55 protein-coding genes (1 of these 55 only partly in view) are annotated in these 56307 nt (G+C 58.6%); 31 read left to right on the forward strand and 24 right to left on the reverse strand.

Going from position 1 to position 56307, the window contains the following annotated elements; translation table 11 throughout:
* Positions 1-356: 356 nt before the first annotated feature.
* Both hutU and hutH (F3J36_RS00010) read right to left on the reverse strand, forming a co-directional pair.
* Positions 357-2042, reverse strand: coding sequence for a urocanate hydratase (hutU, locus tag F3J36_RS00005; RefSeq protein ID WP_166718604.1), 1686 nt, complete (start codon positions 2040-2042; stop codon positions 357-359).
* 10 nt (positions 2043-2052) lie between these two features.
* Positions 2053-3606, reverse strand: coding sequence for a histidine ammonia-lyase (gene hutH, locus F3J36_RS00010; RefSeq protein ID WP_058757812.1), 1554 nt, complete (start codon positions 3604-3606; stop codon positions 2053-2055).
* A 319-nt stretch (positions 3607-3925) separates the two neighbouring features.
* On the opposite strand from hutH (F3J36_RS00010), the gene hutC reads away from it, so the two are divergent.
* On the forward strand, positions 3926-4681 hold the full coding sequence (gene hutC, locus F3J36_RS00015; protein WP_021508436.1) for a histidine utilization repressor: 756 nt from the start codon (positions 3926-3928) through the stop codon (positions 4679-4681).
* Here the strand turns inward: hutC and F3J36_RS00020 are convergent.
* Positions 4665-5204 carry a HutD family protein gene (locus F3J36_RS00020; protein WP_166718605.1) on the reverse strand — a complete coding sequence of 180 codons (540 nt, stop codon included), beginning with the start codon at positions 5202-5204 and terminating at the stop codon, positions 4665-4667. The genes hutC and F3J36_RS00020 overlap by 17 nt on opposite strands.
* Complete coding sequence (locus F3J36_RS00025) at positions 5201-6556, reverse strand: formimidoylglutamate deiminase (RefSeq protein ID WP_166718606.1); 1356 nt, start codon at positions 6554-6556, stop codon at positions 5201-5203. Before F3J36_RS00025 ends, F3J36_RS00020 begins: the two co-directional genes overlap by 4 nt.
* Before the next feature lie 84 nt (positions 6557-6640).
* Between F3J36_RS00025 and hutI the strand changes: the two genes are divergently transcribed.
* The 7 genes from hutI to hutH (F3J36_RS00060) all read left to right on the forward strand — a co-directional run bounded on the left by hutI (position 6641) and on the right by hutH (F3J36_RS00060) (position 13598).
* Entirely contained in the window at positions 6641-7855 is a 1215-nt protein-coding gene (hutI, locus tag F3J36_RS00030; protein ID WP_088516387.1) for an imidazolonepropionase, read from the forward strand.
* Positions 7852-8643 carry an N-formylglutamate deformylase gene (hutG, locus tag F3J36_RS00035; protein WP_166718607.1) on the forward strand — a complete coding sequence of 264 codons (792 nt, stop codon included), beginning with the start codon at positions 7852-7854 and terminating at the stop codon, positions 8641-8643. The genes hutI and hutG overlap by 4 nt, the downstream gene beginning before the upstream one ends.
* A gap of 348 nt (positions 8644-8991) precedes the next feature.
* On the forward strand, positions 8992-9843 hold the full coding sequence (locus F3J36_RS00040; protein WP_058769505.1) for a transporter substrate-binding domain-containing protein: 852 nt from the start codon (positions 8992-8994) through the stop codon (positions 9841-9843).
* A 12-nt stretch (positions 9844-9855) separates the two neighbouring features.
* Positions 9856-10575 carry an ABC transporter permease gene (locus tag F3J36_RS00045; protein ID WP_031279871.1) on the forward strand — a complete coding sequence of 240 codons (720 nt, stop codon included), beginning with the start codon at positions 9856-9858 and terminating at the stop codon, positions 10573-10575.
* Between the two features lie 11 nt (positions 10576-10586).
* Positions 10587-11315, forward strand: a complete 729-nt coding sequence (locus F3J36_RS00050) for an ABC transporter permease (RefSeq protein ID WP_058757808.1) — start codon at positions 10587-10589, stop codon at positions 11313-11315.
* 1 nt (position 11316) lies between these two features.
* Positions 11317-12117 carry an ABC transporter ATP-binding protein gene (locus F3J36_RS00055; RefSeq protein ID WP_166718608.1) on the forward strand — a complete coding sequence of 267 codons (801 nt, stop codon included), beginning with the start codon at positions 11317-11319 and terminating at the stop codon, positions 12115-12117.
* A complete protein-coding gene (gene hutH / locus F3J36_RS00060; protein ID WP_166718609.1) occupies positions 12114-13598 on the forward strand; it encodes a histidine ammonia-lyase in 1485 nt (494 codons plus the stop codon). The genes F3J36_RS00055 and hutH (F3J36_RS00060) overlap by 4 nt, the downstream gene beginning before the upstream one ends.
* 33 nt (positions 13599-13631) lie before the next feature.
* Here the strand turns inward: hutH (F3J36_RS00060) and F3J36_RS00065 are convergent, their stop codons facing one another.
* The gene (locus F3J36_RS00065; protein WP_021508426.1) at positions 13632-14261 is read right to left on the reverse strand and encodes a flavin reductase family protein; all 630 of its coding nucleotides are present in this window, start codon (positions 14259-14261) and stop codon (positions 13632-13634) included.
* Between the two features lie 179 nt (positions 14262-14440).
* Here F3J36_RS00065 and rlmF point away from each other — a divergent pair, with 179 nt between their 5' ends.
* Positions 14441-15367 (forward strand): 23S rRNA (adenine(1618)-N(6))-methyltransferase RlmF, encoded by a 927-nt coding sequence (gene rlmF, locus F3J36_RS00070; protein WP_166718610.1) that lies wholly within the window; start codon positions 14441-14443, stop codon positions 15365-15367.
* A gap of 67 nt (positions 15368-15434) precedes the next feature.
* Here rlmF and glnQ read toward each other — a convergent pair whose 3' ends face one another.
* The 5 genes from glnQ to rhtA form a co-directional block, all read right to left on the reverse strand.
* On the reverse strand, positions 15435-16157 hold the full coding sequence (gene glnQ, locus F3J36_RS00075) for a glutamine ABC transporter ATP-binding protein GlnQ (protein ID WP_021508424.1): 723 nt from the start codon (positions 16155-16157) through the stop codon (positions 15435-15437).
* Positions 16154-16813 carry a glutamine ABC transporter permease GlnP gene (gene glnP / locus F3J36_RS00080; RefSeq protein ID WP_021508423.1) on the reverse strand — a complete coding sequence of 220 codons (660 nt, stop codon included), beginning with the start codon at positions 16811-16813 and terminating at the stop codon, positions 16154-16156. The genes glnQ and glnP overlap by 4 nt, the downstream gene beginning before the upstream one ends.
* 86 nt (positions 16814-16899) lie before the next feature.
* Positions 16900-17646, reverse strand: coding sequence for a glutamine ABC transporter substrate-binding protein GlnH (gene glnH, locus F3J36_RS00085; RefSeq protein ID WP_021508422.1), 747 nt, complete (start codon positions 17644-17646; stop codon positions 16900-16902).
* A gap of 311 nt (positions 17647-17957) precedes the next feature.
* Positions 17958-18461 (reverse strand): DNA starvation/stationary phase protection protein Dps, encoded by a 504-nt coding sequence (gene dps / locus F3J36_RS00090; RefSeq protein WP_021508421.1) that lies wholly within the window; start codon positions 18459-18461, stop codon positions 17958-17960.
* A gap of 294 nt (positions 18462-18755) precedes the next feature.
* Positions 18756-19664, reverse strand: coding sequence for a threonine/homoserine exporter RhtA (gene rhtA / locus F3J36_RS00095; RefSeq protein ID WP_166718611.1), 909 nt, complete (start codon positions 19662-19664; stop codon positions 18756-18758).
* A 504-nt stretch (positions 19665-20168) separates the two neighbouring features.
* Between rhtA and ompX the strand changes: the two genes are divergently transcribed.
* Positions 20169-20681, forward strand: a complete 513-nt coding sequence (gene ompX, locus F3J36_RS00100) for an outer membrane protein OmpX (protein ID WP_031279869.1) — start codon at positions 20169-20171, stop codon at positions 20679-20681.
* A 146-nt stretch (positions 20682-20827) separates the two neighbouring features.
* Here ompX and F3J36_RS00105 read toward each other — a convergent pair whose 3' ends face one another.
* Positions 20828-21022: a hypothetical protein gene (locus F3J36_RS00105; RefSeq protein WP_021508417.1), complete on the reverse strand. Its 195-nt coding sequence runs from the start codon at positions 21020-21022 to the stop codon at positions 20828-20830.
* Between the two features lie 264 nt (positions 21023-21286).
* Between F3J36_RS00105 and mntR the strand changes: the two genes are divergently transcribed.
* The 8 genes from mntR to F3J36_RS00145 all read left to right on the forward strand — a co-directional run bounded on the left by mntR (position 21287) and on the right by F3J36_RS00145 (position 31686).
* A complete protein-coding gene (gene mntR, locus F3J36_RS00110; RefSeq protein WP_021508415.1) occupies positions 21287-21745 on the forward strand; it encodes a manganese-binding transcriptional regulator MntR in 459 nt (152 codons plus the stop codon).
* A gap of 21 nt (positions 21746-21766) precedes the next feature.
* On the forward strand, positions 21767-22876 hold the full coding sequence (locus tag F3J36_RS00115) for an SLC13 family permease (RefSeq protein WP_088516392.1): 1110 nt from the start codon (positions 21767-21769) through the stop codon (positions 22874-22876).
* 182 nt (positions 22877-23058) lie between these two features.
* A complete protein-coding gene (locus F3J36_RS00120; RefSeq protein WP_021508413.1) occupies positions 23059-24186 on the forward strand; it encodes an HlyD family secretion protein in 1128 nt (375 codons plus the stop codon).
* Positions 24183-25751, forward strand: a complete 1569-nt coding sequence (locus tag F3J36_RS00125) for a DHA2 family efflux MFS transporter permease subunit (protein ID WP_058757803.1) — start codon at positions 24183-24185, stop codon at positions 25749-25751. Before F3J36_RS00120 ends, F3J36_RS00125 begins: the two co-directional genes overlap by 4 nt.
* A 1-nt stretch (position 25752) precedes the next feature.
* Entirely contained in the window at positions 25753-27282 is a 1530-nt protein-coding gene (locus F3J36_RS00130) for an efflux transporter outer membrane subunit (RefSeq protein WP_021508411.1), read from the forward strand.
* Positions 27283-27525: 243 nt separating this feature from the next.
* Positions 27526-29004 carry a sugar porter family MFS transporter gene (locus F3J36_RS00135; protein WP_058757802.1) on the forward strand — a complete coding sequence of 493 codons (1479 nt, stop codon included), beginning with the start codon at positions 27526-27528 and terminating at the stop codon, positions 29002-29004.
* A gap of 429 nt (positions 29005-29433) precedes the next feature.
* Complete coding sequence (locus tag F3J36_RS00140; RefSeq protein WP_021508409.1) at positions 29434-29835, forward strand: H-NS family nucleoid-associated regulatory protein; 402 nt, start codon at positions 29434-29436, stop codon at positions 29833-29835.
* A gap of 258 nt (positions 29836-30093) precedes the next feature.
* Positions 30094-31686, forward strand: a complete 1593-nt coding sequence (locus F3J36_RS00145; protein WP_031279866.1) for an ABC-F family ATPase — start codon at positions 30094-30096, stop codon at positions 31684-31686.
* A 100-nt stretch (positions 31687-31786) separates the two neighbouring features.
* On the opposite strand, the gene moeB is transcribed toward F3J36_RS00145, so the two are convergent.
* The 4 genes from moeB to F3J36_RS00165 form a co-directional block, all read right to left on the reverse strand.
* Positions 31787-32548, reverse strand: coding sequence for a molybdopterin-synthase adenylyltransferase MoeB (gene moeB / locus F3J36_RS00150; RefSeq protein ID WP_021508407.1), 762 nt, complete (start codon positions 32546-32548; stop codon positions 31787-31789).
* On the reverse strand, positions 32548-33783 hold the full coding sequence (moeA, locus tag F3J36_RS00155) for a molybdopterin molybdotransferase MoeA (protein ID WP_305848945.1): 1236 nt from the start codon (positions 33781-33783) through the stop codon (positions 32548-32550). The genes moeB and moeA overlap by 1 nt, the downstream gene beginning before the upstream one ends.
* Before the next feature lie 169 nt (positions 33784-33952).
* On the reverse strand, positions 33953-34258 hold the full coding sequence (locus F3J36_RS00160; RefSeq protein ID WP_166719109.1) for a contact-dependent growth inhibition system immunity protein: 306 nt from the start codon (positions 34256-34258) through the stop codon (positions 33953-33955).
* Complete coding sequence (locus tag F3J36_RS00165; RefSeq protein ID WP_166718613.1) at positions 34258-35091, reverse strand: RNase A-like domain-containing protein; 834 nt, start codon at positions 35089-35091, stop codon at positions 34258-34260. The genes F3J36_RS00160 and F3J36_RS00165 overlap by 1 nt, the downstream gene beginning before the upstream one ends.
* Positions 35092-35412: 321 nt before the next feature.
* On the opposite strand from F3J36_RS00165, the gene F3J36_RS00170 reads away from it, so the two are divergent.
* The 5 genes from F3J36_RS00170 to gsiD all read left to right on the forward strand — a co-directional run bounded on the left by F3J36_RS00170 (position 35413) and on the right by gsiD (position 41724).
* The gene (locus tag F3J36_RS00170) at positions 35413-36372 is read left to right on the forward strand and encodes an isoaspartyl peptidase/L-asparaginase family protein (RefSeq protein WP_166718614.1); all 960 of its coding nucleotides are present in this window, start codon (positions 35413-35415) and stop codon (positions 36370-36372) included.
* A gap of 9 nt (positions 36373-36381) precedes the next feature.
* The gene (locus tag F3J36_RS00175) at positions 36382-38238 is read left to right on the forward strand and encodes a dipeptide ABC transporter ATP-binding protein (RefSeq protein WP_166718615.1); all 1857 of its coding nucleotides are present in this window, start codon (positions 36382-36384) and stop codon (positions 38236-38238) included.
* 64 nt (positions 38239-38302) lie between these two features.
* Entirely contained in the window at positions 38303-39838 is a 1536-nt protein-coding gene (gene gsiB, locus F3J36_RS00180; protein WP_058757797.1) for a glutathione ABC transporter substrate-binding protein GsiB, read from the forward strand.
* A gap of 49 nt (positions 39839-39887) precedes the next feature.
* Entirely contained in the window at positions 39888-40808 is a 921-nt protein-coding gene (gsiC, locus tag F3J36_RS00185; RefSeq protein WP_058769519.1) for a glutathione ABC transporter permease GsiC, read from the forward strand.
* Between the two features lie 10 nt (positions 40809-40818).
* The gene (gene gsiD / locus F3J36_RS00190; RefSeq protein WP_058769520.1) at positions 40819-41724 is read left to right on the forward strand and encodes a glutathione ABC transporter permease GsiD; all 906 of its coding nucleotides are present in this window, start codon (positions 40819-40821) and stop codon (positions 41722-41724) included.
* Positions 41725-41851: 127 nt separating this feature from the next.
* Here gsiD and F3J36_RS00195 read toward each other — a convergent pair whose 3' ends face one another.
* Positions 41852-43519 carry a methyl-accepting chemotaxis protein gene (locus F3J36_RS00195; protein ID WP_058775348.1) on the reverse strand — a complete coding sequence of 556 codons (1668 nt, stop codon included), beginning with the start codon at positions 43517-43519 and terminating at the stop codon, positions 41852-41854.
* 116 nt (positions 43520-43635) lie between these two features.
* Between F3J36_RS00195 and F3J36_RS00200 the strand changes: the two genes are divergently transcribed.
* Positions 43636-44085 carry a DUF4385 domain-containing protein gene (locus F3J36_RS00200; RefSeq protein ID WP_021508397.1) on the forward strand — a complete coding sequence of 150 codons (450 nt, stop codon included), beginning with the start codon at positions 43636-43638 and terminating at the stop codon, positions 44083-44085.
* Here F3J36_RS00200 and rimO read toward each other — a convergent pair.
* From rimO to F3J36_RS00215, 3 genes are all read right to left on the reverse strand, one after another.
* Positions 44082-45407 (reverse strand): 30S ribosomal protein S12 methylthiotransferase RimO, encoded by a 1326-nt coding sequence (gene rimO, locus F3J36_RS00205; protein WP_021508396.1) that lies wholly within the window; start codon positions 45405-45407, stop codon positions 44082-44084. The genes F3J36_RS00200 and rimO overlap by 4 nt on opposite strands.
* A 126-nt stretch (positions 45408-45533) precedes the next feature.
* Positions 45534-45899 carry a helix-turn-helix domain-containing protein gene (locus F3J36_RS00210; protein ID WP_166718616.1) on the reverse strand — a complete coding sequence of 122 codons (366 nt, stop codon included), beginning with the start codon at positions 45897-45899 and terminating at the stop codon, positions 45534-45536.
* A 73-nt stretch (positions 45900-45972) separates the two neighbouring features.
* Positions 45973-46233: a type II toxin-antitoxin system RelE/ParE family toxin gene (locus F3J36_RS00215; RefSeq protein WP_031279864.1), complete on the reverse strand. Its 261-nt coding sequence runs from the start codon at positions 46231-46233 to the stop codon at positions 45973-45975.
* Positions 46234-46528: 295 nt separating this feature from the next.
* Here F3J36_RS00215 and F3J36_RS00220 point away from each other — a divergent pair, with 295 nt between their 5' ends.
* Positions 46529-47164: a carbonic anhydrase gene (locus F3J36_RS00220; RefSeq protein ID WP_021508393.1), complete on the forward strand. Its 636-nt coding sequence runs from the start codon at positions 46529-46531 to the stop codon at positions 47162-47164.
* Positions 47165-47277: 113 nt separating this feature from the next.
* On the forward strand, positions 47278-48411 hold the full coding sequence (locus tag F3J36_RS00225; RefSeq protein WP_166718617.1) for a PQQ-dependent sugar dehydrogenase: 1134 nt from the start codon (positions 47278-47280) through the stop codon (positions 48409-48411).
* Here F3J36_RS00225 and F3J36_RS00230 read toward each other — a convergent pair whose 3' ends face one another.
* The gene (locus F3J36_RS00230; protein ID WP_058769524.1) at positions 48412-49068 is read right to left on the reverse strand and encodes an HAD family phosphatase; all 657 of its coding nucleotides are present in this window, start codon (positions 49066-49068) and stop codon (positions 48412-48414) included.
* Positions 49069-49342: 274 nt separating this feature from the next.
* Between F3J36_RS00230 and F3J36_RS00235 the strand changes: the two genes are divergently transcribed.
* The gene (locus tag F3J36_RS00235) at positions 49343-50548 is read left to right on the forward strand and encodes a serine hydrolase (protein ID WP_166718618.1); all 1206 of its coding nucleotides are present in this window, start codon (positions 49343-49345) and stop codon (positions 50546-50548) included.
* 48 nt (positions 50549-50596) lie between these two features.
* Here the strand turns inward: F3J36_RS00235 and ybjG are convergent, their stop codons facing one another.
* From ybjG to F3J36_RS00250, 3 genes are all read right to left on the reverse strand, one after another.
* Entirely contained in the window at positions 50597-51202 is a 606-nt protein-coding gene (ybjG, locus tag F3J36_RS00240; RefSeq protein WP_021508389.1) for an undecaprenyl-diphosphate phosphatase, read from the reverse strand.
* Positions 51189-51944, reverse strand: a complete 756-nt coding sequence (locus F3J36_RS00245) for a phosphatase PAP2 family protein (protein ID WP_072209945.1) — start codon at positions 51942-51944, stop codon at positions 51189-51191. The genes ybjG and F3J36_RS00245 overlap by 14 nt, the downstream gene beginning before the upstream one ends.
* A 201-nt stretch (positions 51945-52145) precedes the next feature.
* Positions 52146-53834, reverse strand: a complete 1689-nt coding sequence (locus F3J36_RS00250) for an aspartate:alanine antiporter (protein ID WP_021508387.1) — start codon at positions 53832-53834, stop codon at positions 52146-52148.
* A gap of 260 nt (positions 53835-54094) precedes the next feature.
* Between F3J36_RS00250 and ybjM the strand changes: the two genes are divergently transcribed.
* Positions 54095-54466 (forward strand): inner membrane protein YbjM, encoded by a 372-nt coding sequence (gene ybjM / locus F3J36_RS00255; protein WP_166718619.1) that lies wholly within the window; start codon positions 54095-54097, stop codon positions 54464-54466.
* A 33-nt stretch (positions 54467-54499) separates the two neighbouring features.
* Here the strand turns inward: ybjM and F3J36_RS00260 are convergent, their stop codons facing one another.
* Positions 54500-54763: a GrxA family glutaredoxin gene (locus F3J36_RS00260; RefSeq protein ID WP_010618314.1), complete on the reverse strand. Its 264-nt coding sequence runs from the start codon at positions 54761-54763 to the stop codon at positions 54500-54502.
* A gap of 208 nt (positions 54764-54971) precedes the next feature.
* Between F3J36_RS00260 and F3J36_RS00265 the strand changes: the two genes are divergently transcribed.
* The 3 genes in view from F3J36_RS00265 to rimK are tightly spaced (at most 17 nt apart) and all read left to right on the forward strand, a layout consistent with a single transcriptional unit that may run on beyond the window.
* Complete coding sequence (locus tag F3J36_RS00265) at positions 54972-55223, forward strand: DUF1418 family protein (protein WP_059008991.1); 252 nt, start codon at positions 54972-54974, stop codon at positions 55221-55223.
* 12 nt (positions 55224-55235) lie between these two features.
* The gene (gene nfsA / locus F3J36_RS00270) at positions 55236-55958 is read left to right on the forward strand and encodes an oxygen-insensitive NADPH nitroreductase (RefSeq protein ID WP_021508384.1); all 723 of its coding nucleotides are present in this window, start codon (positions 55236-55238) and stop codon (positions 55956-55958) included.
* A gap of 17 nt (positions 55959-55975) precedes the next feature.
* On the forward strand, positions 55976-56307 hold the 5' end (the start) of the coding sequence (gene rimK / locus F3J36_RS00275; protein WP_166718620.1) for a 30S ribosomal protein S6--L-glutamate ligase. 571 nt of this gene lie beyond the right edge of the window; 332 of the gene's 903 nt are visible here — the first part of the coding sequence; it begins with the start codon at positions 55976-55978; the stop codon falls past the right edge of the window.

Here is a 56307-nt window from a genome sequence, read left to right on the forward strand (position 1 = left end):
GTGACACAGCTGCGTCATGGATTCCCCGCCTGCCTGGCAGGCGAGGATGAATTCAAGGCGTTGCATGGTAACAGTCTCAGTCCAGGGCATAGTGAGTCTCCTCTGCTATGCCGTTTATAACTGTTACTCATGTGCCCGGTCTAAAGTGTTACCCATGTGGCCGGTTTGTACCTAAATGCCGACCCTACAGGGATCGAGGGGATACCGCCGTGCTGGCGCTGCACGCGGTCGGCATCAATGCCGACCTTGTACAGTGCAACCTTTGCGAACAGTGTTAAGGCTTAACAGACCGCACATTGCGGCATTGCCCAGCCGGGGTAACATCCCGTAGGGTGCGCATTGATGCGCACCTGGAACTACTTCAGCATCGGCAAATTGAGACCGTGCTGCTCTGCGCAGGTCTGCGCCAGCTCGTAACCCGCATCGGCATGACGCATCACGCCGGTGGCCGGGTCGTTCCACAGCACGCGACCAAGGCGCGCATCCGCTTCAGCCGTACCGTCACAGACGATCACCACCCCGGAATGCTGCGAGAAGCCCATACCGACGCCGCCGCCGTGGTGCAGGCTCACCCAGGTGGCCCCACCGGCGGTGTTCAGCAGCGCGTTCAGCAGCGGCCAGTCTGACACCGCATCCGAGCCATCCTTCATCGCCTCGGTTTCACGGTTAGGTGACGCTACCGAGCCGCAGTCGAGGTGGTCACGACCAATCACGATCGGCGCTTTCAGCTCGCCGTTGCGCACCATCTCATTGAATGCCAGCGCGGCTTTATGACGCTCGCCCAGCCCCAGCCAGCAAATACGCGCCGGCAGGCCCTGGAAGGCGATGCGCTCCTGCGCCATATCCAGCCAGCGGTGCAGGTTTTTGTGTTCCGGGAACAGCTCTTTCAGTTTGGCGTCGGTTTTATAGATATCTTCCGCATCGCCAGACAGCGCCACCCAGCGGAACGGGCCTTTACCCTCGCAGAACAGCGGACGGATATACGCCGGCACAAAGCCCGGGAAATCAAAGGCGTTTTTCACCCCTTCATCCAGCGCTACCTGACGAATGTTGTTGCCGTAATCCACGGTCGGCACACCCATGTGGTGGAAGTCGAGCATCGCCTGTACGTGCTGCGCCATGGAGGCGCGTGCCGCTTTCTCTACCGCTTTCGGATTGCTGACGCGCTCGGCTTCCCAGCGTGCCACGTCCCAGCCCACCGGCAGATAGCCGTTGATCGGGTCGTGCGCGGAGGTCTGATCGGTCACGATGTCAGGCTTCATGCCGCCCGCTTTCGCGCGCTGCACCAGTTCCGGGACCAGCTCGGCCGCGTTGCCCAGCAGGCCCACGGAGATCGCCTGGCCGGCTTCGGTGGCGTTTTTGATCAGCGCCAGCGCCTCATCCAGGCTGTAAGCTTTATGGTCGAGGTAGCGGGTGCGCAGACGGAAATCGATGCGCGACTCCTGACACTCAATCGCCAGCACGCAGGCACCGGCCAGCACGCCCGCCAGCGGCTGCGCGCCGCCCATGCCGCCCAGACCGGCGGTGAGGATCCAGCGGCCGGTCAGGTCACTGTTGTAGTGCTGGCGACCGGCTTCAGCGAAGGTTTCAAAGGTACCCTGCACGATGCCCTGCGCGCCGATATAGATCCATGAACCGGCGGTCATCTGGCCATACATCATCAGCCCGGCCTTATCCAGCACGTGGAAGTGATCCCACGTCGCCCAGTGCGGCACCAGGTTGGAGTTGGCCAGCAGTACGCGCGGCGCATCGGCATGGGTGCGGAACACACCGACCGGCTTGCCGGACTGAATCAGCAGCGTCTCTTCCGGCTGCAGCGCACGCAGCGAGCGCAGAATCTGTTCAAAGCACGCCCAGTTGCGCGCGGCTTTGCCGATTCCGCCATACACCACCAGATCCTCCGGGCGTTCGGCCACGTCAGGATCGAGGTTGTTCTGAATCATGCGGTATGCCGCTTCAATCAGCCAGTTGGCGCAGTGCAGTTCATTACCGCGCGGCGCACGGATTTCACGGGCAACAGCCTGAGTCAAAGTTTCGCTCATCATCGGTTCCTTAATTAGCAGTAGAACGCTGGCTTGGCAGCAGCGCAGTAAGGGTTTCAGGCCAGACGTAACTGCTGGCCCACAGGCGCATGGCATCAATGTCCGGCGCCAGTAAACGGTCCTGATCGAGGAAGGCGACCTGCGCACGAATGCGGCTCATCTCCTGTTCGATCGCGGCAGAGCTTTGCAGCGGGCGGTGGAAGTCGATGCCCTGCGCTGCTGCCATCGCTTCAATGCCGACCACGGCAGCGGTGTTGAAGCACATCTCGCCCAGGCGGCGTGCCGCGTAGGTGGCCATCGATACGTGATCTTCCTGATTGGCTGAGGTCGGCAGGCTGTCGACGCTGCCCGGGTGCGCCAGCGATTTGTTCTCCGAGGCCAGCGCGGCAGCGGTAACCTGCGCAATCATGAAGCCCGAGTTCACACCGCCGTCGCGCACCAGGAAGGGCGGCAGGCCGGAGAGACCGGTGTCGAGCAGCAGCGCCAGGCGGCGTTCGGAGATGGCACCGACTTCGGCTATCGCCAGTGCGATGATGTCGGCGGCAAAGGCCACCGGCTCGGCGTGGAAGTTACCGCCGGAGATCACGTCGCCGCTGTCGCTGAAGACCAGCGGGTTGTCAGAAGCGGCGTTGGCTTCAATCTGCAGCACGCGCGCGGCGTGGCTGAGGTTATCGAGACAGGCACCCATCACCTGCGGTACGCAGCGGATCGAGTAGGGATCCTGCACGCGCCCGCAGTTGCTGTGCGAACTGAGAATTTCGCTGCCTTCGAGCAGCGTCGCTACCGCAGCGGCGACGGCAATCTGCCCGTGCTGGCCGCGCGCCTGATGGATGCGCGCATCAAACGGTTTAACCGAGCCTTTAATCGCTTCCAGCGACAGCGCGCCGGCCATCAGCCCGGCGGCAAACAGATTTTCGGCTTCAAACAGCCCACGCAGCGCCAGCGCGGTAGAGACCTGGGTGCCGTTGAGCAACGCCAGACCCTCTTTTGGTCCCAGCACAATCGGCTGCAGGCCGACGCGAGCCAGGCCTTCGCTGGCGGGCACCAGCTGGCCGTCAATGCGCACCTGGCCTTCACCGAGCAGCATCAGGGAGAGATGCGCCAGCGGCGCCAGATCGCCGGACGCGCCAACCGATCCCTTCGCCGGGATGCACGGCATCACGCCGGCGTTGAACAGCGCCAGCAGCGCGTCAATCAGTTCCATACGGATGCCCGAGTGGCCGCGTGCCAGGCTGATGATTTTGCTGGCGACTACCAGGCGGGTGACGTTGTCCGGCAGCAGATCGCCGAGGCCGACGCTGTGTGACAGCACCAGGTTACGCTGCAGTTCCGCCAGGCGTTCGGCGGGAATCTGCGTTTGTGCCAGCTTGCCGAAGCCGGTGTTGATGCCGTACACCACTTTGCCAGAGGCGACGATGGCCTCGACGGTTTCACGTGCGCGGTCAATATCCGCCCGCGCTTCCTCTGCCAGCTGCAGCGTCACCTTCTCCTGATAAATACGGCGTAAGGTGGCGAGGTCCACTTCACCGGGAACGAGGCGAATTGCCTGAACCGAACCTGACATAGTCTACTCCTGTCTATACAAGTGATCTGCCACGTTGTGGCGGAGCGCAAGATGCGATGGCATCCGCCAGAGGCGCTATAAGTGTTGTGAGTGAAGCATAAGTGTCTAATCTTGTCTATACAAGTAGCAAGCGCTGTGCCAGATTGATCGTATTCTGTGAAACGTGCCGCAATGCGGGTGCGGCAACCTTCAGCCTGGTACGCTGCACCAAAAGCGGGCGGCAGCTGCACCATGTGGGCAGGCTATGCACCATTGGATGTATATACATTTAGGCGGCGAGACAGTAAACTTCACACATCATTTGGAAAAGGAACAGGAAATGGCGGAGCAAACGGCAATCGCACAGCTGGCGGCAGCGATGGGGGATGAACCCGCGCCCATTTACCAGCGCGTTAAGCAGGCAATCGTCAGCCAGATCCGCGAAGGTCACTGGAAAGCCAACCAGCGGGTGCCGTCGGAGAGCGAGCTGGTCAATGAACTGGGCGTCAGCCGCATGACCATCAACCGCGCGCTGCGCGAACTCACCAGCGAAGGGTTTCTGGTGCGCATGCAGGGCGTCGGGACCTTTGTTGCGGAAATGAAGGGCTACACCGCAATGCTGGAAGTGCATAACATCGCCGATGAAATTGCCCAGCGCGGCCACACGCACAGCTGCAAAATTCTCTCGATAGGTCAGATGAAGGCCGATCCGGAACAGGCGGCGGTGCTGGGACTCTCCACCGGCCAGACGCTGTATCATTCGCTGATCGTGCACTACGAAAATGAGCTGCCGGTGCAACTGGAAGATCGTCTGGTCAATCCGCTGGTCGCGCCTGACTACCTCAGCCAGGATTATCACAGCCTGACGCCGTACACTTATCTGATGCGCGTCGCCCCGCTGACCGCCGGTGAGCATATCGTTGAAGCGGTACTGCCGGATTTGCGCCAGCGTAAGCATCTGGCGCTGGACGAGCATGAGCCGTGCCTGCTTATCCGCCGTCAGACGTGGAGCGACAACAAAATCGTCACCTATGCGCGCCTGCTCTATCCAGGCTCTCGCTACAAATTGCTGGGCCGCTTCAGGGGACACGGCTAAGCGCGATAAACAGCAGGCTGGCCTCTGTCGTTTGCGGCACCAGCTGCTGCTGCTCCTGCAGCCACCACATTCCCTGCTGCGCCAGCAGCGTCTCGCCCGCACTGCTGCGCCATGTACCGGCCAGCACATACGCCACGCCATGCAGGCCGCTGACCGCCTGCTGCTCCACGCTTACCGCCGCGCGCCAGGCGTCGCGCCGCGTCATGATATTGAAGTCCTGACAGCTGCCGCTGACCTGCGCCTCTATCGCCCATTCGCCGGGAAAGGCCCACGGCTGATGGGGCAGCAACGGCTGTTCGGCCTGTTCACAGCGCAGCAGCACGCTATCGCCCTGAAGCAGGGTAATTACCCGATCGACGCCGGGGAAGGGCGAGAACGGCCCGTCGGCGTCGATGGTGGCGATGCTGGCGCGCCACTGGAACTCTGCTGCGCTCGGCGGATAGCTGATAATTTCGCGCGTTTCCCCGCCGCCGTTGCGCCAGCGGCTGACCGGCAGCTGCGCGTAGTCAAAGCGCGCGATCATTGCAGCGCCCGCATTGCCCGGGCGAAGCCAGCGGCGGCCGCTTCTTCCGCCACGTGGTGGCCTTGCTGAATCACCGGCTGTCCGGCAACAAACACGTCTCGAATTTGCTGGCTGCTGCCGGCAAACAGCCAGCGATTGATCAGCGCGGCGGAGCTGACGCTGGCCAGCAGCGCATCCTCCTCCAGCACCAGCCAGTCGGCGCGTTTGCCCACCGCCAGCTCACCGCTGGCAATGCCACAGGCCTGCGCGCCGCCCTGCGCCGCCTGCTGCCACAGCAGATCGCCGACCGAGGGTTGATCGGTTAGCGTGATGCGGTTGCGGCGACGATCGCGCAGTCGCTGGCCATACTCCAGCCAGCGCAGCTCCTCCAGCGCACTGAGCGAAACGTGACTGTCGGAGCCAACGCCCCAGCGCCCGCCGCGCCCGATATACTCCACCGCCGGGAAGATGCCGTCGCCGAGATTGGCTTCGGTGGTGGGACACAGCCCGGCAATCGCGCCGCTGTCCGCCATGCGCGCGATCTCCTGCTGATCGAGATGGGTGGCGTGAATCAGGCACCAGCGTGCATCAACGGCAAAGCGGTTATACAGCCACGCCACCGGCCGTTCGCCGCTCCATGCCAGACTGTCATTAACCTCTTTTTCCTGCTCGGCAACGTGAATGTGTACCGGCAGATGCGCAGCGCTGGCGGCCAGCACCTCATGCATCTGGGCTTCGCTCACCGCGCGCAGCGAGTGGAAACACAGGCCGTGGTTGATCAGCGGCTGCTGCGCGCTCCACTGCGCGACGCGCTGCTGCTGCTGCAGATAGGCATCGGTGTGCTGAATGAAGCGTCGCTGACCGTCGCTGGCCGGCTGCGCACCGAAGCCGCTGTAGCTGTACAGCACCGGCAGCAGCGTCTGGCCGATACCGGCAGTGTGCGCTGCCTGCATCAGCTGTTGCAGCATCGCATCGTCGGCATACGGCTGGCCGTGCGGATCGTGATGCAGATAGTGAAATTCCGCCACCTGGCTGTAGCCGCCCTTGAGCATATCAATGTAGAGATGGGTGGCGATGGCACCGACCTGCTCAGGCGACAGGCGCTGCACCATGCGGTACATCAGATCGCGCCACGTCCAGAAGCTGTCCTGCGGATCGCCTGCCACTTCCGCCAGCCCGGCCATGGCGCGCTGGAAGGCATGGGAATGCAGGTTGGCCATCGCCGGAATCACCGGGCCGGCCAGGCGCACGGCGTCACCGGGCGTACTGTTGGCGGTAAGGGCGCGAATAAATCCCTGATCGTCGGTCGCGATCAGCACGTTTTCCTGCCAGCCGTCGGCCAGCCGTGCGCGTGGGGCAAAATAAACTGCCATGGTTGATCCTCAATGGCGGAAAGTTGTATATACATATACATACTTTGAGGCGCAGTGTAAATCGCCAGACAAAAGGGGAGTGGGATGGCAAGTAAACAGATCGACAGCCTGTGGCTGGGGGCCGATGTGGTCACCATGCGTGACGGTCGCTATAACCTGATTGAGGATGGCGCCGTGGCGGTGGATAACGGCGAGCTGGTGTGGGTCGGCCCGCGCAGCGCATTACCGGACTTTGCCCCGCGCCGGCAGCAGCAGTTTGACGGCGGCATCATTACGCCCGGTCTGGTGGATTGCCACACGCATCTGGTGTTTGGCGGCGATCGCAGCCAGGAGTTCGAACAGCGGCTCAACGGCGTGAGCTATGCGGAGATCGCCGCGCAGGGCGGCGGCATCCTGTCGACGGTGCGCGCCACGCGCGCGGCCAGCCAGCAGCAGCTGGTGGCGTCGGCGCGCTGGCGGCTCGATCGCCTGCTGGCCGAAGGCGTTACCACGGTGGAAATTAAATCCGGCTACGGGCTGGACGAAGAGAGCGAGCTCACTCTGCTGCGCGCTATCCGCGAGCTGGCGCAGTCGGTGCCTGCCGATGTGCAGGCCACCTGCCTGGCGGCGCACGGCTTCCCGCCAGAGTTCAGGGATAACCCGCAGGGCTGGATCGATATTATCTGTCAGCACCTGTTACCGCGGGTGAAAGCGGAGGGGCTGGCGGATGCGGTCGACGCGTTTTGCGAACACCTGGCGCTGTCACCGCAGCAGGTGAGCGCGGTATTTGATGCCGCCAAAGCGCTCGGCCTGCCGGTGAAGCTGCACGCTGAACAGCTGTCGGCACTCGGCGGGGCCGCACTGGCGGCGCGCTATGGCGCGCTCTCTGCCGATCACCTCGAATATGCCACCGAACAGGATGCGCGCGCGATGGCGGAGCATGGCACGGTGGCGGTACTGCTGCCCGGAGCGTTCTATCTGCTGCGCGAGACGCAGCGTCCGCCGGTCGAACTGTTCCGCCAGCACGGCGTGCCAATGGCGCTGGCCAGCGATGCCAATCCGGGCACGTCACCGGCGCTGTCGCTGCGGCTGATGCTGAACATGGGCTGTACGCTGTTTGGCCTGACGCCGGAGGAAGCGCTGGCCGGCGTCACGCTGTGGGGCGCAAAGGCGCTTGGCCTGCAGGCCACGCACGGCTCGCTGGAGCCAGGCAAAGTAGCCAATTTTGTCCACTGGCCGCTGGCTCGCCCGGCTGAGCTGGTTTACTGGCTGGGCGGCGAACTGCCGTGCCAGGTTATCTATCGTGGAGAAGCGCAATGACCCCTTTTCATTTCACCGCCGGTAAGCTGCCGCTGCTGGTCAGTATTCCGCATGCCGGTACCCAACTGACGCCGGAGGTTGACGCCGGGCTGAGCGAGGCCGCGTGCGGCCTGCCGGATACCGACTGGCATATTCCGCTGCTGTACGACTTTGTGCGCGACCTCGGTGCCAGCGTGCTGATCGGACACTACTCGCGCTTCGTGATCGATCTCAACCGTCCGCCGGACAATCAGCCGCTGTACAGCACGGCCACCACCGGGCTCTATCCGGAGACGCTGTTTGATGGCACGCCAACCTTCAAACCCGGCATGACGCCGGACAGCGCGGCGCGTCAGCGCTATCTGGAGACTATCTGGCAACCCTATCATCAGCAGATTCAGCAGGAGCTGGCGCGGCTGAAAGCCGAACATGGCTATGCGCTGCTGTTTGATGCGCACTCCATCGCTTCGGTGATTCCGCGCCTGTTCGACGGCCAGCTGCCGGACCTGAACATCGGCACCAACGATGGCGCCAGCTGTTCGGCGGCCAGCATCGCGGCGATTGAGCAGGTGTGCGCCGCGCAAAGCGACTACAGCTGGGTGGTGAACGGACGCTTTAAAGGCGGCTACATCACGCGCGCTTACGGCCAGCCAGCGCAGGGCGTGCAGGCGGTGCAGCTGGAGCTGGCGCAGCTGAATTACATGGATGAGGTGCCGCCGTTTGCCTGGCAGCAGGATCGCGCCACGCGGTTGCAGCACGTGCTGAAGCCGCTGCTGCAGGCGTTTCTGCAGGCGGGGAAAGCCGTTTAATTGATGCGGGTCGCCATCACGGTGACCCCGTTTCTCATGTGGCGGATGTACATCCGCTGCCTCACTCCCCAATGCTGTGCAACCTCTGCCCTGAAAGTGTGCACAACGCGGTCCGCCTGACGCCGATCCCCTCCGTTTACCGTCTTAGCCGATCTGGCACAGCCCTTGCTAGCTTGTATGTACAAGTAAAGACCGCGCGGCAATGATGACTATTTATTCTGGCTGGCTCACAAAAAGCTTATGCCGACAATGATCTGCCGCAAGCTAACTTGTATATACATGAAATGTCATTTGCGCTGTATCAGCCAACAGAGACAGCCAGATTTGTTAACCACCAGGAGAAGACGTATGACACACCGTGCCCCGTTTCGCCGTTTTTGCCTTACCACGCTGTTTGCCAGCCTGATGCTGGCCGGCGTGGCTGCCGAGGCTAAAGAGTGGAAATCCATCACCATCGCCACTGAAGGCAGCTATGAGCCGTGGAACCTGACGCTGCCGGGCGGCAAGCTGGGCGGCTTCGAACCTGAACTGATGGAAGATCTCTGCAAGCGCATGAGCATTCAGTGCAAGCTGGTGGTGCAGAACTGGGACGGGATGATTGCCGGACTGAACGCCGGGAAATATGACGTCATCATGGATGCGATTGTGATTACGCCGGACCGGAAAAAAGTGGTCAACTTCACCACGCCGTACGCGTCAACGCCGGCGACCTTCATCACCAGCAAAGATAACCCGCTGCTGCCGGCCGATAAGAACATCATCAAACTGCACGACGACGAGGCGGCCATCAATGCGGCCATCGCCCCGCTGAAGGCGGCGCTCAAGGGCAAAACCATCGGCATTGCCTCCGGCACCGTGTATACGCCGTTTATCGATAAATACTTCAAAGATGTGGCCGACGTGCGCGAATACACCGCTTCGGCGGATGCGATTCTCGATCTGCAGGCGGGTCGCATCGATGCGGTGTTTGATGACGTGACCTTCGCGCAGTCGATGCTGGCGCGTAAAGAGAACAGCAACCTGACGTTCAGCGGCCCGCAGCTGGGCGGTCCGATCTGGGGGGAAGGCGAAGCGATGGGCGTGCGCATGGCTGATAACGACCTGAAGGCCAAACTCGATGCCGCCATTCACGCTGCGCTGGCGGACGGCACGGTGAAAAAGCTGAGCGAGAAGTGGTTTAAAACTGACGTAACGCCGTAAGTGAGGTGAAAGATGATGAGCCTGCTGAGTTTTGGTGCAGATGGCTGGGGTCGCCTGATTCTGAGCGCCGCCGGTACTACGCTGCTGCTGTCGCTGGCGGCGCTGATGATTGGCGCCGTGGTCGGTTCCGGCGTGGCGGCGGCGAAACTCTCGCACCAGCGCTGGCTGCGCTGGCTGGGTGAAAGCTATTCGGTGGTGTTTCGCGGCATCCCGGAACTGCTGGTGATCTACCTGTTCTACTTCGGTGGATCGGGGTTGATCACGCTGGTCGGCCAGCTGTTTGGTGCTGACGGCTTTATTGAAGCGCCGCCGTTCCTGATTGGCGCGCTGGCTATCGGGCTCATCTCCGGATCCTATCAGGGTGAAGTGTATCGCGCTGCGCGCCTGGCGCTGGCGAAGGGCGAAGTCGAAGCGGCGGTAGCCATCGGGATGCCGCGCTGGCGTATCGCCCAGCGCATCCTCGTCCCGCAGATTGTGCGCTACGCGCTGCCGGGGATGTCCAACGTCTGGCAGATGAGCCTGAAAGATTCGGCGCTGGTGTCAGTGACCGGCATCGTCGAGCTGATGCGCGCCAGCCAGGTGGCGGCCGGTTCAACGCGCGATTACTTCACCTTTTACCTGATTGGCGGTGGCTGCTATCTGCTGCTGACACTGCTGTCGAACCATGCGTTTCGCCGCGCGGAATCGCGCCTCGGCCGCGCATGGCAAAGTCGCACTGCGGCACAGCACTAAGGAGCAGCAGCATGATCGACTTCGCTTTTCTTGCCGACACTTTTCTTAAGCTGAGCGCGGCGCTGCCGGTGACGCTCGGGCTGTTTATCAGCGCCTTTGTCTGCGGCGGGCTGCTGGCGCTGGGTATTCTGGCGCTGCGCATGAGCCGCTGGCGGCTGCTGAGCGGTTTTGCGCGCGGCTATATTCTGGTGTTTCGCGGCTCGCCGCTGCTGATTCAGCTGTTTCTCATCTACTACGGGCTCGGCCAGTTTGGCGTGATTCGCCACAGCTTCGTCTGGCCGTTTCTGCGCGAGCCGTTTATCTGCGCGGTGCTGGCGCTGTCGCTGTGTACCGCCGCTTACACCGCTGAGATCCTGCGCGGTGCGCTGCTGGCGGTGCCGGCAGGTCAGGTCGAAGCCGGGCTGGCCTGCGGCATGTCACGCTGGCTGCTGCTGCGCCGCATCATCGCGCCGATCATGCTGCGCTATGCGCTGCCGGCGTACTCCACCGAGGCGATTCTGCTGGTGAAATCCACCGCGCTCGCCAGCCTTGTCACGGTGTGGGATGTCACCGGCGTGGCGCAGCAGATCATCCAGCGTACCTATCGCACTATGGAAGTGTTTGTCTGCGCTGCGGCGATCTACCTGATTCTCAACTTTATTATCGTCCAGCTGTACGCGCTGTTAGAGCGCCGTCTGACCCCGGTGCACCGCGCTGAAAAAAAGCCGCTGCCCGCCGTTAAACCGCTTGCCGGAGAGTAATATGCATTCCACTTCACCAGTCACCTTATCCGCCACTGATATCCATAAATCCTTTGGCGCTATGGAGGTGCTCAAGGGCATCTCGCTGCAGGCGCATCAGGGCGATGTTATTTCAATTCTCGGTGCCAGCGGCTCGGGCAAAAGTACCTTGCTGCGCTGCATCAATCTGCTGGAAACGCCGGATGCCGGCGTGGTGAGCGTCGGCGGCGAAACCATTGAAATGAAGCGCCACGCGCGCGGCCATCAGCTGGCGGCGAATCCTAAGCAGATTGAACGCCTGCGCTCGCGGCTGGGCATGGTGTTTCAAAGCTTCAATCTGTGGTCGCACATGACGGTGCTGCAGAACGTGATTGAAGGTCCGCACTATGTGCTGAAGCGCGACAAAAAGAGTTGTATCGTCCAGGCAGAGCAGTTGCTGGATCGCGTCGGGCTGCTTAACCGCAAGGATTTTTACCCGGCGCAGCTCTCCGGCGGCCAGCAGCAGCGCGTGGCGATTGCCCGTGCGCTGGCGATGGACCCGGAAGTGATGCTGTTTGATGAGCCAACCTCGGCGCTCGACCCGGAACTGGTTGGCGAGGTGCTCAAGGTGATGCGCAGCCTGGCGGAAGAAGGGCGCACCATGCTGGTGGTGACGCACGAGATGGGCTTCGCGCGCAACGTCTCTAATCGCGTGGTGTTTATGCATCAGGGCAACATCGATTGCGAGGGCACGCCGGAAGCAATGTTTGGCGCCAGCGGTTCATCGCGCTTTAAGCAGTTTATCTCCAGCCATCAGAGCCATCACGCGGAGCAGCCAGTATGACCGTCGTCTGGGGCGATGCGCCGCTGACCTGGCAGGAACTGGTACAGGTAGCGCGACATAACGCCGAACTGACGCTGAGCGCCGCCGCCTGGCAGCGCATTGCGCGCGGTCGCGAGATCGTCGAACAGATCGTTGCCAGCGGCCAGATTGCCTATGGCATCAACACCGGGCTGGGGGCGCTGTGTAACATCACCCTGCCAGAAGACCAGCTCAGCCAGCTGTCACGCAATACGTTGCTGAGCCACGCCTGCGGCGTCGGTCCGCTGCTGACGCGCGAGCAGACGCGCGCCATTCTGTGTGCGGCCATCGCCAACTACAGCCACGGCAAATCCGGCGTTTCGGTGGCGCTGGTGCAGCATCTGCTGGCGCTGCTCAATCAGCAGATCACGCCGCAGGTGCCATCGCAGGGTTCAGTCGGTTATCTCACCCACATGGCGCATATCGGGCTGGCGCTGATTGGCGTGGGCGAGGTTGAGTACCAGCAACAGGTGATGCCGGCGGAGCAGGCGCTGCGGCTGGCTGGCTTGCAGCCGTATCGCCCCGGTGCCAAAGAGGGCCTGAGCCTGGTCAACGGTACGCCGTGCATGACCGGGCTGAGCTGTCTGGCGCTGGACGATGCGGCGCGGCTGCTGGATTGCGCGGATGTCACCGGCGCGATGAGCTTCGAAGCGCTGCGCGGTCAGCTGGCGGCCTTTGACGCCGAGGTGATTGCGCTGAAAGCCAGCCCCGGTATGCAGCACAGCGGCCAGCGTCTGCGTGTGCTGCTGAGCGACAGCCCGTTGCTGGCGGCGAGCTGCGGCATACGCACCCAGGATGCGCTCAGCCTGCGTTCGATGCCGCAGGTGCACGGCGCCAGCCGCGATCAGTTTGCCCACGCGGCGCGTCAGGTTGAGATCGAGCTAAACGCCTGCACCGATAATCCGCTGGTGCTGGGCACGCCGGACAACTGGCGCGTGGTGTCGCAGGCCAATCCGCACGGTGAATCGGTCGCCATGGCGGCCGATCTGCTGGCGATTGCCATGGCGGAGATTGGCAGCATTGCCGAGCGCCGGCTGGATCGGCTGGTCAATCCGCTGGTCAGCGGGCTGCCGCCGTTTCTGGTGGCGCAGCCGGGCGTCAACTCCGGCATGATGATCGCGCAATACGTGGCGGCTTCCCTGTGCGCGGAGAATCGTCAGCTGGCGCAGCCGGCGGTGCTGGACAATTACGTCACCTCGGGACTGCAGGAGGATCACCTCAGCCTCGGTACCGGCGCGGCGCTCAAGCTGCTCAGGCTGCTGAATAACCTCTGGCAGGTGCTGGCGATTGAGTACCTGCTGGCGGCGCAGGCGCTGGATTTTCACGGTGAGGCGCAGCTGGCCAGCGGCACGGGCCGGGCGCTACGCGCGCTGCGTGCTGAGGTTGCCACCTGGCAGGAGGATCGCTGGCTGGCACCGGAGATAGCCCGGACGGTGAAGGTGTTACAGACGCTGGCCTGCTAGCGGCGCGAGGTGTCGCGCCGCCAGTGTCCTGATTTAACCGCGGCGCGCGTCCGGGCGCACCAGATCAAAACGCTGATCTTCGCTGATCGCGTAATAGGCGGAAGGACCGCCGGCGCGCAGAATCGGCTGCGCTTTGGCGGTCTGGTAGATGCCGTTCTCCAGCAGCGCTTCATCGATATGAATCGCCACCGCTTCGCCCAGTACCAGCCAGCTCTCCAGCTCGCCTCCCTGTGCATCCTGCAGGCGAATCAGCTGCGTCAGGCGACACTCAAAGTTGACCGGGCTCTCCGCTACCATGCTGACGTTAACGTGGGAAGCGGCCAGCGGCGTCAGGCCGGCGAGGGCAAACTCGTCGTGATCGGGCGGTACCGAGGCGGAGCTCTCATTCATGGCTTCTGCCAGCGGACGCGTCGCCAGGTTCCAGACAAACTCGCCGGTTTCACTGATATTCTGCACGCTGTCTTTCCAGCCGCTGCTGGCAAAACCAATGATTGGCGGATGGTAGTTAAAACAGTTAAAGAAACTATAGGGCGCCAGATTGCGCTGGCCGCTGGCGCTTTGCGAGCTGACCCAGCCAATCGGGCGCGGGCCGACGATGGCGTTGAGCGGATCGTGAGGCAGACCGTGTCCACTGCGTGGCTGATAAGTGTAACGTTGACGCATTTGCGCTCCTGATTCGTCCTTTATACTGCGTGTTCCGGCGGCGCTGGCGGCTGGACGCAGTATTGCGGATGCAGTTTTAGGGAGAATAGATTTAAATTCGTTGCACTAAATTTTCCTGGCGGATTGTGCGCTGCCGTCATCCAGCGTATCTTACGCGCGCATTAATGTCCGGAGAATCTATGAACAAGCCTGCCGCTACCGCGCTCTTTCATCCGCGTAACCGCCATCAGGGCCGTTATGATTTTGCTGCCCTGACTGCCGCGCATCCGCCGCTGGCGGACAAAGTGCGCCCCAACGGTTACGGTGAGCTGTCGGTTGATTTCGCCGATCCGCACGCGGTGCTGCTGCTGAACCAGGCGCTGCTGAAACTGTTTTATAACCTGAACTGGCAGCTGCCGGAAGGCTATCTGACGCCGCCAGTACCAGGCCGCGCTGACTATATCCATGCGCTGGCGGATCTGCTGGCCAGCGATAACGGTGGCGTGCTGCCGCGCGATCTCGACGTGATGGATATTGGCTGCGGCGCCAACTGCATCTATCCGCTGATCGGTCACGCGGAGTATGGCTGGCGCTTTACCGGCACCGACATCAGCGCGGACGCCGTTAACGCCGCCAGTCAGATTGTGGCCAGTAATCCCGGCCTGCAGCGCGCCATTCGCCTGCGCCGTCAGAAGCACGAGAGCGCGATTTTTGCTGGCGTGGTGCACAAGAATGAACGCTATCACGCGGTACTGTGTAATCCGCCGTTCCACGCCTCGGCGGCCGATGCGGCGGCCGGCAGCCAGCGTAAAGTGCGCAATCTCGGCCTGAGCAGGCAGGCACCGCTTAACTTCGGCGGTCAGCATAACGAGCTGTGGTGCGACGGCGGTGAGCGTGCGTTTATCGGCCGGATGATCGATGAAAGCGTCGCATTAGGCGATCGCATCGTCTGGTTTACCTCGCTGGTGTCGCGCAAAGAGCATCTGCCCGAGCTGCGCGACCGGCTGAAGGCGCACGACGCTTATCAGGTACGCATCGTCGACATGGCGCAGGGCCAGAAGCAGAGCCGCTTTATCGCCTGGACATTTTTACCGCCCGCCACGCGCGCGCAGCGGCTGGCACGCTAAGCGCTGCTCAGGTAAAAAAAAAAGCCGCTACGGGGATCCGCAGCGGCTTTGTTGTTTTTACGCCGTATTAAGAGACGTGCTGCAGGAACTCACGCAGACGGTCGCTCGGCGGGTTAGTGATCAGATCGTCCGGATTGCCATCTTCCGCGATGGTACCTTTGTCGATAAAGATCAGGCGCGACGCCACTTTCTGTGCGAAGCCCACTTCATGGGTCACGATCACCATGGTCATGCCTTCTTCCGCCAGATCCTGCATCACTTTCAGCACTTCGTGACGCAGCTCGGGATCGAGTGCCGAGGTAGGCTCATCGAACAGCATCATCTTCGGCTTCACCGCCAGCGCACGAGCAATCGCCACGCGCTGCTGCTGGCCGCCAGACAGCTCAGAAGGGAAGTGGTGCGCGCGCTCGGCGAGGCCGACCTTGCCCAGCAGCTCACGTGCCAGTTTGTGTGCGGCGTCTTTCTTCGCCCCGCGCACGCGGATCGGACCAAAGGCCACGTTGTCCAGCGCGCTCATCTGCGGGAACAGATGGAACTGCTGGAACACCATACCGGCTTCCTGACGGATCAGGCGTTCATCCACTTTCGGATCGTTAACCTTCATGCCATCGACAATCAGTTCGCCGCTGCTGATCTCTTCCAGCTTGTTGATGCAGCGCAGCAGGGTAGATTTACCGGAGCCGGACGGCCCGATGATTACCACCACTTCACCCTGATTAATTTTCAGGTTGATGTCGTGCAGTACCTGAGTCTGGCCGAAGTTTTTCGAGACGTTTTTAAATTCAATCACAGGATTTTCACCCTTTTCTCAATACGGCGCAGCACAAAGCTCAACACCAGCGTAATAACCAGGTAAATGATGGCAACGGCGCTCCAGATCTCCAGCGCGCGGAAGTTACCGGCGATGATCTCCTGGCCCTGACGGGTCAGTTCCGCCACGCCAATCACGATGAACAGCGAGGTATCTTTGATGCTGACGATCCACTGGTTACCCAGCGGCGGCAGCATGCGGCGCAGCGCCAGCGGCATGATTACGTAGCGCAGCGTTTCGCGGCGCGACAGGCCAAGCGCCAGGCCGGCTTCACGGAAACCTTTGTTGATCGACAGCACCGCACCGCGGGTAATCTCCGCAATGTAGGCACCGGAGTTGATCATGATGGTCACGACGGCGGCGGTGAACGGGTCGATGCGCAGGTCCGGGAAGGCCATCGGCAGGGCGAAGTAGATGAACATCACCTGCACCACGATCGGCGTGCCGCGAATCAATTCAATGAACACTAACGCGATGTTGTTGGTGATCCAGCCGCCGTAGGCGCGGGCGAAACCGGCCACGAGGCCGATAACCAGGCCGCCAATCAGGCCGAGGATCGAGATAAGCAGGGTCATTTTGGCGCCTTCGATCAGGATCGGTAAGGCGGGCCAGATGACGCTCCAGTCAAACTCCATGGTGTGACTCCAGAATCTGTTGCAGTGGAAATGTAAAAAGCAGGGAGAACAAAGCTCCCTGCTGATAAAAAGGCGTCAGGCCTGAATTATTTAGGTTCGCTGCCGAACCATTTTTTATAGATAGTGTTGTAGGTACCGTTGTCGTGCAGGGTTTTCAGCGCGCCATTCACTTTCTCACGCAGGTCGTCGCTGCCTTTCGGGAAAGCGATGCCATACTGCTGCGCTTCGATGGAGTCACCGACGGCTTTGAAACGGCCTTTGCCAGCGGTGTGGATGAAGTACAGGATGTTTGGCGTGTCGTGCAGCACGGCGTCAGCACGGTTAGTGCCTAACTCCATGTACGCGTTATCGATGTTCGGGAACTGGCGCAGGTCTTTAGTTTTGATATGCGCTTTGGCGTAATCCACCGAACCGGTGCCGCTTTTCACTGCCACCACTTTACCGTTCAGATCGTCGATGCCTTTGATGTCGTTTTCGTTGTTACGCACCATCACCAGCAGGCCGCTTTTGTAGTAGCCGTCAGAGAATTCGATGGCTTTTTTACGTTCTTCGGTAATGGTGATGCCGGCCAGCGCCAGGTCAACGTTTTTGGTTTGCAGCGCCGGAATGATGCCGCTGAAATCCATCGGCTTCAGGGTGTAATCCAGCTTCAGCTGTTTAGCGATAGCGTCCCACAGGTCGATATCAAAGCCGACGTACTTGTCGCCCTGTTTGAATTCAAACGGAACGAAGGCGGTGTCGGTAGCGACCACCAGTTTCTTGTCTGCTGCAGTGGAGGAAAGCGAGAAGGCCAGCGCCAGCGCGGCCACGGAGACTTTAATCAACGACTTCATCATTTTTTTCCTTATTACCCGTCAGGCCTGGTGGCCTGATGTACGGCTCATCATATGAAAAAATTATGCCAACTTTTCTCAAACGCGGAAATCAACAGAATGCCGGGGCAGGCTGACACGATTCTGCACGTCGGGAAAAGTTTGCACCAGAATGAATCACCAAAATGGTGCATTGTGCTGTGGTGGTGCAGGCACAGTGTGCATCAGAGTGATAATAAGGGAAAGAAAGGATTAAGGAATTGTTAACGGCGTCAAAAAAGCCGGGCGGATAGCAGGCATAAAAAAGGCGGGATAACCCGCCTGTCTGATCATTACTCGATATTTGATTCGATAAACCACAGGAACTTATCAAGGTCACGCGATGCGGCAGTAAAGATATCAGCCGTATCTTCGTCTTTCACTTCACTGATGGCTTTACGCGTATCGTTAGCCACGACGGCGTAACGATCGGCCAGCGCTTTCAGGTGATCCTGTACGCTGTGAATATTCAGCGGATAGCTTTTCAGCGGTGACTTGTCGTTAACCACCTGCGTGGTGCCCAGCGCAACGCCGCCCAGCTGTACCACACGTTCTGCAATGGTGTCCTGGTGATCGGTAATCGCGGTACGGAAGCCATCCAGCATTTCATGTACGCCAATGAAGTTCGCGCCACGCATGTTCCAGTGCGCCTGCTTGGTGATCAGCGACAGGTCAATAAATTCCACGACCAGACGGTTGAGCACCTCGATGGTAGCTTTCTTCTCGCTATCAGCCACGTCATTGCGGGTATAAATCAGATCGGAAGATTTTGTTTTAACCAGTTTTGCGGTACTCATCATTAATGTCCTCTTATTGATGGTTGTCCTAATCAAGCACGGGAATAAGTATAGCAGCAGTTTTTCACTCTGCAGGATTGATTAAATCAATGACAGGAATAGCTAAAGCTTAATGTTAAGCCGTGAAAATAACGATTTTATTAAAGTTAATTTAAATCAGTAGCTTAGGGTGCATGTTAATTATTCTTCTATCATGTTGCAAAATAATAACAGCTTACCGTGCGGCTATTTAAGAAATGATAATGAGAATGTGTCTATATACAGCCGGTTAAATAACCGGCTGACCTGTACGGCTTATTGCGGCGTGTTGATATCCACTTCATTTATATGTGCCGCTTTCTGTTTCATGGTGAGCGTCGAGCCAGCAGATGCGGCGATGATCGCCAGCAGCGCCAGCAATTGCTGTAGCGTCAGCAGCTCGCCGAGGAACAGCATGCCGGAGAGCGCCGCCATCGCCGGTTCCAGACTCATCAGCGTGCCGAAAATGCGCGCCGGCAGACGCGTCAGCGCCATCATCTCCAGCGAGTACGGAATGGCGCTGGAGAGCAGGGCGATGAGCAACGCCAGCGGCAGAATTTCCCACTGCCAGATACCGGGCGCGGCAAAGGTCAGACCGAGCGGCACAAAAATCACTGAGGCGATCAGCGAGCCCATTGCCACCGTGGCCGGGCCGTGTTCGGCGCCTGCCCGCTGGCCCGCCAGAATATACACCGCCCAGCAGGCGCCGGCACCCACGGCCAGTAGCGCGCCGGTGGGATCGATATGGCTGAGGCCATGACCAATCGGCAGCAGGAACCACAGGCCGGTGACCGCCAGCAGCACCCAGAGAAAATCCAGCGGACGGCGTGCGCCGGCCAGCGCCAGCGTCAGCGGGCCGAGAAACTCCAGCCCTACCGCGACGCCCAGCGGCACGGTGCGGATCGAGAGATAGAACAGGTAATTCATGCAGCCCAGCGCCAGTCCATACATCAGCAGCGGCTTGCGCTGCTTTGCACTGAAGCGCAGGCGCCAGGGTTTGAAAATCGCGCACAGGATGAGCGTGCCCAGTCCCAGACGCAGCGCGGTAATGCCAGGCGCACCGACGGTGGGAAACAGCGATTTCGCCAGCGATGCGCCGCCCTGCAGCGACAGCATGGCGATCAGTAATACGGCAACCGGCAGCACTACCGGCGCCAGTTTGGGGTGGGAAAGAGGTGCAGACATCCTGTGATCAATTCCTGTGATGATGAATAACCAGGCAACGAGTAGCCAGTGTAAAGCAATCGGCGGGAAATAAGGAGGCGGCTGAGGTAATGATGCGGGGTTTCTGTCGCCGCTTTATCATCGGGCGCGGTCGCCTCGCATTATCCTGGCGTCAGTGACGACTCATTCACACCGCTTTTCGGGCGAAATTTCCAGCGAATAAAGCGCGACGGCGGAAAAAATGCGCCAGCGACTGGCTGAAAAATCACCGTTTTCAGGGCCATTTCCGTAAAGAAATGTCAGGTTAGTTTAGGAATTTACTTAAACCGATAATTTTCTGTGCGCAGGATTATTGCAGAAAGATGATGCTTTTTATAAGAAAAATGAATGACATACGAAAGTTCATTAACTTTCTGTTACACCAAACAATCTGTTAGACAACAAAATGCGGGCAGAGTTTCTTGCTAAGTTTTGTTATATTTTTAGCGTTGTCAGGAGAGAAGTATATTCACATTTGAGGTGGTTATGAAAAAAATTGCATGTCTTTCAGCACTGGCTTGTGTACTGGCAGTTTCCGCTGGTTCCGCCATGGCACAGAGCACCGTTTCTGCCGGCTACGCGCAGAGCGACTATCAGGGCGTTGCTAACAAAGCTAACGGCTTCAACCTGAAATACCGCTACGAAGACGGTTCTAACCCACTGGGTTGGATCGGTTCTTTCACCTACACAGAAAAAGATCGCACTGAAGATGGCGTGTACAACAAAGGTCAGTACTACGGCATCACCGGTGGTCCGGCTTACCGTCTGAACGACTGGGCCAGCATCTACGGCGTAGTAGGTATCGGCTACGGCAAATACCAGCAGAACCAGACTGCCGGTCAGTCTAAAACCGACAGCAGCGACGTAGGCTTCTCTTACGGCGCAGGTATGCAGTTCAACCCAATCCAGAACGTTGCTCTGGACGTGGGCTACGAGCAGAGCCGCATCCGTAACGTCGACGTGGGCACCTGGATTGCTGGCGTAGGTTACAGCTTCTAAGTTTTTGCTTAGACCAGAGTTGCACAGAAACGGCCCTTTACGGGCCGTTTTTTTATGCCTGAAAACGCTGCCGTGAAGGGCGTTTCTCGCAGGCAAAATAAAACCCGCTGCAGGCAGCGGGTCAGACTGTGAAGCCCTGAGGAAACTCAGCCGCGCCAGATCAGATTCGGGCAGGGCTGCGCGGCGATTTTTTTGCCGGTCAGTTTCTCAAGCAGCATCAGGCGCAGGGCAAAAGGCGAGCGGCTAAACAGACACAACAGCGACTTCAGCTCAAAAGCCGGTTTGCTTTGTACGGTCTGGAAGCATTTGCCGCAGTCGAGGCAGCTTTTCATCGTGCTCATCTTTACCTCCTGGAAAACGGGTAACTCAACAGTAAGCACAGCCCTGCAATAAACAGCAGGAAAAGGAGCAGCAACAGCCAGGGTTCGTTCATCGTTGCCTCCTTTGTAGGCTATTCGCTTACAACATGTACAAAGATAGCACTGGCTATACTCTTTAGCCAACACTATTCAGGAAAAATTTGTGCTTATTTGTGCCTGGTTTACAATGAGCGCAGCCAGCCCGCACCGCAGGTAAAGTGCGGCAGATAATAAAGAGGAAGCTGAATGAGTCGTCGTGCGAAAAGCGCCACCCACATGCCCCAGGGGCCGCTGAAAGATATTGAGGAGCATGTCGAAGGATTTCGCCAGGTACGCGAAGCGCATCGCCGTGAGCTGATTGATGATTACGTTGAGTTAATCTCTGATTTAATTCGTGAATTTGGCGAGGCGCGCCAGGTCGACATGGCGGCACGCCTGGGCGTTTCGCAGCCGACCGTGGCCAAAATGCTGAAGCGTCTCAGTACCACCGGTCTGGTTGAGCAGGTGCCGTATCGCGGCGTGTTCCTCACCCCGGAAGGCGAGAAGCTGGCTGAAGCCAGCCGCGTGCGCCATCACATCGTTGAAACCTTTCTGCTGGCACTGGGCGTCAGCCCGGAAACCGCCCGCCGGGATTCCGAAGGGCTCGAGCATCACGTCAGTGATGAAACCCTCGCCGTGTTCCAGAAATTTTACGAGAATCGCTAACCTACAAGGCCTTCTGCCATCATGCCCATCGTGCTTCGTTCCTTAATGCGTGACCGCGTTTTGCATTTACTGTTGCTGTTGGGCGTGATTCTGTTGCCGCTGGCGGATTACCGCTGGCCGCAGCTGCCCGCCGCCGTTGACTGGCACACCATCATGACGCTCACCGGTTTGCTGATGCTGACAAAAGGGCTGGAAAACAGCGGCTATTTTGATGTGCTCGGTGCGCGGCTGGCGCAGGGCTTCCAGCACGAACGCACGCTGGCGCTGTTTATGGTGTGCGCGGCGGCGCTGCTCTCGACCTTCCTGACCAATGATGTGGCGCTGTTTATCCTGGTGCCGCTTACGCTGACGCTGCGCAAGTTCTCGCGCCTGCCCATCTCCCGGCTGATCATCTTTGAAGCGCTGGCGGTCAACGCCGGCTCGTTGCTGACGCCGGTCGGCAACCCGCAAAATATCCTGCTGTGGAGCCACGGCACGCTCAGCGTGGCCGGTTTTATCGGTCAGATGGCGCCGCTGGCGGCGATGCTGATGCTGACGCTGGTGGTGCTGACGTGGTTTAGCTTCCCGGCGCGCAGCATTGAGAAGCATGATGCTCCGGGCAATCAGCAGTGGCAGAAACCGCTGTTTATCGTCAGCGTCCTGTTGTATGTGGTGTTTATCGTCGCGCTGGAGCTGAAACTCACCGGCTGGGCGCTGCTGCTGGTTGCGGCCTGTTTTCTGCTGATGGCACGTCAGGTGCTGGCGACCATCGACTGGAGCCTGCTGCTGGTGTTCGTGGCGATGTTCATTGATGTCTTTTTACTGATGCACCTGCCAGTTCTGCAGCCGCATTTTGCCGCCATCGGTCAGCTGGGCGAGGGCGGTATCTATCTGCTGGCGATTGGCCTGTCACAGGTGATCAGCAACGTACCGGCCACCATTCTGCTGTTACAAAAAGTCCCGCCTTCCGAAGTGCTGGCCTGGGCGGTGAATATCGGCGGCTTTGGTCTGCTGCCGGGATCGCTGGCCAACCTGATTGCGCTGCGCATGGCACAGGACGCCAAAGTGTGGTGGCGTTTCCATCTGTTTTCCCTGCCGATGCTTGCCTGGTCGATGCTGTGCGGCTGGCTGTTGTTACAGCTGCTGCGTTAACCCTGACCAACCTGTCCGCCTTAGCAAGACGCGCTGATTTATCAGCGCGTTAAGTGATGTGGCAGAAAATGCGTCGGATGTTAGCTTATGTAAAGTTACACTGGCATTTGTCAATTTCCCATCTAAGGTTAAGTTGACCGTTTCGCCCGGGGATCGGGATTACCAGCCAGTGATGACAAATTATGAGTGAAAACCACAATCCGCCATCCGCCGATGAGCAAAAAGACAACAACACGTCAGATTCCAGTCAGGATAACGAGCAATCACCCCGTAAACGCCCCGGCAAAAAGCCGCTGATCATTCTGGCGATTGTGGTGGTGATTATGCTGCTGGTGGGATTCTGGTTCTGGTTTAGCACGCGCAACATTGAAACCACCGACGATGCGTTCACCGAAGGCGATGCCGTGACCATCGCGCCCAAAGCGTCGGGCTACGTGGTGCAGCTGCTGGTAAAAGATAACCAGCGGGTGAAGAAGGGCGATCTGCTGGTGCTGATCGACCCGCGTGATAACGCCGCACAGCGCGATCAGGCCAAAGCACAGCTCGGTCTGGCGCAGGCGCAGCTGCATCAGGCGCAGGCGCAGCTGGCGCTGGCGCGGGTGCAATATCCGGCGCAGCGCGATCAGGCGCTGGCCGACCAGGCGCGGGCGCAGGCCAATTTACTCAATGCGCAGGCGGATTACCGTCGTCAGCGCGGTGTTGACCCGCGCGCGACCTCGCAGCGCAATATCGATACCGCCGCTGCGCAGTTACGCTCGGCTGAAGCGCAGCTGCAGAGCGCCAAAGCGCAGGTCGAAGTGGCCTCGCAGGTGCAGTTGCAGATTCGCCAGCAGGAAACCAATGTTGAAGCGCGGCAGCAGCAGGTCGAGCAAGCCCGGGCTCAGCTCAACACTGCCGAGCTTAACCTCTCATACACCGAAGTACGCGCGCCGTATGACGGTTTCGTCACCAAACGCAACGTGCAGCCCGGTACGCTGGTACAGGCCGGCAGCGCGCTGTTTTCGCTGGTATCGCCGGATATCTGGATCACCGCCAACTTCAAAGAGTCGCAGCTGGCGCGCATGAATCCGGGCGATAAAGTGGAGATTGGCGTTGATGCCTGGCCGGACATGAAGCTGGAAGGGCACGTCGACAGCGTGCAGATGGGCTCCGGCTCGCGCTTCTCTACCTTCCCGGCCGAGAACGCCACCGGTAACTACGTGAAGATTGTGCAACGCGTGCCGGTGAAAATTGTGATTGATAAAGGGCTCGACCCGAATCATCCGCTGCCGCTTGGCCTGTCGGTTGAACCGAAGGTGACGGTGGAATGAGTGCGAGCGAAAGCTGGCGTCCGGCCAGCAATCCCTGGCTGGTTGCCATCACGGTAACGCTGGCGGTGTTCATGGAGATTCTGGACACCACCATCGTTAACGTTGCGCTGCCGCACATCGCCGGGTCGCTGTCATCCAGCTACGATGAATCCACCTGGGTACTGACCTCCTATCTGGTCGCCAACGGCATTGTGCTGCCGATCTCGGCCTTTTTCAGCCGCCTGTTTGGGCGCAAGCAGTTCTTCCTGATCTGCATCGTGATGTTTACCATCTGCTCCTTCCTGTGCGGCATTGCCACCGAGCTGTGGCAAATCATTCTTTTCCGCGTGCTGCAGGGCTTCTTCGGCGGCGGGCTGCAACCGGTGCAGCAGTCGGTGCTGCTGGATTACTTCAAGCCGGAAGATCGCGGCAAGGCTTTTGGCCTGTCATCGATTGCCATTATTGTCGCGCCGGTAATTGGCCCGACGCTCGGTGGCTGGATCACCGACAACTACAGCTGGCGCTGGGTGTTCTTTATTAATATTCCGGTGGGGATCCTCACTGTGCTGGCGATCTATCAGCTGCTGGAAGATCCGCCGTGGGAGCGCAAGTGGGCGAAGGGCCGGCTGAAAATCGACTATATCGGCATCAGCCTGATTACCCTGGGTCTCGGCTGTTTGCAGGTGTTTCTCGATCGCGGTGAAGACGAAGACTGGTTCGCTTCACACTTTATTCGCCTGTTTGCCATGCTGGCGGCCGTCGGCATCGTCGGTGCGGTTTACTGGCTGCTGTATGCGCGCAAGCCGGTGGTGGATATCACGGTGATGAAGGATCGCAACTTCTGGGTGGCCGGTCTGCTGATGGCGGGCATGGCGATGATTCTTTATGGCAGCTCGGTGGTGTTACCGCAGCTGGCGCAGCAGGATCTCGGTTATACCGCCACCTGGTCCGGGCTGGTGCTGTCGCCCGGCGCGGTGCTGATCGTGCTCACCATCCCGCTGGTGCTGAAGCTGATGCCGATTGTGCAGACGCGCTACATCATCGCCTTTGGCTTTACCTGTCTGGCGCTGGCCTTCTTCTATTCCAGCACCCTGACGCCCAACGTGGATTTCACCACGCTGGTGCTGATGCGCAGCGCGCAGTCGATTGGTCTCGGCTTCCTGTTTGTGCCGCTCACCACCATTGCCTTTATCACCGTGCCGCAGCGCCTGAATGCGGATGCCTCCGCACTGTTCACCATGTTCCGTAACGTGGCCGGTTCGATCGGCATTTCGCTGGCCACAGCTGGCATCACCGAACGTGAACAGGTGCGATCGGCCCACATGGTGCACAACATGTCGCCGCTCAATGAGCAGTTCAACCTCACGCTGCAGCACTGGGCGCAGGCGATTCGTGACTTTACCAGTGCGGTGGGCGATCCGCTGACGCTGGCCAGCGGTCAGCTCTATCAGGAGATGATTGCCCAGGCGCGTATTCTGGCTTACATCGACGTGTTCATGGGCCTGAGCATTGTCGCCGTGCTATTGATTCCTTTTTGTTGGTTGCTTTCGCCGATCAAGAGCGAAGGCAGTGCAGGAGCACATTAACATGATCACCTCTTCGCGCGTTACGCCGTCGCTGACGCTGCTGGCGCTGTCCATGCTGCTGGCGGGTTGTGCCGTCGGGCCCGATTATCAGCCGCCACAGGCGCACACGCCCGGTAGCTACCGTGATTTGCCCTCTCAGGAAGCCTCAAAACCGCTGGCGTCCGCGACCAATCCTTCGTGGTGGAAAAGCTTTAACGACCCGCAGCTCGATAGCCTGATTGAGCGCGCCATCGCCGGCAACCTGACGCTGCAACAGTCGGTGCTGCGCATCGCCGGTGCGCGCGAACAGCTGGCGCAGGCACGTGGCGGGCTGTTCCCGTCGCTTAACGGCTCCGCCAAAGTGACGCGTCAGCAGCTCGGCCTGAAAGGCATGCTGAAATCCAACGGGGTATACGATCAGGTGGATGATGACGTGGCGGATCAGCTCAACGGCCTGACCCATTCGGTCACGCTGTATCAGGGCAGCTTTGACGCCAGCTGGGAACTGGATTTATGGGGCAAAGTACGACGCCAGATGGAGATGGCGGACGCGCAGCAGCAGGCGGCGATCGAGCAGCGTAACGATGCGCTGGTGTCGCTGGAAGCTGAGGTCGCGCGCGCGTATCTGCAGCTGCGCGGCGCGCAGGCGGTGCTGGCAACGCTGCAACAGCAAATCAACGTGGCGCAGCAAACCTGGGAGCTGACGCAAAGTCAGCAGCGTAACGGTCTGGCGCCGCTCACCGACGTTGAGAATGCCCGTGCGCAGCTGGCCTCCCTTAACGCGCAGCTGCCGCAGTATCAGGCCCAGGAACGTCAGGCGATGAACGGGCTGGCAGTGCTGCTGGGCAAAACGCCGGGCGCGCTGGATAACGAACTGATGAGCAGCAAAGCGCTGCCGGCGTTGCCGAAGCTGGTGGCGGTGGGCATTCCATCGACGCTGGCGCGCCGTCGTCCGGACATCCGCCAGGCTGAAGCGAATCTGCATGCGCAGACCGCCAATATCGGCGTATCAGTCGCGAACCTGTTCCCCAGCCTGTCGCTCACCGGGCAGCTGGGCGTGCGCAATACCGATGCCAGCTACCTTGACGACTGGAGCAGCCACTTCTTCAGCGTCGGCCCGGCGCTGTCGATCCCGATTTTTCAGGGCGGACGTCTGGTTTCCAGCGTGAAACTGGCGCGTGCGCAGCAGGCGAGCGCGGCGCTCGATTATCGCCAGACGGTATTGACGGCGCTGCAGGATGTGGAAAATGCGCTGGTTAGCTACCGCGCCGATCAGCAACAGGTTACCGCGCTGGATGAGACCACTGGCGCACTGCAGCGCGCCTTTGACCTCGCCAGTGACAGTTACAAACAGGGCATCTCTACCTTCCTTGAGGTGCTGGATGCTCAGCGTCAGCTGGCACAGTCGCAGGCGCAATCCACCCAGGCGCGCATGCAAAGCGCGCTGGACCTGGTAGCGCTGTATAAAGCGCTGGGCGGCGGCTGGGAGCCGTATCAGCAGGTGACGCTGCCGGACTATGACGTCTTTGGTCCGGCCACCGCAGTCAATTAATCTGACATCGCTGACCGCATTCACTGCGTGCGGTCAACGCCTTCCATGAAATAAATATTCTCCCTTCTGTTTGTTGTGCAAAATTTGCACTGTGTTCTCTGCGCTCTGAATCTGGTTTTGTGATCATTATCTCAATTAAAGGCAAAGATAATGACCCGTGGCGCAAAATTTAAATTTCATATTTATTTATTGTGGTGGAAATAATCTATTTTAAGGCTTCTTATCTCAGGAAAGGAGTTGGTTATGTCCCGCGAAACCTGGATGACGCCCAATCCGGCATCAGGGCCAAATAGCAGCACGCGCACCGAGCCTTTTGTGAAAGTCATTGCGCTGATTGCCACCCTTGGTGGTTTGCTGTTTGGCTACGACACCGGCGTGATCTCCGGCGCACTGTTATTCATGGGCGACGATCTGCATCTCACCCCATTTACCACCGGGCTGGTGACCAGCAGCCTGCTGTTCGGCGCGGCGTTTGGCGCACTGGCTTCCGGTCACTTTGCCGCCGCGGTCGGGCGGAGAAAAATTATTCTGGTACTGGCGATTATTTTTGCACTCGGCGCGCTGGGTACCGCACTGGCACCTGATGTCAGCTGGATGATTTTCTTCCGCCTGGTCCTTGGCGTGGCCGTGGGCGGTGCGTCCGCCACCGTACCGGTGTATATCGCCGAAATGGCACCAGCCAACAAACGGGGTCAGCTGGTGACCATGCAGGAGCTGATGATCGTTTCCGGCCAAATGCTGGCCTATATGTCGAACGCCGGCTTCAACGCAGCCTGGGGGGGCGACACGACCTGGCGCTGGATGCTGGCGGTCGCCACGCTGCCGGCGGTGCTGCTGTGGTTCGGGATGATGTTTATGCCGGACACGCCGCGCTGGTATGCCATGAAAGGCCGTCTCGCTGAGGCGCGCAAGGTGCTGGAACGCACCCGCGCGCGCGAAGACGTTGAGTGGGAGATGATGGAGATCGAAGAGACGCTGTCGGACGAGCAACAGCAGCGTCCGCGTCTGCGGGAACTGCGCCAGCCGTGGCTGATCAAACTGTTCCTGATCGGTATCGGTATTGCCGCCATCCAGCAACTGACCGGCGTGAATACCATCATGTACTACGCGCCGACCATGCTGAAAGCGGTGGGGATGAGCAATGACGCTGCGCTGTTTGCCACCATTGCCAATGGCGCGGTCTCGGTATTAATGACCTTTGTGGGGATCTGGCTGCTGGGGCGCATCGGTCGCCGCACCATGACGATGATAGGTCAGTTTGGTTGTACCGCCTGTCTGGTGTTTATTGGCACCGTCAGTTACCTGATGCCGGAAACAGTTAACGGTCAGCCGGATATCTTGCGCAGTTATATGGTGCTGCTGGGTATGCTGATGTTTCTGAGTTTCCAGCAGGGCGCGTTATCGCCGGTGACCTGGCTGCTGCTGTCAGAAATTTTCCCGACGCGGTTACGCGGTATTTTTATGGGCGGCGCGGTATTTGCGTTGTGGATCGCCAATTTTCTTATTTCTCTGCTGTTCCCGGTTCTGCTGGCGTCGGTTGGCTTATCCGGCGCGTTCTTTATTTTCGCGCTGATTGGCATAGGCGGCGCGATTTTTGTTATTCGCTGGGTACCGGAAACACGCCATCGTTCGCTGGAGCAGATTGAACATTATTTGCACGACCGGCTGTCTGATGCGCCGGCGCCCCAGCTATTGCGACCGGCAGTGAAGAAAAGCGGATAACCACAGACATACGATTTTTGCATGATGGCCGGTTAACAACCGGCCTTTTTTTATTTATTTAATGGCAAAATGAGATATTGCTCGCATCTGTGACGCTAATGCCATCCGCGTTAAAAACGGATTTTACTTACACTATTAATGTTTTTTTACCTTTATGCTGACTACTGCCTCAGCGCACAATAAGCGCTAAACGCTTGTTTCCTACGCGTGAATAAGCAATGAAATCGATTCCAGTTCCAGCCGGTGGTACTGAACCACTGATGTTAATTCACCGTTAATTCACGCCGCACATTGGGTTTAAACGCGCCTGACTGGAATAGGCTAATCCATTCGGATTAATCCGGTCTGCAAAATTAATTTATTTTTTTATTTGAATTGGGTAATCTTGCCACTACAGTTTATTTAACCCCCTTAAGCAAGGACATTGTGATGAGTGACGCATTTAAAGTTCTGAACAACATTCGCACATTACGTGCACAGGCTCGTGAACTGCCACTGAGCGATCTGGAAGAAATTCTGGAAAAATTAACCGTCGTGGTAACTGAGCGCCGTGACGAAGTTGAAGCGGAAGAAGCGCAGAACCGCGAAAAAGAAGAGAAGCTGTCTAAATACCGTGAAATGCTGCTGGCAGACGGTATCGACCCGAACGAATTACTGGGTGCACTGGAAACCGGTAAAAAACGCGCCAAGCGTGCGCCGCGTCCGGCGAAATATTCTTACACCGACGAAAACGGTGAAGAGAAATCATGGACCGGTCAGGGCCGTACCCCAGCTGCGATTAAAAAAGCGCTGGATGCAGGTAAAAGCCTCGACAGCTTCCTGATCAAATAATCTGCACAATCCTTGTAAGCGGGAGCCGGAGGTGTCAGCGTCTCCGGCTTTTTTATTGGCCTCGCTCCGGGCACGGGCGGCGGTTCATTCCCCGCGCCGTGGATAACCTGTCCGGCACGGTCGCAATTATTTTACCTCTGGCAACAAGGTGTTCTCCGCCTTGCCTTTGCGTATCCGGGTGCAGAGGTGGCTCATCCAGGCCGCTTCTGGCATAATGCCCGCTGTTTTTTCCTCCACTGCGTAACAAAGGTCAATGCCGTGTTAGTTTCCAGCAATATCACTATGCAGTTCGGCAGTAAGCCACTGTTTGAGAATATCTCCGTTAAATTTGGCGGCGGTAATCGTTACGGTTTAATCGGTGCGAACGGCAGCGGTAAATCGACCTTCATGAAAATACTGGGCGGCGACCTGGTTCCGACTAACGGAAATGTTTCCCTCGACCCTAATGAGCGCATCGGTAAGCTTCGCCAGGATCAGTTTGCTTTCGAGCAATATAGCGTGCTGGATACCGTGATTATGGGGCACCAGGAATTGTGGGCGGTGAAGCAGGAGCGCGATCGCATATATGCATTGCCGGAAATGAGCGAAGAGGAAGGCTATAAAGTCGCCGACCTTGAGGTCGCCTACGGTGAAATGGACGGTTACAGTGCCGAATCACGCGCCGGAGAATTATTACTCGGCGTGGGCATTCCGGTGGAGCAGCATTACGGTCCGATGAGTGAAATTGCCCCAGGCTGGAAATTGCGTGTGCTGCTGGCGCAGGCATTATTTGCTAACCCGGATATTTTGTTACTCGACGAACCGACCAACAACCTGGATATTGACACCATTCGCTGGCTGGAGCAGGTGCTTAACGAACGTGACAGTACCATGATCATCATTTCGCATGACCGTCACTTCCTGAATATGGTGTGTACGCACATGGCGGATCTGGATTACGGTGAGCTGCGCGTTTATCCCGGCAATTATGACGAATATATGACGGCGGCGACCCAGGCGCGCGAGCGTTTATTAGCGGATAACGCCAAGAAGAAAGCACAAATTGCCGATCTGCAATCCTTCGTTAGCCGCTTTAGCGCCAACGCCTCAAAATCACGGCAGGCCACTTCGCGCGCGAAGCAGATTGATAAAATCAAACTGGATGAGGTAAAAGCCTCCAGCCGTCAGAACCCGTATATTCGTTTCGAGCAGGATAAAAAGCTGTTCCGTAATGCGCTGGAAGTGGAAGCGCTGACCAAAGGATTTGATAACGGTCCGCTGTTTAAAAATCTTAACCTGCTGCTGGAAGTGGGTGAGAAACTGGCCATCCTCGGCGCCAACGGTATTGGTAAATCCACCCTGCTGAAAACGCTGGTCGGTGAACTGCAGCCGGATAGCGGCACGGTGAAATGGTCGGAGAATGCGCGCATTGGTTACTACGCGCAGGATCACGCCGAAGATTTTGCTGACGACCTGAGCGTGTTCGACTGGATGAGCCAGTGGAAGCAGGAAGGCGACGACGAGCAGGCGGTGCGCAGTATTCTTGGTCGTCTGCTGTTCAGCCATGACGACATCAAGAAGCCAGCGAAAGTGCTGTCCGGTGGTGAGAAGGGCCGCATGCTGTTTGGCAAGCTGATGATGCAGAAGCCAAACATCCTGGTGATGGACGAACCGACTAACCACCTGGATATGGAGTCGATTGAGTCACTGAACATGGCGCTGGAGATGTACGAAGGCACGCTGATTTTCGTCTCGCACGACCGTGAGTTCGTCAGCTCGCTGGCGACGCGCGTCATCGAGATGAAAGGCGATCGCATCGTTGACTTCACCGGCAACTACGAAGATTACCTGCGCAGCCAGGGCATCGTATAACGGCGTAGCCGTTTAGCAGTCGCCATCATCAGCGGCGCAATTTATCGCCTGATAAATTGCGCCGCTCAGCAATACCTGACGCTTATGTCACGCCCCGGCGTTATTCCTCACGCTGGCCACACACTTCACACTGCGCGTCCTGCGCAACTTTCAGGCTGCGAAACTCGGCGCTCATCGCGTCGTACATCAGTAGTCGCGCGCTGGCCGGCTGGCCAAAGGCGCTCAGCACCTTCAGCGTTTCCATCGCCTGCATCGCACCCACCACGCCGACCAGCGGAGCCATTACGCCGGCTTCGACACAGCTCAGCGTCTGCTCGCCGAACAGGCGGCTGATGCAGCGATAGCAGGGCTCGCCGGGCTGCCAGGTAAATACGCTGAGCTGGCCTTCCATACGAATGGCGGCGCCGGAGATCAGCGGCACCCGATGCTGAAAACATCCGCGGTTCACCTGTTCGCGCGTGGTGACATTGTCGCTGCAGTCCAGCACCGCATCGTGACGCGCAATCAGTTCGCCGAGCGCGGCTTCATCCAGCTGCGCATCGATCGCCTCCAGCGTGCAGTGTGGATTGAGCGCCGCCAGCTGCTGACGGGCCGAGGCGACTTTTGCCATGCCGATGCGCTCATCGCTGTGCAGAATCTGGCGCTGCAGATTACTCAGGCTGACGCGATCGAAATCCAGCAGCGTCAGATGGCCGACGCCGGCGGCGGCAAGATAGGGCGCGGCAGCACAGCCTAGTCCGCCCAGGCCAACGATAAGTACCCGTGAGGCTTTCAGCCGTTCCTGGCCGTCGAAATCGAAGCCGCGCAGCACAATCTGCCGGTTGTAGCGCAGCATCTCTTCATCGCTCAGCTCTGTGTGCATTAGCCCTCCAGCAGGCTGTTGAAGGCCTCGATATCAACCCATTCGCCCGGCTCAACGTCACCACGATCGCGCTCCAGCACAATAAAGCAGTCGGCCAGCGCAAAGGAACTGAACACGTGCGAGCCCTGCGCACCGGTGCTGCGCACTTCCAGTACACCATCATCGCCGCGACTGAGGATGCCGCGCTGAAAATCGAGCCGGCCCGGTGCTTTCTTCAGACGCTGCGTTGCGCGCGCGCGCTGGCGCAGCGGCATGATGCGCGTGGTCTGGCCGGTCAGCGTGGCCAGCAGCGGCTGCACCAGCTGATAGAAGGTCACGGCCGCCGACACCGGATTGCCCGGCAACCCGCAGAACCAGCTGTTGGCCAGACGGCCAAAGGCAAACGGCTTGCCGGGCTTGATCGCCAGCTTCCAGAAGGTAATCGCGCCCAGCTCTTCGAGCATCGCTTTGGTGAAATCCGCCTCGCCCACTGATACACCGCCGGTGCTGATCACCACATCGGCCTGGCGATCGGCTTCGCTGAAGGCCTGGCGCAGCTTCGCGGGATCGTCAGCGATCACGCCAAGGTCGATCACCTCGCAGCCAAGTTTGCGCAGCATCAGCGCCACGGTGAAGCGGTTGGTGTCATAAATCTGGCCCTCAGCCAGCGGCTGGCCCACCGCCTGCAGTTCGTCACCGGTGGAGAAAATGGCCACGCGCAGCTTACGCAGCACGCTGACCTCCGCAATACCCAGCGACGCCAGCAGCGGCAGCTCCGCCGCACCGAGCCGCACGCCGGCATCCAGTACCTGCTTACCGGCCTGAATATCCTCCCCGATGCGGCGAATATTTTGCCCGGCACGCACTGGCGCGGTGATAACAATGCCGCCGTCACGCGGTTCGGTTTGCTCCTGCATCACCACGGCGTCGCAGCCGGCGGGAATCGGTGCGCCGGTCATGATGCGAATCACGCTGCCGGCTGGCCACTCGCCATTAAACGGGGCGCCGGCAAACGCTTTGCCCGCTACCGGCAACACGCGGTCAGCGGACAGGTCGCTCAGGCGCAGCGCGTAGCCGTCCATCGCGGAGTTATCGAACGGCGGCACGTCCAGCGGCGAAATCACCGGCTTCGCGGTAATGCGCCCGGCGGCATCGGCCAGCGCGACGCTCAGGCAATCGCTAATCGGTTGCAGCTGCTGCAGCATTTTCTGCTGCGCGTCTTCAAGGGAAATCAGTCCGGCGGTAAAAGGTTCCATGTCCATCTCTGTCGGGTTAAAGGCGAATGCTGCCTATTATGGTGGCTGTTGTCGGCTGAGTCACATGCGAGATTAAAGGTAATGGAAATTAGTGTGCGGTGACGAATCCGCCGGCGAACATGCTTTGTTCAGACTGAAAGTGATAGTCATGTTAACAACCGTGCTGACGTTATGATGTGAGTGCGGCAGATACTTTCTTATGCACCAGTGACAGAAACGCGCCCGCAGTGGTATCCCAGTTGGCCGGAACAAACTCTCTTTTATAGCGGTCACGGAAATCAGATTCGACGTCATCGCACTCTGCCAGAAACAGCTCGATGTCTGCCAGTATGGCGTGCAGGTTTCCTTTATGCGCTTCTCTGATATACGCCTCGATTTTGGGCTCGATCTCATCACCCGGTTCAAACAGGTCATAATCCTGCCCAAACCAGATGCCAATAAAATTATCCAGTTCACTGATACTGATACGGTCCATCATAACTCCGGGAAAGCGGTAATGATAAAGTAAGGTTTGCCGTTGTAGGGCTTAAAATCCAGTATGACGCGAACGGCGTAGCAGATCTCAACCTCTTCACGCCCTTTACTCACGACTATACCAACAGGATGTGAAAAACGCCGACTCAGGCGCATACGGGCTTGCAGGCCTGGAGGGATATTTTTCACCCACATCTGAATTTGATGCTTGTTATCTGCCAGCACCTTACTGATCAGTGCTTCCGCCTCGCTCAGAGACTTAAAGCTACTGGCTTCATCGAGACGAGGCCGATTACGAAGCCTCTCCCGCAGCTCATCCGGCGTTTTGCCGATATGTCGCTCAATCGTGTGCCCACCGGGTGCTCGCCCTGAAAGCGACTCATGCTCGGCGATTTTGACCCGCCCGGCACGCACCGCGATGACGCGCTCTGCTCCGGCTGCAAAGGCAAATGCCATCGGAATGGCGATATCTACCGTCAGGCCGACATTCATGGCGGTCTGATGGTCAGCGCCGAGCGATTCTGCGAGTGACACGGCCGAATTAAACGTGTCGGTAGCGACCTGTCTGCCAGTCCATACCTGGCGCAGGCTGGCCTGAAGCGTGTCGAGACCGTGAGTGCCGACAAAGACGCAGCCAGCTTTGGTCAGCATGGTGGGCTCAGGCACGACGCACAGTGCGCCAGCACCAAAAAGCTCAATCACTCCGCCAGCGAGCCCGAGTCCTCCAAAAATGCGGTTGCTGGTCGTTTCACCCTCGCTGACGCTGCGATCTGAAAGGATGGCTGCCAGCTGCACCGGGGAGAGTGCAATCCTTAGCCCTTTTTCATCTTCCACTGAATATTCCTTTTCATGAATGGGCCTTTAACTTACCCGATTTTTAACCGGTACTGAAGCCACACAGAAAGTAAGGGAAAATAGATTGTTCACTGCCTTGCCGGTGCCAGACGTAAGCGCGCCAGCCATAATATTAAAGCTGGTGCGTTCTCTCTTTTAATTCACAAAAAAGCATAATCCACATTAAAAGGTTATGACCGCTGATACACTTTCTGCTTTACAAGCAGGGAGGGGCTTTCTATAGTCGAAAATTGCCAAAAAAAGATGAAAACCATTCTAAATCAGTGTTTTTGGCTCTGATTCCTTGACAGGGTAACGGTTATGGCTAAAGCAGTTATCGCAATTCACGGCGGTGCCGGCGCGATTACGCGTGCGGCAATGAGCGCCGAAAAAGAGCAGCACTATCGTCAGCAATTGGCCGCGATTGTCAGCGCCGGTCAGCAGATTCTGGCCAGCGGCGGTAGCGCGCTGGATGCCGTGACCGAAGCGGTACGGCTGCTGGAAGAGTGCCCGCTGTTCAATGCCGGCAGAGGTGCCGTGTTCACCCATCAGGGCACCCATGAACTGGATGCCAGCCTGATGGATGGCCGTACGCTGGATATCGGCGCCGTCGCTGGCGTCAGCCGTATCCGCAATCCGATTCTTGCCGCGCGTAAAGTGCTGGAAGCCAGTCCGCACGTGCTCTTTATTGGCAGCGGGGCGGAAGCCTTTGCCGCGCAACAGGGGCTGACGCCGGTCGAGCCTGATTTCTTCTCGACGCCAGAACGCTGGGAGCAGCTGCAGCGCGCGCTGGGCAGCGAACAAATGCTGCTGGATCATGATGGCGCGGCGCAGGGGAGCGATCCGCTGGACCCGGATCGCAAATTTGGCACCGTGGGCGCGGTGGCGCTCGATTTGCAGGGTAATCTGGCGGCCGCCACCTCCACCGGCGGCATGACCAACAAGCAGGCGGGCCGCGTCGGCGATTCACCGCTGGCGGGCGCCGGCTGCTATGCCAACAACGCCACCGTGGCGGTCTCCTGTACCGGTACCGGTGAAGTGTTTATTCGTACGCTGGCGGCTTACGATGTCTCGGCGCAGATGGAATATGGTGGTCGTTCGCTGCAACAGGCCACCGCCAGCGTGATTCATGACAAAGTGCAGGAGCTGGAGGGTAGCGGCGGGCTGATTGCCATTGATGCCCACGGCAACGTGGCGCTGCCGTTTAACAGCGAAGGCATGTACCGCGGATTCGCTTATGTGGGCGGCGAAGTTGAGGTGGCGATTTACCGCGACAGCTAAGGAGCAGGCATGACGGATCTACAGCAGCAGTTTGCGCCGCAGCAGGTGCTGGCGGTACGCGATCTCTGCGTGCGCTTTGAGCATGAAGGGCGCGTGACGGACGCCGTGCGGCAGCTTTCGCTCGATCTGCACCGCGGAGAAACGCTGGCGCTGGTGGGCGAATCGGGCTCGGGCAAATCGGTGACGTCGCTGGCGCTGATGCGTCTGATTGCACAGGCCGGCGGCGCGGTCAGCGGTGAAATCCTGCTGCGGCGGCGCAACGGCGAGGTGCTGGATGTGATGCGTGCGTCCGCCAGCCAGATGCGCCGGGTGCGCGGTGCGGACATGGCGATGATCTTTCAGGAGCCGATGACGTCGCTCAACCCGGTATTCACCGTCGGTGAACAGATCGCCGAATCTATTCGTTTGCATCAGGGGAAAAGTCACCAGCAGGCGCAGGCCGAAGCGCGACGCATGCTGGATCTGGTGCGCATTCCGGAAGCGCACAATGTGCTGTCGCGCTATCCGCATCAGCTCTCCGGCGGTATGCGCCAGCGCGTGATGATTGCCATGGCGCTGTCGTGCAAGCCGGCGCTGCTGATTGCCGATGAGCCGACCACCGCGCTGAACGTCACCATCCAGGCGCAGATTCTGCAGCTGATTCGCGTGCTGCAAAAAGAGATGCAGATGGGCGTCATTTTTATTACGCATGATATGGGCGTGGTGGCGGAGATGGCCGATCGCGTGCAGGTGATGTATCGCGGCGATGTGGTTGAACGCGCGCCGGTGCAGCAGCTTTTCGACGCGCCGCAGCAGCCGTATACCCGCGCGTTGCTGGCGGCCGTGCCAAAGCTCGGGGCGATGAGCGGCCAGCCGCTGCCGGCGAAGTTCCCGCTGCTGCATACCAACGGCCGCGAAGAGGCCAGCACGCCGCAGGATACCGTGCGTCACGATCGTCCGCCGATTTTACAGGTGCGCGATCTGGTTACGCGCTTTGATATTCGCGGCGGGCTGCTCAATCGGGTTAAGCGTCGCGTCCACGCGGTGGAAAAAGTCAGTTTCGATCTTTATGCAGGCGAAACCCTCGCGCTGGTGGGCGAGTCCGGCTGCGGCAAATCCACCACCGGACGCTCGCTGCTGCGGCTGGTCGCCAGCCAGGGCGGCAGCATCACCTTTGACGGCCAGCGCATTGATGCACTGCAGGGCAGGGCGCTGGCCACGCTGCGCCGCGACATTCAGTTTATCTTTCAGGATCCGTATGCGTCGCTCGATCCGCGCCTTACCGTCGGCTTTTCAATTATGGAGCCGCTGCTGGTGCATCGCAGCATGGGGCGCGCGCAGGCAGAGAAACGCGTCGCCTGGCTGCTGGAACGCGTCGGTCTGCTACCCGAACACGCGCAGCGCTACCCGCACGAGTTTTCTGGCGGTCAGCGCCAGCGTATCTGCATCGCACGCGCGCTGGCGCTCAATCCTAAAGTGGTGATCGCCGACGAGTCCGTCTCCGCGCTGGATGTGTCGATCCAGGCGCAGATCATCAATCTGATGCTGGATTTACAGCGTGAATTTGGCATCGCCTTCCTGTTTATTTCGCACGACATGGCGGTGGTGGAGCGCATCAGCCATCGCGTTGCGGTGATGTATCTCGGACAGATTGTGGAGATGGGGCCGCGTCAGGCGGTATTCGAACAGCCGCGCCATCCTTATACCAAAAAACTGATGGCCGCGGTGCCGGTGGCCGATCCGGCGCATCGGCACCGCGAGCGGGCGCTGATGGTCGATGAGATTCCCAGCCCGATTCGCCCGCTGGGTGATGAGCCGGAAGTGGCACCGTTACTGGAAGTGGCGCCGGGCCATTTTGTCGCCCGCCATGCCATTAGCGGCGCCTGAGCAGCAACCAACCGCGCCCTCTGTGCAGGGCGCGCAAGACAGGGACTACAGGAGAACGATAACGATGCACCATATCATGCGAAAAGGGGTTATCACTGCCGGGTTGTTGAGTTCGGCGCTGGCGCTGCCCGCCTGGGCGGCCAAAGATGCGGTGATTGCCGTGGCGTCGACCTTCACCACGCTGGATCCGTACGACGCCAACGACACGCTGTCGCAGGCGGTGGCCAAGTCTTTCTATCAGGGCCTGTTCGGCTTCGATAAAGACATGAAGCTGGTCAACGTACTGGCCGAAAGCTATCAGGCCAGCAGCGATGGGCTGACTTACACCATCAAACTGCGTCCGGGCGTGAAATTCCAGGATGGCACGGATTTCAATGCCGAAGCGGTGAAGGTCAACCTCGACCGCGCCAGCAATCCGGACAACCATCTCAAGCGCTATAACCTGTTTAAATATATCGCCACTACCGAAGTGGTCGATCCGTCCACGGTGAAAATTACCCTGAAGCAGCCGTTCTCAGCGTTTATCAACAATCTGGCACATCCGGCTGCGGTAATGATCTCGCCAACCGCGCTGAAAAAATATGGCAAGGACATCGGTTTCCATCCGGTAGGCACCGGACCTTATACCTTTGACACCTGGAACCAGACCGACTTTGTCAAAGTGAAAAAGTGGTCGGGCTACTGGAAGCCGGGCTATCCAAAACTCGACAGCATTACCTGGCGTCCGGTGGTGGATAACAACACCCGCGCGGCGATGCTGCAAACCGGTGAGGCCAGTTTTGCTTTCCCGGTGCCGTTAGAGCAGGCCAAACTGCTGCAGGGCAATAGCAAGCTGGATGTGGTGACCACACCGTCGATTATGCAGCGTTACATCAGCCTCAACGTGACGCAAAAGCCGTTCGATAACCCGAAAGTGCGTGAAGCGCTGGAGTACGCCATCAATCGCCAGGCGCTGGCTAAAGTGGCCTTTGCCGGTTACGCCACGCCAGCCACTGGCATCGTGCCGCCGCGCATTGATTTTGCCCAGAGCTATCCGGCCATCAAATACGATCCGGCCAAAGCGCGCGAGTTGCTGAAGGAAGCGGGCTACCCGAACGGTTTCGAAACCACGCTGTGGTCATCGCATAACCACAGCACCGCGCAGAAAGTGCTGCAGTTTACCCAGCAGCAACTGGCGCAGGTGGGTGTGAAGGTGAAAGTCACGGCGATGGATGCCGGCCAGCGCGCGGCGGAAGTGGAGAGTAAAGGGCAGAAAGAGAGCGGGGTGCGCATGTTCTACACCGGCTGGTCAGCCTCCACCGGCGAAGCCGACTGGGCGTTGACGCCGCTGTTCGCTACCAGCTCGTGGCCACCGGCGATCTTCAACACCGCGTTCTACAGCAACCCGCAGGTGGATAAAGACCTGGCGGATGCGCTGAAGACCACCGATCGCGACCAGAAAGCCAGACTGTATAAAGACGCGCAGGACCGCATCTGGAACGATCACCCGTGGATTCCGCTGGTGGTGGAGCAGTTGCTGTCTGCGAACAATAAAAACCTGACCGGTTTTTACGTCATGCCCGATACCTCATTCAATTTTGATGAGGCGGATCTGAAGTAACAGACGCGGCCAGCCTTACGGGGCTGGCCGATGCTGCGCGGGATTTCGCATGCTCAACTATTTTCTTAAACGCCTGCTCGGGCTGATTCCCACGCTGCTGATTGTCGCAGTGCTGGTGTTCCTGTTCGTGCATCTGCTGCCGGGCGATCCGGCGCGCCTGATTGCCGGACCGGAAGCGGATGCCTCAGTGGTGGCGCTGGTGCGTCAGGAGCTGGGGCTCGATCAGCCGCTGATTCAGCAGTTCTGGCACTTTATCCTCAATGCTTTGCAGGGTGATTTTGGTCAGTCGATGGTGTCAAAGCGGCCGGTCTCTGCCGAAATTGCCGCGCGCTTTTTTCCTACTCTGTGGCTGACGCTAAGCAGCATGGTGTGGGCGGTACTGTTTGGCATGGCGATCGGCATCGTTTCGGCGGTATGGCGCAATCGCTGGCCGGACCGCATCGGCATGACGCTGGCGGTTTCCGGCATCTCCTTTCCGGCGTTTGCGCTGGGCATGCTGCTGATGCAGGTCTTTTCGGTCGAGCTCGGCTGGCTGCCAACGGTGGGCGCCGACAGCTGGCAGCACTACATTCTGCCGTCAATTACGCTCGGTGCCGCCGTGGCCGCGGTGATGGCGCGCTTTACCCGCGCTTCGTTCGTTGAGGTGATGCAGGAAGATTATATGCGCACCGCGCGGGCCAAAGGGGTGCGCGAATCGCTGGTGGTGGTCAAACACGGGCTGCGCAATGCCATGATTCCGGTGGTCACCATGATGGGGCTGCAGTTCGGCTTTCTGCTCGGCGGCTCGATTGTGGTGGAAGTGGTGTTTAACTGGCCCGGACTGGGCCGTCTGCTGGTGGATTCGGTGGAGATGCGCGATTACCCGGTGATTCAGGCCGAGGTGCTGCTGTTTTCGCTGGAGTTCATTCTGATTAACCTGATCGTCGATATGCTTTACGCGGCGATCAACCCGGCTATTCGCTACAGGTAAGGAGTCGCAATTGAAGAACTGGCGACGCGATGCGGCACTGAAATCCCTGCCGCTGATGACGGAAAACCGGGTTCGCACGCCGTGGCGTGAATTCTGGCGGCGCTTTCGCCGTCAGCATGTGGCGCTGCTGGCAGGCGCGTTTGTGCTGCTGCTGATTGTGGTGGCGTTTATCGCCCCGTGGATCGCCCCGTTTGATGCCGAAAACTATTTTGACTACGACCGGCTCAACGAAGGGCCGTCGTGGATGCATCTGTTTGGCGTCGATTCCCTTGGGCGCGATATCTTCAGTCGGGTGCTGGTCGGGACGCGCATTTCGCTGATCGCCGGCTTCTTCTCGGTGGCGATTGGCACGGTGATCGGCACCGTGCTGGGGCTGCTGGCGGGCTATTACGAAGGCTGGTGGGATCGTATCACCATGCGCATCTGCGACGTGTTGTTTGCGTTTCCCGGCATCCTGCTGGCGATCGCGGTGGTGGCGATCATGGGCAGCGGCATGAGCAACGTGATTGTGGCAGTGGCGATTTTCAGTATTCCGGCATTTGCCCGTCTGGTGCGTGGCAATACGCTGGTGCTGAAACATCAGACTTATATCGAGTCGGCGCGCAGTATTGGTGCTTCCGACTGGACCATTATCATGCGTCACATTTTGCCCGGTACGGTATCGTCGATTGTGGTCTATTTCACCATGCGTATCGGTACTTCGATCATCACCGCTGCCAGCCTGTCCTTTCTCGGCCTGGGCGCGCAGCCACCGACGCCGGAGTGGGGCGCGATGCTCAACGAAGCGCGCGCCGATATGGTGATTGCGCCGCACGTGGCGATCTTCCCCAGCCTGGCGATTTTTCTCACCGTGCTGGCGTTCAACCTGCTGGGCGACGGCCTGCGCGACGCGCTGGACCCGAAACTGAAGAGCTGAGGGTGAACACCGCATTGCAGTTGTAGCGGCGCGATTCATCGCGCAATAAATTGCGCCGCTACGATAACTGCAATGCCTGGCGCATGACCCTTATTCAGGTCATTGATTTTATTAACACTTCAGCGCATCAAAACGTTTCCCAGTTATCGTTACCGTGGCTCACCGCCGCGGGCAGGGCGCGGGTCGGGGCGGGCAGCACCGGTTTCACCACCCGCTCTGTTACTGCTGCGGGTGGGCGCGCGCCGGTGTTGAAACGCGCCACCGCTGATGACAGCCGGCTGGCCTGCTGCTCCAGCGACGCCGAGGCGCTGGCCGATTCCTGCACCAGCGTGGCGTTTTGCTGCGTCACGCGATCCATCTCATTCACCGCCTGGCCAATCTGGTCAATACCGCGGCTCTGCTCATCGGAAGCCGAGGCAATCTCGCCCATGATATCGGTGACGCGCGTCACCGCGCTGACAATCTCCTGCATGGTATCGCCAGCGCTGCTGACCTGCTGCGAACCGAGATCCACGCGCTGCACGGAGTTTTCAATCAGCAATTTGATCTCTTTCGCCGCCTGCGCGCTGCGCTGGGCCAGATTGCGCACTTCGCCCGCCACCACTGCAAAGCCGCGCCCCTGCTCACCGGCACGCGCCGCTTCTACCGCGGCGTTGAGCGCCAGAATGTTGGTCTGGAAAGCGATACCGTCAATGACGCTGGTAATGTCGGCGATTTTCTTCGAGCTGTCCGCAATGTCGCGCATGGTTTTCACCACGCCTTCCACCACGTTACCGCCTTTATCGGCGGTGTCCGACGCGGTTTTCGCCAGCTGCGTGGCCTGACGCGCGTTGTCAGCATTCTGCTTCACGGTCGCGGTCAGCTGTTCCATGCTGGCGGCGGTCTCTTCCAGTGAGGCAGCCTGCTGTTCGGTCCGCGCCGAGAGATCGTTATTACCATTGGCGATGGCGCTGGCGCTGCCAAAAATGGCATCCGCGCTGTCGCGCACGTTATTAATGGTACCAAGCAGCGCCTGCTGCATATGATTCAGGCTGGCGGCAATGGCCGCCATTTCACTGCGGCCTGCCACCTGCAGGCTGGCTGACAAATCGCCTTCGGCAAAGCGCTCGATCTGCTGCTGCACCTGCTGCATCGGTGCCAGCAGCACGCGGCGTACCAGCGTCCATACAGCCGCCACCATCAGCACCACCACCAGCGCGATGACGGCAATCATGATCAGCACCTGCTGATAGTTGCTGTCATTTTGCAGGCTGCGCTGATTGATCAGCTGCATGTTTTCATCGCGCCACTGCTGATAAGCCTGTTCCAGTTCATCCTGCGCCTGCTGCGCATCGAGGTTGCCGTAGGCCGCGTAGTTATTGGCTTTCAGAAACACGGCGGACTGCTGCAGCAGCGCGGCAAACGCTTTGAATTTATTGTCGATCAGATCGGCGGTCGACGCACTCTGGCCGTCGATGCGCGGATAGCTTCTATACTGATTGAAGTGCTGCTGCGCCGCTTCCAGCGAGGCACCGGCTGCCAGCAGCAACTTGTTGATCGCCGCCAGCGACTGCTCGTCGGTCTGATTTTTCAGAATACGGATCGCCACGCGATTGATGGTGACGCGGGTTTTCACCAGCGTTTGCCAGCCGTCGCCCAGCTCGCGCTGCTGATGAGACAACTGATTGCTGGCGGTGAAATTATGTTGTCCCGCGCGCAGCGAGGAGAAAAAGAGCGAGCCGGATATGGCCTGCATGGCTGTGAATACCACCAGAATAACCACAATGGCGGTCACAATTTTCATCTTGTTGAACATGTGAGCATCTCTTAGCAAATGAGCCGGTAGTTATGTTATCGGTGGAAAAAAGCATCACTAAAGTGCGGCAGCGAAATAATTCACCGCAGTAATGGTTACGGACAGGAGGCCAGGGGATGAAACCCTTCAATTACCAGCAGGATTTTAAACAGCTCGACTTCCGTCAGCATCCGGAGCTGTATCAGGTCGGACGCGGCGAGCAGGGGGTGCTGATGGTGGAACCTTATAAAAGCGAAATTCTGCCGCACTGGCGCTTTCGCACCGTCGAGCTGGCGCAGCAGTCATCAGAAAAAATCATGCAGCTGTTCGAGGCGTATCGCGCGCAGGATGATTTTGTCGGTATGGATATGGCGCGCAAATTTATTCAGATGGGGTACACCCGCGCGCGCCGCTACAGCAATCATCAGGGCGGACGGAAATACGGTGCCGACGGCAAAGAGCTGCCGCGTACGGTAGAGAAAGAAAAGGCCGCTGCGGCGGCCGTGTTCAAAGCGTGCTGGGACCGGCTGCGCGCCGATAACGATTATCTGGCGCGCAAAAAAGCGCACCAGCAAAAGTACGGTTAAACGCGCGTGCCCCACAGGTCGTATTCGTCGGCGTGTTCGACTTTGACCCGCACCACCTCGCCGACCTTCACCTGGCGATCGCCATTCAGGTAGACCGCACCGTCGATTTCCGGGGCGTCGGCCATGCTGCGGCCGACCGCGCCTTCTTCATCCACTTCATCGATGATCACCAGAATCTCGCGACCGATTTTCTCCTGCAGACGCTCTGCGGAGATCTGCTGCTGCAGCTGCATGAAGCGGTCAAAACGCGCCTGCTTGACGTCGTCCGGTACCTGATCCGGCAGCTGGTTAGCCGTGGCGCCTTCAACCGGGCTGTACTGGAAGCAGCCAACGCGATCGAGGCGCGCTTCACGCAGGAAGTCGAGCAGCATCTGAAAATCTTCTTCGGTTTCGCCCGGGAAACCCACGATGAAGGTGGAACGCAGCGTCAGCTCCGGACAGATTTCACGCCAGCGTTTGATGCGCTCCAGCGTGCGCTCAACCGCGCCCGGACGCTTCATCAGCTTCAGGATGCGCGGGCTGGCGTGCTGCAGTGGAATATCGAGGTAAGGCAGGATTTTACCTTCGGCCATCAGCGGGATCACATCATCCACGTGCGGATACGGATAAACGTAGTGCAGACGCACCCAGACGCCGAGTTTCGCCAGCTGCTCACACAGGCTGACCATGCTGGTTTTTACCGGCGAACCGTTCCAGAAACCGGTGCGGTGTTTAACATCGACGCCGTACGCGGAGGTGTCCTGCGAGATCACCAGCAGCTCTTTTACGCCGGCTTCCACCAGACGTTTAGCTTCATCAAGTACCGCGCCAATCGGACGGCTGTCCAGATCGCCACGCATTGACGGGATGATGCAGAAAGTGCAGCGATGGTTACAGCCTTCGGAAATTTTCAGGTAAGCGTAGTGGCGCGGCGTCAGTTTCACGCCTTGTTCCGGCACCAGGCTGAGGAACGGGTTGTGCTCGGGTTTTGGCACGTAAGTGTGCACGTGCGACAGCACCTGCTCGTAGCTGTGCGGGCCGGTGATCTCCAGCACTTTCGGATGCACTTCGCGAATCTGATCCACTTTGGCGCCGAGGCAGCCGGTGACGATCACTTTGCCGTTCTCGTTCAGCGCTTCACCAATCGCTTCCAGTGATTCCTGTACGGCACTGTCAATAAATCCACAGGTGTTAACGATGACGATCTCCGCATCATCGTAGCGTGGCACCACGTCGTAGCCTTCTGTCCGCAGCTCCGTCAGGATGCGTTCAGAGTCAACGAGGTTTTTTGGGCAGCCGAGAGAGACGAAGCCTACACGCGGCGGATTTTTGACATGGCTCATAAGGATAAAAATTCATCATAATTAAGGTGGACAGGAGCGCGATTGTACAGAGGTTGACGGGGAAAATGTATAGGGAAGCGCTGTCGAAAGCAGAGAAAAAGGCCACGCAAACGGTGGCCGGGGGAATTACAGCAATAATTGTTCGGCACGGCAGCCATAAAGTCGCGCTAAGCGCTCGCGCGTTTTTTTCTGCGGTTTACTCTCTTTGCGTTCCAGTTGGGAAATTGCGCTTTGCGTAGTCCCTAATTGTTCGGCAACGTACTGCTGCGAGAGGTTACGGTAAACACGCCAGGCCGCCTGCAGACTGATATCCTGGCTGAGCATAATGCCAACCACGTCATGCGGCACGGTTTCATCATCATGTTCATCTGCTTCAATTGCGAGGGTTGTCCAGCTGCTTTCCGCATCTGAAAGCAGCTTTTCATACTCCGCGACAGGCAGAACCACGAATTGGGGTTTGCCTGCTTCATCATAAATATACTGTTTTGACATAGTTTATCCGAATAGCGTCAGGTCGCGGCCAATGTCATCAGGTGCATAGCTGCGGGGTTTCCCCCGCAGAGTATCAGTAAGTATGAGAGGTTCTGCGTGCAACTTCTACAATCTCAAGAACGACAGGTTCACCCTCTATCAACGCAAAGATAACCCGATAATCGCCCACCCTCAGACGGTAACGATTATCACTTTGCTGCAGCTTTCTGATATCCAGTGCGACAGCCGGAAAGGCGATCAGCTGGGATGTCTTTTCAAAGATGCTTTTTTGATAGCGTTTGTCGATCTTCATCAGGTGTTTCAGGGCACGTTTAGACCAGGATACTTCAACCACAATGCACCTCTTTTCACCTGCCATCCCTGCAAGGGATAATTAGAAAATAAAGAGTAAATCTAATATTGTCAATCTAATAATCTTATATATCAGGGCAGGGCGTTTACCTGGCGCAACATTTTGTTTGGTATACGCTTAGTGAGCATGGCGGACATCCGGGTTGTGCAAGCGGGTCGATTTTGCTTAAATATCGGGTTGATAATTGTAAGTTATTATCGACATTACAGAATTTAAAGCGCGCCAGCGGTGAGTTTCTCTCTGCCGGGGCTGAAGTGGATAATGTGAGAGCAGACAAATGCAAGAGATCGTCAAAGGTTTTCTGAATTTTCAACAGAATGTGTTTCCTGAAAGGAAGGATCTTTTCAAGAGTCTGGCGTCCAACCAGAATCCTAAAGCTTTATTCATCTCCTGTTCTGATAGCCGTCTGGTGCCAGAGCTGGTGACACAGTCGGAGCCGGGCCAGCTGTTTGTGATTCGTAACGCCGGTAATATCGTCCCGCCGTTTGGTCCGGAGCCGGGTGGCGTGTCAGCAACTATCGAGTATGCGGTGGTCGCGCTGGGCGTAACCGAAATTATCATTTGTGGTCACTCCAACTGCGGTGCGATGAACGCGATTGCGTCCAACGCCGATCTCGAGAGCATGCCGGCGGTTGATCACTGGCTGCACTACGCCAATGCGGCAAAAGCGGTGGTGGAAGAGCGCAACTACGAATCGGTTGAAAAACGCCTCAACGAAATGGTGAAAGAGAACGTGATTGCCCAGCTCAATAATATCAAAACGCATCCTTCCGTTTCGGTCGCGCTGCGCAAAGGCAAGCTGCGCCTGCACGGCTGGGTTTATGATATTGAAAGCGGCGGCATTATTGCCCTGACCAAAGGCGGTGAATCCTTCATTTCACTGTCGGAAAACCCGGAAACCTGCTTCGAATAATCCTGCCTGCTATCCGCCCGGCTACTGCGCCGGGCTTAATGTTTTGTAAATCCTGCACATCCTTTCTTACTGGCTGACTACCCTTAACGGCAGACTGTGAAAAGGAGAATCCCATGCGTTTATGGCGTGTTGCGCTGCTGGCTGGCGCGCTCAGCGGTTCCTTTACCGCGCTGGCGGCCGATGTCCAGGTGCAGGTGTTACAGGACAAGCTCGATCATCCGTGGTCGGTGGCGTTTCTGCCCGACCAGCAAACCCTGCTGATTACCGAACGTTCCGGACAGCTGCGCAGCTGGCAGCCGGGCCGGGGGCTATCGCAGCCGATTAGCGGCGTACCCAACGTGTGGGCCAACCGCCAGGGCGGTCTGCTGGATGTGGTGCTGGCGCCGGACTTCGCGCAAAGCCGTCGGGTGTGGCTCAGTTACACCACCGCCGATGACACCGGCCGCGCGGGCGGCGTAGTGGGTTACGGCACGCTCAGCGCAGATCTCCGTCAGCTGCAGGATTTTAAGGTGGTGCTGGAGCAAACGCCGAAACTGTCCGGCGGTGCCAACATCGGCACGCGACTGGCGTTTGATCGCCAGGGCTATCTGTACATCGCGTTCGGCGATAACTTTGCCAGCCGCAGCGCGCAGCAGCTGGACAAACTGTCGGGCAAAATTGTTCGCCTGACGCAGGACGGCAAGGTGCCGGCGGATAATCCGTTTAACCATCGTCAGGGCGCACGCGCGGAGATCTGGTCTTACGGCGTGCGCAACCCGCAGGGGCTGGCGCTTAATCCGTGGACGCAGCAGATGTGGGAGAGTGAACACGGCCCGCGCGGCGGCGATGAGGTGAACCTGGCGGCGAAGGGCAAAAATTATGGCTGGCCGCTGGCGACATACGGCATTGATTACAGCGGGCAGAAAGTGCCGGAAGCGCAGGGCAGCGCCGTTGCCGGCACTGAGCAGCCGCTGTTTTACTGGCCGCAATCGCCGGCCATCAGTGGCATGGCGTTTTACAATAGCGCGCGCTTTCCCCAGTGGAAAAACTCGCTGTTTATCGGTGCGCTGAAAGATAAAAGTCTGATCCGACTGCGCGTTAACGGCGAGAAGGTCGAAGAGGCGCAGCGGCTGCTGGGCGACCGTGGCGAACGCATCCGCGATGTCCGTCAGGGGCCGGATGGTTATCTGTATGTGCTGACCGATGAGGCCAATGGCAAGCTGCTGAAAGTCGGGCTGGCGGATGCCGCCAGCGCCGCGCGCGGTTAATCAGCGCACCCAGTTACACACCTGCCAGCCACGCTGCTGCGCTTCCTGCTGCAGCAGCGCGTCCGGGTTGATCACCCATGCATGATCGGCATGCGACAGCAGCGGCAGATCGTTCATCGAATCGCTGTACGCCCAGGTGCGCTCAAAACGCCGATCCTGCTGCAGCGCTCGCCAGTCGCTGAGTCGTGAAACTTTGCCTTCACGGTAAGTGGCGGTGCCGTAAATCTTACCGCTGTAGCGTTCATCGACCACTTCCACGCCAATCGCCAGCGCGCCGTGTACGCCCAGCCGTTCCGCAATTGGCACGGCGAGGTGATCGCCGCTGGCGGTAATAATCATTACCGTGTCGCCACGCTGCTGATGCCACTGAATGCGTTCGCGCGCGGCGGGAAAGACGCGCGGCAGGATATCGCGATGAATAAAGCGCCGCACCCAGCCTGCGACGGTGAGCGTCGCCATGCCGGTGAGCGGTGAGAGCGTGGTGCGCATGTACTCTTCAATCGACAGGCTGCCGGCGTGGTATTGCGCCATCAGCGCCTGCTCCTGACGAATGATCTCTTCCGGTGCAAACCCCTGCGAAACCAGCCAGCGCAGCCAGAGGCTGGTGCTGTCTTCACAAATCAGGGTTTCATCCAGATCGAAAACGGCTAAGTCCATCATGATTCTCCTCGGGCTGACTGGCATCAGGTTAGCGGAATTTTGTGACTGGCTTAACTGTTCTGCGAAAATTCGGAATTTCTCGCAATTTTTCCTCTGGCCTGACGCCCGCGCACTGGCAGCGCAGCGGCCTTAATGCCAGGGTTACTCTAACAAACTCTAAAAAACTTTACGGTTTGGCGGTTTTTTTCACCGGCGTGAACCGTTAGCGTTTGGTAAGACATGTCTTACCTGCACAAATCCGTGATTTTACAAGGACAATTGGGTCACGCTCATGAGAAAAACATCCCTGACTTCAGTCTGGCGGCCACTGGCGGCCAGTTCATTATTGTTGCTTTTCGTCCCTGTCACCACTCAGGCCGAGCAGGCACCCGCGGCACCGCAGATTGAGGCAAAGGCCTGGATTCTGATGGACTACAGCAGCGGTAAAGTGCTGGCAGAGTCCAATGCCGACCAGCGTCTTGATCCCGCCAGTCTGACCAAAATGATGACCAGCTACGTGGTCGGCCAGGCGCTGAAATCCGGCAAAATCACCAGTAACGACATGGTGACCATCGGCCAGGATGCGTGGGCCACCGGCAATCCGAAACTGCGCGGGTCGTCGCTGATGTTCCTCAAGCCGGGCGATCGCATCCCGGTCTCGGAACTGAATAAGGGCGTGGTGATCCAGTCGGGGAATGATGCCTGTATCGCGCTGGCGGACTATGTCGCCGGCAGTCAGGATGCCTTTATTGGCCTGATGAACAATTATGTTAAAGCCTTTGGCCTGCAAAACACCCACTTCATGACGGTGCACGGTCTGGACGCCGAAGGCCAGTACAGCACCGCACGCGATATGGCGATTATCGGCCAGCGCCTGATTGGTGATGTGCCGGAAGAGTATGCGCTGAACAGCGAAAAAGAATTTACCTTTAATAATATCAAACAGATGAACCGCAACCGGCTGCTGTGGAGCAGCAACCTCAAGGTTGACGGCATCAAAACCGGGCATACCTCGGGGGCGGGCAACAATCTGGTTGCTTCAGCGGTCGACGGCGACATGCGCCTGATTTCGGTGGTACTGGGCGCGCAGACCGATGCCATTCGCTTTCGCGAGAGTGAGAAGCTGCTGACGTGGGGCTTCCGTTTCTATGAAACCGTTACGCCGATTAAAGCGGATAAACCGTTTGCCCAGCAGCGCGTGTGGTTTGGCGAAAACAACCAGGTCAACCTCGGCGTGGCGAAGGATGCGGCGATCACTATCCCGAAAGGGCAGATGAAAAATCTCAAGGCCAGCTTTACCCTCAACGCACCGCAGCTGGAAGCGCCGCTGAAAAAGAATCAGGTAGTGGGCACTATCGATTTCCAGCTGGATGGCAAAACCATTGAGCAGCGTCCGCTGGTGGCGATGGAGGATGTACCGGAAGCCGGCTTTGTTGGCCGCATCTGGGATTTCATTATGATGAAATTCAACGGCTGGTTCGGTAAGTGGTTCAGTTAATCTCAGGACGGCGGGTCAGCCCGTGGCTAACCCGCCTGCCGGCTGAGTTTATCCGCGCACCCAGCCTTTTTTAATCGGCATCGCGAACAGGGCGCGGTAGAGTTGATGCGTCAGCGCCAGCATGCGCTGACCGTACAGCTGCCACGCCAGATGCGAAGCCAGACAGCCAAGCAACCCCACCAGAAAACCGCCCAGCATATCCAGCGGCCAGTGCACGCCGAGATACACGCGTGACCAGGCAATAGCGCTGCCAATCGCCAGCAAAACCACCCCGGACCACAGACGGTGCCAGAAAATAAACGCCAGCGCGAAAGTAAAAATCGTGGTGCCGTGATCGCTGGGATAGGAGTCATCAGCGGCGTGTGACAGGAACTGGTGACCAAAGCCAATGGCGAACGGGCGCGGGTGTGGCAGCAGCTGGCCCACGCACCAGGAGATGCTCAGCGCATAAATCAGCGCCATGCCGGTTTTCAGCACCAGCGCGCGCTGCGATTGCAGCTGATCGCGCGGTCCCCACAGCCACAGGGCGACAATCAGCAACGGTACAATAGCAATCACATCTTTGGCGATAAAGGTCGCCAGGCTGAGCAGCCACGCGGGTGAATCCGGCGTGGCGTTAATCCATAAAAAGAGGGTGTGGTTAAGAGCTTCCATCACGTTTCCTCGTCCTCGTCTTGTTTACCCAAAAAGAAATTGCGGCAAAAATCAGCAGCTGGCTGAGCCACACCCACCAGCCCGCCCACAAATTGTGGGAGAAAAAGTGCGCACCACGCATCACCTGGCCATAGCCCATCAGCAGGCCACAGGCGATACCCACTGCCAGCGCCAGCAGCGCGCGGCGTGGACGCTCCGGCCACCACAAAAAAAACAGCGCCATCAGCGCAAAGCCGCTGGAAGCATGGCCGCCCGGAAAGCACTGGCCCGGGCCGCTGTTGGCCGGCACCGCCGCCAGCAGCGGAAAGCTCGCGGCATTGCCACCGAACAGCGCCAGATCCCACGGACAGGAGTGCGCGCTGTGCGCCTTCAGCATGCCCACCACCAGCGGCCCCATGCCAAAAAGCAGGGCCACCAGCACGCGCCGGGCGTCACGCTGTTGCAGGCCGCGCAGTAACAGCAGCACCGCGCCAGCGATAATCACATCCTTCATCAGCCGATGGTTAATCAGATCCAGCCAGCGGTTGTGCTGCCACGGAAAACGCCGGGTGAGCGGATCAAACCAGCGCTGGCTGATGGCGATGTCGAGGCTTTCGTGACGCGACCACCACAGAAACGCCAGCGCCAGAATTGCCAGCAAAATAAGGTTGATAGCGTAGAAGCGCGCGGACAGAGAATAAATAGCCGCGCTCCGAATCTCACTGCGGGTTGTTGGAGTGTTTAACTTTGATGAAAGTTGCATGAATATTTGCAAATAGCGAAACCAGAGTGACAGGGTGGCAAATCACGCTTAGGGAAACCTTAAGGGCGCGCGCGGCAGGCATAAAAAAACCCGCTAGCAGAAGGCTAACGGGCTCCTCAATTTGGGGATTTCAAAGAAAAGCAGTGGCACTTATTCAGACTGCATCGCGTCCGATTAGTTCTGACGCGTGTAAAAATATTTTTAAACAGGCAAAAGCGGCCAGATGATGACGATCAGCGTCCCCGCCAGCGTCAGCAAGACGTTGGCAATGGCGTAGGTGCCGGCATAGCCGAGCGCCGGAATGCTGCTGCGCGCGGTATCGCTGATGATCTCCATGGCCGGTGCGCAGGTGCGCGCCCCCATGATGGCACCAAACAGCAGCGCGCGGTTCATGCGTAGCACGTAAGCGCCGAACAGATAGCAAATCACCACCGGCAACAGACTCACCAGCAGGCCGCTCAGCAGCATCAGCGCGCCCGCACTGCCGAGACCGTGCTGCAGGCCGCTGCCGGCGCTCAGGCCAACCCCGGCCATAAACACCATCAGGCCAAACTCTTTCACCATGGTTAGTGCGCCCTGCGGGATGTAGCCGAACGTCGGGTGGTTGGCGCGCAGAAAGCCGAGCATGATGCCGGCAAACAGCAGCCCGGCGGCGTTGCCCAGGCCAAAGCTGAAGTTGCTGAACTGGAAAGTGATCATGCCGATCATCAGGCCGATGATAAAGAAGGCGCAGAACGCCAGCAGATCGGTCATCTGGCTGTGAATAGCAATGAAGCCGATGCGATCGGCCAGGCTTTTCACCCGGCGCGCTTCGCCGCTCACCTGCAGCACATCGCCTTTGTTGAGCATAATGCTGTCGTCGATCGGCATCTCAATCTGGCTGCGAATCACCCGGTTGAGGAAGCAGCCATGATCGGTCAGTTTTAAATGGCTCAGGCGTTTATTCACCGCGTTGTGGTTTTTCACCACGATCTCTTCGGTGACGATGCGCATGTCGAGCAGATCGCGATCGAACACCTCTTTACCATTACGGAAACTGGCGTCGAGACGCGCATGGGCATCCGGATAGCCCACCAGGGAAATCTCGTCGCCGAGCTGCAGCACGGCATCACCGTCCGGGCTGGCGAGAATGCCGTTACGCCGCAGGCGCTCAATGTAGCAGCCGGTCTGACGGTGAATCCCCAGCTCACGCAGGTTTTTGCCGCCGCTCCACTCAACCAGCTCCGGACCAACGCGGTAGGCGCGAATTACCGGCAGGAACACTTTACGCTGGCTGTCCGCATCCAGACCGCGCTCGCGCGCGATTTGCTGGGCGCAGGTCGGCAAATCCTGATGCTGCAGGCGCGGCAGGTAGCGTGCGCCGAAAATCAGGCTGACCAGCCCAATCAGATAGGTGAGGGCGTAACCCAGGCTAAGGTTATCCTGCATGCGCCCCAGCAGCTGCGTGTCGCTGATGCTTTGCCGCAGCGTATCGCCTGCGCCCACCAGCACCGGCGTTGAGGTCATCGAGCCGGCCAGCATGCCAGCGGTGAGGCCGATATCCCAGCCAAACAGTTTGCCGAGCGTCAGCGCAATCAGCAGGGCGCTGACCACCATGACGATCGCCAGAAAGAAATAGTTCTTACCGTCGCGGAAAAAGATGGAGAAAAAGTTGGGACCGGCTTCCACCCCGACACAAAAAATAAACAGCATAAAGCCCAGACTTAAGGCGTCAGTATTAATCGCGAAGTGTTGCTGACCCAGAATCAGCGAAACCACCAGCACACCAATAGAATTACCGAGTTGTACGGAGCCAAGGCGTAATTTACCCAGGCACAGGCCGAGGGCTAATACGACAAATAATAACAGAACGTCATTTCCGCTTAACAATTCTGCGACGTTAATGTTCACGGTTTAACTTCTTATTTACCTGTAACGGGTTGATGGGAGGGGATTTTTTCGCTATCTTGTGACGGCAGCGCACGGCCCGGTCACCGAATGTTCTTAATCTGTGACCCACATAAAGCGGCGCCATTCTAATCATAATTAACACCCTCAGCTATCAGCAGTTTTCATTCCTTCTGCCTTCAGCTGTTTCTTTTTATTTCCACGTAAGCGCATCAGGGCAGTTAAAAGTTTCAATATTGTTAACGTCAAAGTTGAGGAGAGGTATGTTGCAGCGCAATAATCGCTGGCCAGCATCGGTTCTGGGCGTGATGCTTTATACGCTGGTGTTTATTTTTGCACATCATTTTTGGTCCGCCGCCGCGACGCAGGCGGTGCGTGGACAGCCGGAACTGCTGCTGTTTCTGCTGCCGGGCATCGTGGTGGCGCTGCTGCAGCCGGACAGTCCGCTGATCGGCACACTGTGGATCGCGCTGGGCGGGACGCTGCTGGGCATGACGTGGGTGTGGCTGGTGATGCCGATGACGCACAGCTTGCTGCTGGTGACGGCGTGGAGCCTGAGTGCACTATTTTGGGCGGGATGCGGTGCGCTGCTGGTGCGCCTGCTGCGCATTATGCTGGCGATGCGCACCAGCTGAGTGAAGCGAAGACGGGCCCGCAGGCCCGTCAGATCAGGCTTCGATGCCGAGGTTTTCTTTAGTCCACGCCGCAAATTCGGTGTAACCACCGATGTGCTGGTCGTCGAGGAAGATCTGCGGCACGGTAGAAACCGGTTTGCCGGCACGCGCTTCCAGATCGGCTTTGGTGATGCCGGTCGCCTGGATATCGACGTACTGATAATTAAAATCGTCGCGCTCGCTGGTTAACTTCGTGGCTAACTCTTTTGCTCGTACGCAGTAAGGGCAGCTGGAACGGCCAAAAATCACTGCAATCATTGCTTCTCTCCTTCCGCTGCTGTTTTGTGACTTGTCTCACATTACAGCGTGAATAATGCGTCACATCATGCCCGCCCATCCTGCTTAAGAAAAGCAGAAATTGCCTGTTACTCTAATGCGCGCTGTCTATACCCGGTCACAATGCCGTACTACAGTATTCGGGTATCACCTGCAGCAGAAACAGATGAACACTGAGGAGCCCTGAACCATGCGTAATCTGGCGACATTGCCCAAACCCGTGCTACTGCTGGAAGCGCTGGGCGTGCTGGCAGTGATTGGCGCGCTGCTGCTGGTCAACGACTGGCTGGCGGCACCGGCATTCATGGCGAAAAAACCGCTGGCAACGCTGCTGTTTTTCCTCGGCATTGCGCTGATGCTGCCGGCAGCGTGGCTGATGATGTGGCGCACCGCAAAGGCGATGGCACCGCAGTTGTTCAATCACACCGACAAAAAGAAGTAACCGGAGAGGATTATGACGCCGACTATTGATTTGCTTTGCAGCCACCGTTCCATTCGCGCCTTTACTGAGCAGGGGATTGATGACGCCCAGCGCAGCGCGATTATCGCTGCGGCGCAGGCGGCCTCGACCTCCAGTTTTTTACAATGTTCTTCCATTGTCCGTATCACCGACCGCGCCCTGCGCGAGCAGCTGGTGCAGCTCACCGGCGGCCAGCCGTGGGTCAGCGCCGCAGCGGAGTTTTGGGTGTTCTGCGCCGACTTCAACCGCCACCAGCAAATCTGCCCTGAGGCTCAGCTGGGCCGTGCCGAACAGCTGCTGCTGGGCTGTGTCGATACCGCGCTGATGGCGCAGAACGCCATGGTCGCTGCGGAATCGCTCGGTTTAGGCGGCGTGTTTATTGGCGGCATTCGCAACAGCATCGCGCAGGTGACGGAGCTGCTGGGGCTGCCGAAGTTTGTGCTGCCGCTGTTTGGTTTCTGCATCGGCCATCCCGACGCGTCACCGGACGTCAAGCCGCGCATGCCACAGGCGATGCTGGTGCACGAAAACCGCTACCAGCCGCTAGATAAAGCGGTGCTGGCGCAATATGACCAGCAGATCACCGCTTACTATCAGCAGCGCGACAGCAATCAGCGCTCGGAAAACTGGAGTGAACTGATTCAGCGTTTGATCATTAAAGAAACGCGACCGTTCATGCTGGACTACCTGCATCAGCAGGGCTGGGCAACGCGCTAAGCACAGGGACCGCTGCAATGAAGATGGCCATTCTCACCCGTGACGGCGCGCTCTACTCCTGTAAACGCCTGCGTGAAGCCGCGGAAGCGCGTGGCCATCAGGTGCAGATGATCGATCCGCTCTCCTGCTACATGAACATCAACTCCGACTCGCCGGCGGTGCACTATCGCGGTGAGGCGCTCGGCCATTTTGACGCGGTGATCCCGCGCATCGGCACCGCCACCACTTTTTACGGTACGGCGGTGCTGCGCCAGTTTGAGATGCTCGGCAGCTATCCGCTCAACGAGTCGGTGGCCATTACCCGCGCACGCGACAAGCTGCGCTCGCTGCAGTTGCTGGCGCGCGAGGG

It is taken from the genome of Pantoea sp. Cy-640 (assembly GCF_011752635.1).
Classification (GTDB): Bacteria; Pseudomonadota; Gammaproteobacteria; order Enterobacterales; family Enterobacteriaceae; genus Pantoea; species Pantoea dispersa.

Excerpts from the sequence above, each read along its gene's own strand:
- hutU (WP_166718604.1), bottom strand. The coding sequence starts at position 2,042 with ATGAGCGAAACTTTGACTCAGGCTGTTGCCCGTGAAATCCGTGCGCCG.
- hutH (WP_058757812.1), bottom strand. The coding sequence starts at position 3,606 with ATGTCAGGTTCGGTTCAGGCAATTCGCCTCGTTCCCGGTGAAGTGGAC.
- hutC (WP_021508436.1), top strand. The coding sequence starts at position 3,926 with ATGGCGGAGCAAACGGCAATCGCACAGCTGGCGGCAGCGATGGGGGAT.
- F3J36_RS00020 (WP_166718605.1), bottom strand. The coding sequence starts at position 5,204 with ATGATCGCGCGCTTTGACTACGCGCAGCTGCCGGTCAGCCGCTGGCGC.
- F3J36_RS00025 (WP_166718606.1), bottom strand. The coding sequence starts at position 6,556 with ATGGCAGTTTATTTTGCCCCACGCGCACGGCTGGCCGACGGCTGGCAG.
- hutI (WP_088516387.1), top strand. The coding sequence starts at position 6,641 with ATGGCAAGTAAACAGATCGACAGCCTGTGGCTGGGGGCCGATGTGGTC.
- hutG (WP_166718607.1), top strand. The coding sequence starts at position 7,852 with ATGACCCCTTTTCATTTCACCGCCGGTAAGCTGCCGCTGCTGGTCAGT.
- F3J36_RS00040 (WP_058769505.1), top strand. The coding sequence starts at position 8,992 with ATGACACACCGTGCCCCGTTTCGCCGTTTTTGCCTTACCACGCTGTTT.
- F3J36_RS00045 (WP_031279871.1), top strand. The coding sequence starts at position 9,856 with ATGATGAGCCTGCTGAGTTTTGGTGCAGATGGCTGGGGTCGCCTGATT.
- F3J36_RS00050 (WP_058757808.1), top strand. The coding sequence starts at position 10,587 with ATGATCGACTTCGCTTTTCTTGCCGACACTTTTCTTAAGCTGAGCGCG.
- F3J36_RS00055 (WP_166718608.1), top strand. The coding sequence starts at position 11,317 with ATGCATTCCACTTCACCAGTCACCTTATCCGCCACTGATATCCATAAA.
- hutH (WP_166718609.1), top strand. The coding sequence starts at position 12,114 with ATGACCGTCGTCTGGGGCGATGCGCCGCTGACCTGGCAGGAACTGGTA.
- F3J36_RS00065 (WP_021508426.1), bottom strand. The coding sequence starts at position 14,261 with ATGCGTCAACGTTACACTTATCAGCCACGCAGTGGACACGGTCTGCCT.
- rlmF (WP_166718610.1), top strand. The coding sequence starts at position 14,441 with ATGAACAAGCCTGCCGCTACCGCGCTCTTTCATCCGCGTAACCGCCAT.
- glnP (WP_021508423.1), bottom strand. The coding sequence starts at position 16,813 with ATGGAGTTTGACTGGAGCGTCATCTGGCCCGCCTTACCGATCCTGATC.
- glnH (WP_021508422.1), bottom strand. The coding sequence starts at position 17,646 with ATGAAGTCGTTGATTAAAGTCTCCGTGGCCGCGCTGGCGCTGGCCTTC.
- dps (WP_021508421.1), bottom strand. The coding sequence starts at position 18,461 with ATGAGTACCGCAAAACTGGTTAAAACAAAATCTTCCGATCTGATTTAT.
- rhtA (WP_166718611.1), bottom strand. The coding sequence starts at position 19,664 with ATGTCTGCACCTCTTTCCCACCCCAAACTGGCGCCGGTAGTGCTGCCG.
- ompX (WP_031279869.1), top strand. The coding sequence starts at position 20,169 with ATGAAAAAAATTGCATGTCTTTCAGCACTGGCTTGTGTACTGGCAGTT.
- F3J36_RS00105 (WP_021508417.1), bottom strand. The coding sequence starts at position 21,022 with ATGAGCACGATGAAAAGCTGCCTCGACTGCGGCAAATGCTTCCAGACC.
- mntR (WP_021508415.1), top strand. The coding sequence starts at position 21,287 with ATGAGTCGTCGTGCGAAAAGCGCCACCCACATGCCCCAGGGGCCGCTG.
- F3J36_RS00115 (WP_088516392.1), top strand. The coding sequence starts at position 21,767 with ATGCCCATCGTGCTTCGTTCCTTAATGCGTGACCGCGTTTTGCATTTA.
- F3J36_RS00120 (WP_021508413.1), top strand. The coding sequence starts at position 23,059 with ATGAGTGAAAACCACAATCCGCCATCCGCCGATGAGCAAAAAGACAAC.
- F3J36_RS00125 (WP_058757803.1), top strand. The coding sequence starts at position 24,183 with ATGAGTGCGAGCGAAAGCTGGCGTCCGGCCAGCAATCCCTGGCTGGTT.
- F3J36_RS00130 (WP_021508411.1), top strand. The coding sequence starts at position 25,753 with ATGATCACCTCTTCGCGCGTTACGCCGTCGCTGACGCTGCTGGCGCTG.
- F3J36_RS00135 (WP_058757802.1), top strand. The coding sequence starts at position 27,526 with ATGTCCCGCGAAACCTGGATGACGCCCAATCCGGCATCAGGGCCAAAT.
- F3J36_RS00140 (WP_021508409.1), top strand. The coding sequence starts at position 29,434 with ATGAGTGACGCATTTAAAGTTCTGAACAACATTCGCACATTACGTGCA.
- moeB (WP_021508407.1), bottom strand. The coding sequence starts at position 32,548 with ATGCACACAGAGCTGAGCGATGAAGAGATGCTGCGCTACAACCGGCAG.
- moeA (WP_305848945.1), bottom strand. The coding sequence starts at position 33,783 with ATGGAACCTTTTACCGCCGGACTGATTTCCCTTGAAGACGCGCAGCAG.
- F3J36_RS00160 (WP_166719109.1), bottom strand. The coding sequence starts at position 34,258 with ATGGACCGTATCAGTATCAGTGAACTGGATAATTTTATTGGCATCTGG.
- F3J36_RS00170 (WP_166718614.1), top strand. The coding sequence starts at position 35,413 with ATGGCTAAAGCAGTTATCGCAATTCACGGCGGTGCCGGCGCGATTACG.
- F3J36_RS00175 (WP_166718615.1), top strand. The coding sequence starts at position 36,382 with ATGACGGATCTACAGCAGCAGTTTGCGCCGCAGCAGGTGCTGGCGGTA.
- gsiB (WP_058757797.1), top strand. The coding sequence starts at position 38,303 with ATGCACCATATCATGCGAAAAGGGGTTATCACTGCCGGGTTGTTGAGT.
- gsiC (WP_058769519.1), top strand. The coding sequence starts at position 39,888 with ATGCTCAACTATTTTCTTAAACGCCTGCTCGGGCTGATTCCCACGCTG.
- F3J36_RS00195 (WP_058775348.1), bottom strand. The coding sequence starts at position 43,519 with ATGTTCAACAAGATGAAAATTGTGACCGCCATTGTGGTTATTCTGGTG.
- F3J36_RS00200 (WP_021508397.1), top strand. The coding sequence starts at position 43,636 with ATGAAACCCTTCAATTACCAGCAGGATTTTAAACAGCTCGACTTCCGT.
- rimO (WP_021508396.1), bottom strand. The coding sequence starts at position 45,407 with ATGAGCCATGTCAAAAATCCGCCGCGTGTAGGCTTCGTCTCTCTCGGC.
- F3J36_RS00210 (WP_166718616.1), bottom strand. The coding sequence starts at position 45,899 with ATGTCAAAACAGTATATTTATGATGAAGCAGGCAAACCCCAATTCGTG.
- F3J36_RS00220 (WP_021508393.1), top strand. The coding sequence starts at position 46,529 with ATGCAAGAGATCGTCAAAGGTTTTCTGAATTTTCAACAGAATGTGTTT.
- F3J36_RS00225 (WP_166718617.1), top strand. The coding sequence starts at position 47,278 with ATGCGTTTATGGCGTGTTGCGCTGCTGGCTGGCGCGCTCAGCGGTTCC.
- F3J36_RS00230 (WP_058769524.1), bottom strand. The coding sequence starts at position 49,068 with ATGGACTTAGCCGTTTTCGATCTGGATGAAACCCTGATTTGTGAAGAC.
- F3J36_RS00235 (WP_166718618.1), top strand. The coding sequence starts at position 49,343 with ATGAGAAAAACATCCCTGACTTCAGTCTGGCGGCCACTGGCGGCCAGT.
- ybjG (WP_021508389.1), bottom strand. The coding sequence starts at position 51,202 with ATGGAAGCTCTTAACCACACCCTCTTTTTATGGATTAACGCCACGCCG.
- F3J36_RS00245 (WP_072209945.1), bottom strand. The coding sequence starts at position 51,944 with ATGCAACTTTCATCAAAGTTAAACACTCCAACAACCCGCAGTGAGATT.
- ybjM (WP_166718619.1), top strand. The coding sequence starts at position 54,095 with ATGTTGCAGCGCAATAATCGCTGGCCAGCATCGGTTCTGGGCGTGATG.
- F3J36_RS00260 (WP_010618314.1), bottom strand. The coding sequence starts at position 54,763 with ATGATTGCAGTGATTTTTGGCCGTTCCAGCTGCCCTTACTGCGTACGA.
- F3J36_RS00265 (WP_059008991.1), top strand. The coding sequence starts at position 54,972 with ATGCGTAATCTGGCGACATTGCCCAAACCCGTGCTACTGCTGGAAGCG.
- nfsA (WP_021508384.1), top strand. The coding sequence starts at position 55,236 with ATGACGCCGACTATTGATTTGCTTTGCAGCCACCGTTCCATTCGCGCC.